57 protein-coding genes (2 of these 57 running past the window's edge) are annotated in these 56,154 nt (G+C 60.9%); 12 read left to right on the plus strand and 45 right to left on the minus strand.

Going from position 1 to position 56,154, the window contains the following annotated elements:
- The 18 genes from flhA to FFM53_RS09560 all read right to left on the minus strand — a co-directional run.
- Positions 1-2,068 carry the 5' portion of a flagellar biosynthesis protein FlhA gene (flhA, locus tag FFM53_RS09475; protein WP_138388083.1) on the minus strand. 20 nt of this gene lie to the left of the window's left edge, so the window shows 2,068 of its 2,088 coding nt (coding positions 1-2,068); the start codon lies at positions 2,066-2,068; its stop codon lies beyond the left edge, outside the window.
- 215 nt (positions 2,069-2,283) lie between these two features.
- Positions 2,284-2,550, minus strand: a complete 267-nt coding sequence (gene fliQ / locus FFM53_RS09480) for a flagellar biosynthesis protein FliQ (protein WP_009992823.1) — start codon at positions 2,548-2,550, stop codon at positions 2,284-2,286.
- Positions 2,551-2,649: 99 nt separating this feature from the next.
- A complete protein-coding gene (flgD, locus tag FFM53_RS09485) occupies positions 2,650-3,078 on the minus strand; it encodes a flagellar hook assembly protein FlgD (protein ID WP_138388084.1) in 429 nt (142 codons plus the stop codon).
- Entirely contained in the window at positions 3,069-3,518 is a 450-nt protein-coding gene (gene flbT / locus FFM53_RS09490) for a flagellar biosynthesis repressor FlbT (protein WP_003556571.1), read from the minus strand. The genes flgD and flbT overlap by 10 nt, the downstream gene beginning before the upstream one ends.
- Complete coding sequence (gene flaF / locus FFM53_RS09495) at positions 3,515-3,862, minus strand: flagellar biosynthesis regulator FlaF (protein WP_003556569.1); 348 nt, start codon at positions 3,860-3,862, stop codon at positions 3,515-3,517. The genes flbT and flaF overlap by 4 nt, the downstream gene beginning before the upstream one ends.
- Positions 3,863-3,896: 34 nt before the next feature.
- Positions 3,897-4,943 (minus strand): flagellar hook-associated family protein, encoded by a 1,047-nt coding sequence (locus FFM53_RS09500; RefSeq protein WP_138388085.1) that lies wholly within the window; start codon positions 4,941-4,943, stop codon positions 3,897-3,899.
- A 3-nt stretch (positions 4,944-4,946) separates the two neighbouring features.
- Positions 4,947-6,434, minus strand: a complete 1,488-nt coding sequence (gene flgK, locus FFM53_RS09505; RefSeq protein WP_138388086.1) for a flagellar hook-associated protein FlgK — start codon at positions 6,432-6,434, stop codon at positions 4,947-4,949.
- Between the two features lie 19 nt (positions 6,435-6,453).
- Positions 6,454-7,761 carry a flagellar hook protein FlgE gene (locus FFM53_RS09510; RefSeq protein WP_138388087.1) on the minus strand — a complete coding sequence of 436 codons (1,308 nt, stop codon included), beginning with the start codon at positions 7,759-7,761 and terminating at the stop codon, positions 6,454-6,456.
- 125 nt (positions 7,762-7,886) lie between these two features.
- Positions 7,887-8,558 carry a transcriptional activator Rem gene (gene rem, locus FFM53_RS09515; protein ID WP_003545558.1) on the minus strand — a complete coding sequence of 224 codons (672 nt, stop codon included), beginning with the start codon at positions 8,556-8,558 and terminating at the stop codon, positions 7,887-7,889.
- Positions 8,559-8,838: 280 nt separating this feature from the next.
- Complete coding sequence (locus FFM53_RS09520) at positions 8,839-9,396, minus strand: transglycosylase SLT domain-containing protein (protein ID WP_138388557.1); 558 nt, start codon at positions 9,394-9,396, stop codon at positions 8,839-8,841.
- The gene (gene fliK / locus FFM53_RS09525) at positions 9,344-10,777 is read right to left on the minus strand and encodes a flagellar hook-length control protein FliK (RefSeq protein WP_138388088.1); all 1,434 of its coding nucleotides are present in this window, start codon (positions 10,775-10,777) and stop codon (positions 9,344-9,346) included. The genes FFM53_RS09520 and fliK overlap by 53 nt, the downstream gene beginning before the upstream one ends.
- On the minus strand, positions 10,774-12,069 hold the full coding sequence (motC, locus tag FFM53_RS09530) for a chemotaxis protein MotC (RefSeq protein ID WP_138388089.1): 1,296 nt from the start codon (positions 12,067-12,069) through the stop codon (positions 10,774-10,776). Before motC ends, fliK begins: the two co-directional genes overlap by 4 nt.
- A 4-nt stretch (positions 12,070-12,073) precedes the next feature.
- Entirely contained in the window at positions 12,074-13,405 is a 1,332-nt protein-coding gene (locus FFM53_RS09535) for a MotB family protein (RefSeq protein ID WP_138388090.1), read from the minus strand.
- Positions 13,402-14,031 carry a hypothetical protein gene (locus FFM53_RS09540; protein WP_138388091.1) on the minus strand — a complete coding sequence of 210 codons (630 nt, stop codon included), beginning with the start codon at positions 14,029-14,031 and terminating at the stop codon, positions 13,402-13,404. The genes FFM53_RS09535 and FFM53_RS09540 overlap by 4 nt, the downstream gene beginning before the upstream one ends.
- 203 nt (positions 14,032-14,234) lie before the next feature.
- Positions 14,235-15,197: a flagellin N-terminal helical domain-containing protein gene (locus tag FFM53_RS09545; protein ID WP_138388092.1), complete on the minus strand. Its 963-nt coding sequence runs from the start codon at positions 15,195-15,197 to the stop codon at positions 14,235-14,237.
- 300 nt (positions 15,198-15,497) lie between these two features.
- Positions 15,498-16,409, minus strand: coding sequence for a flagellin N-terminal helical domain-containing protein (locus tag FFM53_RS09550; RefSeq protein ID WP_026158527.1), 912 nt, complete (start codon positions 16,407-16,409; stop codon positions 15,498-15,500).
- A gap of 243 nt (positions 16,410-16,652) precedes the next feature.
- Entirely contained in the window at positions 16,653-17,561 is a 909-nt protein-coding gene (locus FFM53_RS09555; protein ID WP_017958998.1) for a flagellin N-terminal helical domain-containing protein, read from the minus strand.
- A 282-nt stretch (positions 17,562-17,843) separates the two neighbouring features.
- A complete protein-coding gene (locus tag FFM53_RS09560; RefSeq protein ID WP_138388093.1) occupies positions 17,844-18,749 on the minus strand; it encodes a flagellin N-terminal helical domain-containing protein in 906 nt (301 codons plus the stop codon).
- 431 nt (positions 18,750-19,180) lie between these two features.
- Between FFM53_RS09560 and FFM53_RS09565 the strand changes: the two genes are divergently transcribed.
- Positions 19,181-21,196 (plus strand): O-linked N-acetylglucosamine transferase, SPINDLY family protein, encoded by a 2,016-nt coding sequence (locus tag FFM53_RS09565; RefSeq protein ID WP_138388094.1) that lies wholly within the window; start codon positions 19,181-19,183, stop codon positions 21,194-21,196.
- 96 nt (positions 21,197-21,292) lie between these two features.
- Here FFM53_RS09565 and fliP read toward each other — a convergent pair whose 3' ends face one another.
- The 13 genes from fliP to flgF form a co-directional block, all read right to left on the minus strand.
- A complete protein-coding gene (gene fliP, locus FFM53_RS09570; protein WP_138334371.1) occupies positions 21,293-22,030 on the minus strand; it encodes a flagellar type III secretion system pore protein FliP in 738 nt (245 codons plus the stop codon).
- Positions 22,027-22,533 carry a flagellar basal body-associated FliL family protein gene (locus FFM53_RS09575; RefSeq protein ID WP_138334372.1) on the minus strand — a complete coding sequence of 169 codons (507 nt, stop codon included), beginning with the start codon at positions 22,531-22,533 and terminating at the stop codon, positions 22,027-22,029. Before FFM53_RS09575 ends, fliP begins: the two co-directional genes overlap by 4 nt.
- A gap of 12 nt (positions 22,534-22,545) precedes the next feature.
- Positions 22,546-23,262, minus strand: a complete 717-nt coding sequence (gene flgH, locus FFM53_RS09580) for a flagellar basal body L-ring protein FlgH (RefSeq protein ID WP_011650477.1) — start codon at positions 23,260-23,262, stop codon at positions 22,546-22,548.
- On the minus strand, positions 23,259-23,801 hold the full coding sequence (locus tag FFM53_RS09585) for a MotE family protein (protein WP_003545537.1): 543 nt from the start codon (positions 23,799-23,801) through the stop codon (positions 23,259-23,261). The genes flgH and FFM53_RS09585 overlap by 4 nt, the downstream gene beginning before the upstream one ends.
- Positions 23,798-24,919 (minus strand): flagellar basal body P-ring protein FlgI, encoded by a 1,122-nt coding sequence (locus FFM53_RS09590; RefSeq protein WP_003545536.1) that lies wholly within the window; start codon positions 24,917-24,919, stop codon positions 23,798-23,800. The genes FFM53_RS09585 and FFM53_RS09590 overlap by 4 nt, the downstream gene beginning before the upstream one ends.
- The gene (flgA, locus tag FFM53_RS09595) at positions 24,916-25,398 is read right to left on the minus strand and encodes a flagellar basal body P-ring formation chaperone FlgA (RefSeq protein WP_003545535.1); all 483 of its coding nucleotides are present in this window, start codon (positions 25,396-25,398) and stop codon (positions 24,916-24,918) included. Before flgA ends, FFM53_RS09590 begins: the two co-directional genes overlap by 4 nt.
- Before the next feature lie 16 nt (positions 25,399-25,414).
- On the minus strand, positions 25,415-26,203 hold the full coding sequence (gene flgG, locus FFM53_RS09600) for a flagellar basal-body rod protein FlgG (protein WP_003545534.1): 789 nt from the start codon (positions 26,201-26,203) through the stop codon (positions 25,415-25,417).
- 19 nt (positions 26,204-26,222) lie between these two features.
- Positions 26,223-26,564 carry a flagellar hook-basal body complex protein FliE gene (gene fliE / locus FFM53_RS09605; protein WP_138334374.1) on the minus strand — a complete coding sequence of 114 codons (342 nt, stop codon included), beginning with the start codon at positions 26,562-26,564 and terminating at the stop codon, positions 26,223-26,225.
- Positions 26,565-26,566: 2 nt separating this feature from the next.
- Positions 26,567-26,983, minus strand: coding sequence for a flagellar basal body rod protein FlgC (flgC, locus tag FFM53_RS09610; RefSeq protein WP_003545531.1), 417 nt, complete (start codon positions 26,981-26,983; stop codon positions 26,567-26,569).
- Positions 26,984-26,987: 4 nt separating this feature from the next.
- The gene (gene flgB, locus FFM53_RS09615; protein WP_138388095.1) at positions 26,988-27,380 is read right to left on the minus strand and encodes a flagellar basal body rod protein FlgB; all 393 of its coding nucleotides are present in this window, start codon (positions 27,378-27,380) and stop codon (positions 26,988-26,990) included.
- Between the two features lie 262 nt (positions 27,381-27,642).
- Positions 27,643-28,185, minus strand: coding sequence for a flagellar protein (locus FFM53_RS09620; RefSeq protein WP_138388096.1), 543 nt, complete (start codon positions 28,183-28,185; stop codon positions 27,643-27,645).
- Between the two features lie 2 nt (positions 28,186-28,187).
- The gene (fliI, locus tag FFM53_RS09625) at positions 28,188-29,588 is read right to left on the minus strand and encodes a flagellar protein export ATPase FliI (RefSeq protein WP_138388097.1); all 1,401 of its coding nucleotides are present in this window, start codon (positions 29,586-29,588) and stop codon (positions 28,188-28,190) included.
- Positions 29,589-29,707: 119 nt separating this feature from the next.
- A complete protein-coding gene (gene flgF, locus FFM53_RS09630) occupies positions 29,708-30,442 on the minus strand; it encodes a flagellar basal-body rod protein FlgF (RefSeq protein ID WP_138334377.1) in 735 nt (244 codons plus the stop codon).
- A 254-nt stretch (positions 30,443-30,696) separates the two neighbouring features.
- Here flgF and motA point away from each other — a divergent pair, with 254 nt between their 5' ends.
- From motA to FFM53_RS09660, 6 genes are all read left to right on the plus strand, one after another.
- A complete protein-coding gene (gene motA / locus FFM53_RS09635; protein ID WP_138388098.1) occupies positions 30,697-31,569 on the plus strand; it encodes a flagellar motor stator protein MotA in 873 nt (290 codons plus the stop codon).
- Positions 31,570-32,520 carry a FliM/FliN family flagellar motor switch protein gene (locus FFM53_RS09640; RefSeq protein ID WP_003545522.1) on the plus strand — a complete coding sequence of 317 codons (951 nt, stop codon included), beginning with the start codon at positions 31,570-31,572 and terminating at the stop codon, positions 32,518-32,520.
- Between the two features lie 65 nt (positions 32,521-32,585).
- Positions 32,586-33,173 (plus strand): flagellar motor switch protein FliN, encoded by a 588-nt coding sequence (gene fliN / locus FFM53_RS09645; RefSeq protein ID WP_027666382.1) that lies wholly within the window; start codon positions 32,586-32,588, stop codon positions 33,171-33,173.
- A 28-nt stretch (positions 33,174-33,201) separates the two neighbouring features.
- Positions 33,202-34,242, plus strand: coding sequence for a flagellar motor switch protein FliG (gene fliG, locus FFM53_RS09650; protein ID WP_138334378.1), 1,041 nt, complete (start codon positions 33,202-33,204; stop codon positions 34,240-34,242).
- A gap of 232 nt (positions 34,243-34,474) precedes the next feature.
- A complete protein-coding gene (gene flhB, locus FFM53_RS09655) occupies positions 34,475-35,554 on the plus strand; it encodes a flagellar biosynthesis protein FlhB (RefSeq protein ID WP_138334380.1) in 1,080 nt (359 codons plus the stop codon).
- Between the two features lie 5 nt (positions 35,555-35,559).
- Positions 35,560-36,003, plus strand: a complete 444-nt coding sequence (locus tag FFM53_RS09660) for a hypothetical protein (RefSeq protein ID WP_064652618.1) — start codon at positions 35,560-35,562, stop codon at positions 36,001-36,003.
- Between the two features lie 82 nt (positions 36,004-36,085).
- Here FFM53_RS09660 and visR read toward each other — a convergent pair whose 3' ends face one another.
- The 13 genes from visR to FFM53_RS09725 all read right to left on the minus strand — a co-directional run bounded on the left by visR (position 36,086) and on the right by FFM53_RS09725 (position 48,418).
- Entirely contained in the window at positions 36,086-36,832 is a 747-nt protein-coding gene (visR, locus tag FFM53_RS09665) for a transcriptional regulator VisR (protein WP_017990277.1), read from the minus strand.
- An 8-nt stretch (positions 36,833-36,840) separates the two neighbouring features.
- Entirely contained in the window at positions 36,841-37,587 is a 747-nt protein-coding gene (gene visN, locus FFM53_RS09670) for a transcriptional regulator VisN (RefSeq protein WP_025393145.1), read from the minus strand.
- Between the two features lie 401 nt (positions 37,588-37,988).
- The gene (fliF, locus tag FFM53_RS09675) at positions 37,989-39,680 is read right to left on the minus strand and encodes a flagellar basal-body MS-ring/collar protein FliF (RefSeq protein ID WP_138334382.1); all 1,692 of its coding nucleotides are present in this window, start codon (positions 39,678-39,680) and stop codon (positions 37,989-37,991) included.
- A 314-nt stretch (positions 39,681-39,994) separates the two neighbouring features.
- A complete protein-coding gene (gene cheT / locus FFM53_RS09680) occupies positions 39,995-40,384 on the minus strand; it encodes a chemotaxis protein CheT (RefSeq protein WP_003545510.1) in 390 nt (129 codons plus the stop codon).
- Between the two features lie 16 nt (positions 40,385-40,400).
- Entirely contained in the window at positions 40,401-40,955 is a 555-nt protein-coding gene (gene cheD, locus FFM53_RS09685; RefSeq protein ID WP_003545509.1) for a chemoreceptor glutamine deamidase CheD, read from the minus strand.
- Positions 40,952-41,341, minus strand: coding sequence for a response regulator (locus FFM53_RS09690; protein ID WP_062942457.1), 390 nt, complete (start codon positions 41,339-41,341; stop codon positions 40,952-40,954). Before FFM53_RS09690 ends, cheD begins: the two co-directional genes overlap by 4 nt.
- Complete coding sequence (gene cheB / locus FFM53_RS09695; protein WP_017958976.1) at positions 41,342-42,385, minus strand: protein-glutamate O-methylesterase CheB; 1,044 nt, start codon at positions 42,383-42,385, stop codon at positions 41,342-41,344.
- Complete coding sequence (cheR, locus tag FFM53_RS09700) at positions 42,382-43,290, minus strand: protein-glutamate O-methyltransferase CheR (protein WP_017958975.1); 909 nt, start codon at positions 43,288-43,290, stop codon at positions 42,382-42,384. Before cheR ends, cheB begins: the two co-directional genes overlap by 4 nt.
- Positions 43,287-43,754, minus strand: a complete 468-nt coding sequence (locus FFM53_RS09705) for a chemotaxis protein CheW (protein ID WP_003545496.1) — start codon at positions 43,752-43,754, stop codon at positions 43,287-43,289. The genes cheR and FFM53_RS09705 overlap by 4 nt, the downstream gene beginning before the upstream one ends.
- A 4-nt stretch (positions 43,755-43,758) precedes the next feature.
- Positions 43,759-46,044 (minus strand): chemotaxis protein CheA, encoded by a 2,286-nt coding sequence (locus FFM53_RS09710; protein WP_138388099.1) that lies wholly within the window; start codon positions 46,042-46,044, stop codon positions 43,759-43,761.
- Between the two features lie 17 nt (positions 46,045-46,061).
- On the minus strand, positions 46,062-46,427 hold the full coding sequence (gene cheY1, locus FFM53_RS09715) for a chemotaxis response regulator CheY1 (RefSeq protein ID WP_003545492.1): 366 nt from the start codon (positions 46,425-46,427) through the stop codon (positions 46,062-46,064).
- A complete protein-coding gene (locus FFM53_RS09720) occupies positions 46,424-46,720 on the minus strand; it encodes an STAS domain-containing protein (RefSeq protein ID WP_003545491.1) in 297 nt (98 codons plus the stop codon). The genes cheY1 and FFM53_RS09720 overlap by 4 nt, the downstream gene beginning before the upstream one ends.
- A 63-nt stretch (positions 46,721-46,783) precedes the next feature.
- Positions 46,784-48,418: a globin-coupled sensor protein gene (locus FFM53_RS09725; protein ID WP_138334385.1), complete on the minus strand. Its 1,635-nt coding sequence runs from the start codon at positions 48,416-48,418 to the stop codon at positions 46,784-46,786.
- A gap of 724 nt (positions 48,419-49,142) precedes the next feature.
- Between FFM53_RS09725 and FFM53_RS09730 the strand changes: the two genes are divergently transcribed.
- The gene (locus FFM53_RS09730; RefSeq protein WP_138334386.1) at positions 49,143-50,564 is read left to right on the plus strand and encodes an ArnT family glycosyltransferase; all 1,422 of its coding nucleotides are present in this window, start codon (positions 49,143-49,145) and stop codon (positions 50,562-50,564) included.
- Between the two features lie 81 nt (positions 50,565-50,645).
- Here the strand turns inward: FFM53_RS09730 and FFM53_RS09735 are convergent, their stop codons facing one another.
- Positions 50,646-50,945, minus strand: coding sequence for a helix-turn-helix transcriptional regulator (locus FFM53_RS09735; protein ID WP_138334387.1), 300 nt, complete (start codon positions 50,943-50,945; stop codon positions 50,646-50,648).
- A gap of 34 nt (positions 50,946-50,979) precedes the next feature.
- Here FFM53_RS09735 and ybaL point away from each other — a divergent pair, with 34 nt between their 5' ends.
- The 4 genes from ybaL to FFM53_RS09755 form a co-directional block, all read left to right on the plus strand.
- Entirely contained in the window at positions 50,980-52,800 is a 1,821-nt protein-coding gene (ybaL, locus tag FFM53_RS09740; protein WP_138334388.1) for a YbaL family putative K(+) efflux transporter, read from the plus strand.
- Positions 52,801-52,854: 54 nt separating this feature from the next.
- Positions 52,855-53,235, plus strand: coding sequence for a hypothetical protein (locus tag FFM53_RS09745; RefSeq protein ID WP_138334389.1), 381 nt, complete (start codon positions 52,855-52,857; stop codon positions 53,233-53,235).
- Positions 53,236-53,318: 83 nt separating this feature from the next.
- A complete protein-coding gene (secD, locus tag FFM53_RS09750) occupies positions 53,319-55,868 on the plus strand; it encodes a protein translocase subunit SecD (RefSeq protein ID WP_138388100.1) in 2,550 nt (849 codons plus the stop codon).
- A gap of 160 nt (positions 55,869-56,028) precedes the next feature.
- Positions 56,029-56,154, plus strand: partial view of a sensor histidine kinase gene (locus FFM53_RS09755; RefSeq protein WP_138334391.1) — the 5' end (the start) only. Its footprint extends 591 nt past the window's final position; only the first 126 of its 717 coding nucleotides appear in the window; the start codon lies at positions 56,029-56,031; its stop codon lies off the right edge, out of view.

Here is a 56,154-nt window from a genome sequence, read left to right on the forward strand (position 1 = left end):
TCTTTATCTCGATGCCCTTGGCCAGTTCGACATGCGACAGGACCGGGAGCGTGGCGAACAGCCTCTCGATGATCATGCGCACATAGGAGCGTGTTTCCGGCGACGTGACAAGTGCGAATGGCAGGCCGCGATCCATGAACTCACGGATAACTTTGGTGGCCTGCTCGCTGAACTCCTCCAGGCTGCGCGGATCGATGTCGAATTCGATCACTTCGCCCTTGGTGTCGCGCTTCAGCGCCTGGTGGAAAGCCAGATCCCACTTGCTGCCCAGCCGCAGCACGCGCAGTACACCGTTGTCGGCGAGATCGCCGCAAAGCTGCTGGGCCATGCGGATGCGGACATGCTCGACGATCTGCTCGGTCTTCCTGACATGCGGGGCGAGCTCGGCCACCGCTTCGAGAATGAGGTGCAGGTTGCGGATCGAGACACGTTCGGCAAGCAGCAGCTTGAGCACTGCCTGCAGGCCCGAATAGGACATGTGCGACGAGCAGATCTCGTCGGCAAGCTTCTTGTATTCGGGATCGAGCCGATCGATCAGCACCTTGACGTCCTTGTAGGACAGCAGCTGCGGCAGGTTGTTGCGGATGACCTCGCTCATATGGGTCAGCACGACGGAGACATTGTCGATCGGCTGGAAGCCCTCGCGTTTCAGATCGTCGGCGAAGTTTTCGAGGATGGAGACGGCAGGCATGCCGAAAGCGGGTTCGCGGATTTCGTCGCCGGGAATGCTCGGCCGGCGGCCAGCACCGGTAACGACGAGCACTTCGCCCACGCGCAGCAGGTTGGAAGCGACCGTCGTGCCATGGATGCGGATCTGGTAGGACTTCTCGGCGATGGCGATGTCGTCCGTCACCTTGATCTCGGGCACGACGAAGCCGTATTGGGTGGCGAACTTCTTACGCATCTTGCCGACGCGGAAGGCGAGCTCCTGGTGGGCGCCGAGCAGGCGCGTCGAGACCATCTTGCCGAGTGCAAGCTCGATTTCGGAGGTGCGCAGCACCGCCTTGACCGAATCCTTTTCCAGTTCCTTGTTCTGAACGACCTTCTTTTCTTCCTGCTCGCGGCGAAGCATGTTCTCTGCCTCGACCTGACGTGGGATGAACCAGGCGCCGAAGGCGAGAAGACCGCCGAGGACCACGAAGGGTACAAACGGCAGACCCGGCATCAAAGCCAGGATGAACATCAGCACCGCTGAGACGGAAAGAGCACGGGGATAACCGCTCAACTGGTTGACGACCGCCTGGTCGGTGGAGCCGGTGGTGCCGCCGCGAGAGACGAGAAGGCCGGCGGCCAGCGAGACGATGAGAGCCGGCATCTGTGCGACGAGGCCGTCGCCGACCGAGAGCTTGACGAAGACGTCAGCGGCTTCGCCGATCGGCATGCCGTGGCGGAAATAGCCGATGATGATGCCGCCGAAAATGTTGATGCAGGTGATGATCAGGCCGGCGACGGCATCGCCGCGCACGAACTTCGACGCACCGTCCATCGCACCGAAGAAGGAGCTTTCCTCCTCGAGTTCCCTGCGCCGGCGCTGGGCTTCCCTCTCGTCGATGATGCCGGCAGAGAGATCGGCGTCGATCGACATCTGCTTGCCGGGGATGGCGTCCAGGGTGAAACGTGCGCCGACTTCGGCGATACGCGTGGCGCCCTTGGTGATGACGATGAAGTTGATGGTGATGAGAATCAGGAAGACGATCAGACCGATGACGAAGTCGCCGGACATCACCAGGCTTGCAAAACCGGCGATGACGCCGCCTGCCGCATCGTGGCCCTCATGGCCATGCGAAAGGATCACGCGTGTCGTCGCGATGTTCAGCGCCAGCCGGGTCATCGTTGCGATCAGCAGAATGGTCGGGAAAGACGAGAAATCGAGCGGTTTCTGGATCCACAGCGCGACCATCAGGATCAGCACCGAGAAGGCGATCGAGAAGGCCAGTCCCATATCGATCAGGAATGGCGGGATCGGCAGGAAGAGAATGCAGATGATGCCGATGATGCCGAGGGCAAAACCGACATCGCGCAGGCTCGGGGCGACTTTTGGAATGGGGAGTGCAGGTGGTTGCGCCATGACGATTCCGTCTCTTCATGAGAGGAGGCGGACATGCGGCCCGCCCAATTCGGATCGAGAGTTAAATGGCGAAGCTTGCGCGAAGGTGGCTCAGAGCGGTTCAGCTTTTCATGGACGCGTAGAACCGCTCTAACCTTTTGTTTCTACGCAATCCCCGGCAAAAGCGCTTCGCGCTTTGCCTGGCAAAAGCGCTGCGCACTTTTGCTGGAATTGCTCTAGAAGCCGGACTGGATGCGCGAGAAGACCAGATTGGTGAAAATCGAGATCTGCGAGCCGACGAAAGGCGCGGTGACGCCGACCGTGATCAGCACCGCGACGATCTTCGGCACGAAGGTCAATGTCGCTTCCTGCACCTGGGTCAGCGCCTGGATCAAGGCAATGACGAGACCCACCACCATCGCCGCGATGACGGCGGGACCGGCGGCAATCAGGACGGTCCAGATCGCCGCCTGGAACAGATCCAATGCATCAGCTTCATTCATCCGAAGGCAACCTCATATCGCCTTGAAGCGGCCCCGCCGTGGCTGGACCGCCATTGATTGGTACCACCCGAGCTATGCGGCGCACCGGCGCCGTGGGTATCAGGTATCGCTGGTCGGCGCCTTGTCGGCAATAGTGATTCCCGCCTGCACGAGTATATTACCGCCATCCGTGGTCGTCGCTATGATTCCGTCCGAATAAACCTTGACGGATTCGATGGTGCCTTTGACGGTGCCGTCGGCACTTTCCATGTATTTTCCGACGTAGCTGCTGGCCTGGGTGAGGCTCGAGCTTGCGAGCAGCGTGTCCAGCTTGGTGTTGGTCTGGATCGTCTGCTCGACCTGCGAGAAGCTCGCCAGCTGCGACATCTGCTCGCTGGCATCCATCGGATCGGTCGGATCCTGGTTCTTCATCTGCGCGATGAGCAGTTGAAGGAAATTGTCGTAGTTCAGCGTCGCCTTCGTCTGGGCCGTGCTCGTCGTGCTGGAAGTGCTCGACGTGCCGACGCTCGATGTTGCATCTACCGCCATGGTGCAATCTCCCTGCGAATCTGCTCGACCATCGTCGGCGGCATTTCGTGGTTGTTGAGGATATTGTCTTCGATCGCGTAGAGGCCGCGGATCGCCTTGAGCGCGTCGAAGGCGCGGCCCGTCGAGACGAGCGCATCGATGCGCTTCAGTTCGGCGAGAATCTCCTCGTTCTTGAAGCAGGAGAGCAGCATGGTGATCGACTTGCGGAACAACGCCGTCGAGTGGTCCTTGCCCTCAGGGTTGATGAGGATCATCTGCGCGATGAAATAGAGCTGACGCAGCGGCGTCGTGGCTCCCTCCGGCTGGAGGACGTGGTTTTCGAGAAGGAACGTCACATCATTCAGGAATTCCAGCGCGACCTTGCGGTCGACGCGCAGGACGGCGCCGTTGATGAAGATTCTTTCTCCGGCTTTCAGAGAAATGCGAAGTGTACTTTTCATTTAAGTCCATCCCTGATGATGGTGGTAACGTCGATGATGCCCTGGTAGTTGTTAGACTGACGTTTTCTGATCCTGTCGCATTCCTTCAATATCCAGATCGCGATCGAGATGAGGTTGGCCCTGAGCCCGATCTCCAGCTGGTTGTCGGGATGTTTGAGATCCTCGATGAAGCTGATCCAGACCCGGCGTGTATAAAACAGGGCTTCAATGGCTTCCCGGCCGTATTTTTCCTTTTCGCGCGCCGCCGCCAGCAGGTCTATGGACCGGTCAAGAACCTGCCATTCCCGCTCTTTCGCGTCAGCCACCGAGTCCTGCATGACTTCGGCATATGAGAACTGATACATTCATGCATCCTTCTTTATTGCGCGCCTTTGCTCATCAAAGGTAGTTTACTAGACTCAACTGCTGGATCTTCGAGACGATCGTGTAAGCGGTTTCAAGCTGCGTTTCCAAAGTCTTGACGAGGGTTGAGGCTTCGTAAGGATCGACGCCCTGGAGATCGACGAGCTTGTTCTTGATGATGTTCGATTGAGCGTCGAGAGCGTCGTTGGACTTCTTGACGCGCTCTTGGGAAAGGCCGAGCTGGCTTGCCTGGGTCACGAGGCCGCTGGTCGCCTTCGTCGTGTAACTGATCGCCTGCTTGGACACAGTGCTCATCGCATCGCTGCTGAGGCCCTGACCCAACAGTGCCGAGGTCATTACCGAGGCGAGCGCGAAGTAACGCATGCCTTCGGAATTGGCATTGGTCGAGGATTCGATCACTTCGGAGTTGCTGATGCGGCTCGTCATGTTCTGGCTCGATGCCTGCGACCAGCCGGTCGTCGGATCGGTCCAGTTGGCCTGGTTGAACATCGGCTCTACCGTCGTCGTGATGAAGGTGCTCATTTCGGCGCCGGTCAGATCCTTGACCGCCTTCGGGAGTCCTGCCGCATAAGCGTTCAGCGCCGTAACGATGGCCGCGCTCGTCGCGGTCGTCTTGTCGGTCAGCGGCTGCACATCGGTGTTGATGCCCGAGAACAGATATTCGCCGTTTACCATGGTATTGGCCGTGTCCATCATCGTGGACAGGGCGCTGGTCGCCGACTGGATGGCGACGGTGATGCTGCCTGGGTCGTGGCTGCCCTGGAGAGCGGTCAGCTTCGAAACGAGGCCGTCGCCGACATCCTTCATCTTGGAAAGGCCGAGCTGCGAGGATTCCATGCGCGCGGTGACAAGCGAATTGCTTGATTTGATCGAGGCTATCCGGTCGACCTCGCGGCTGAAGTCGACGCTCCTAGCGGCGTTGCCGCCGAGCGAGACACCGATATCGGCATAGACTCCGGTCGTCGCTTCCATCGTCGCCTTCGTCATCTGGTTCTGCGCCTGACGGATCGTCAACCGCATCGCATTCTGAATGGCCGAACTTGAAATAAATGAGCTCTTCATGGCTTAACTCGCAATATCCAGCAATGACTTCAACATTTCGTCAACGGCGTTCAGGATCTTGGTCGCCGCCTTGTAGGACTGCTCTATGTCGAGGAGCAGCGTCAGCTCCTCGTCGAGGTTGACGCCCGTCTCATTGGAATAGGCTTCGTCGGAGCGTGACAGCGCCGCCGAGGTGTTTTCCGCCGCCGTCGTGGCGTTGCTGCGGTACTGCTCGAGCCAGCCAAGGGAATTCGTGGCGAATTCCATGATGCTGACGTTCGAATCGATGCCGGTCGTGGCGTCGAACCCGACCGGCGTCCCCGCCGCTGGGTCGAAATCAATGTCGGAGCCCAATGCGGTATAGAGACGATCGAGTTCAGTCGTATAACCGCTGGCGCCTGCCGTGTTCAGGACGAGGCCGGTGGCGTTGACGCCACCATCGCGCAGGCGCATCGGATCGCCGCCTTGCGAGGTGATGACGCGGCTGCTGACCGTGATGGTCGCCGCCATGCCGGCAACCGCGGTGGCGCCGGTATCGACCGTACCGCCGCTCCAGGTGAAGAGGCCGGGCACATAGGCCGGGCCAGCTGCCGTGTTCTGCTCCTTGAAGAGCGAGACCAGGCCGCGGGCGACTTCGTCGAGCTGCTTCTGGAAGTTCGGGGCGATTTCGTCGCGCACCTGGAGGAGAGACTGAAGGCTTCCCTGCCCCGTCGTCGTCGATCCGCTGCCACGCGGAAGCGCCACACCGTCGATATAGACCGAATTGCCGGCGATGGTCGCGGTATAGACATCCTGAGACTTGAACGTCACCTTGCGCGGGATCGTCTCGAAGAGGATCGTCCCGTCAGACGTGCTCAGCACCATGTCGTTATTGTCGCGCGTCGTTGCGTTGACGCCGACGATCTGCGAAATCTGCTTGAGAGCCTTCTCACGTTCGTCGAGGGCACCGGATGCATCCGCACCCGAGGCCGTGGCGGTCTTCACCGCATTGTTGGCCTTCTCGAAGTCGCTGAGAAGCGTGTTCAGCTTATCGACGTCGGTGGCGATCTGCTTGTCGGCGGTGGCGCGGACGTTCTGAACGGATTGCGAGGCATTGTTCAGCGAGTTGGCGACGTCCTGGGCGGCGGTGATGGCGCCCTGAGCGGCGACGGTGCTGCCCGGCGTCGTGCGGAAGGCCTGAAGCTTCTGCTGGAAAACACCGAGATAGGTGGATGGCGACGTTTCGTAGTCGTTGCCACCCACGATCGACTTGAGGTCCTCAAGACCGCCGAGCAATGCCTGCTGGGCACTGTCCTGAGAGGACGTCTTCAGGTATTGGCGCAGCAGCGCCTCTTCCTGCGCCCGATCGATCTTGACGACCTGCGCGCCATTCAAGGACGTGGTGAGCATCGCCTGCCGGCGCACGTAATCTTTGTTGCCCGCATTCGAGATATTGTTCGATACGACACTGCTCTGAGTGCCCGTATTGTTGAATATATTCTGCGCGGTATTAAGTGCGGATGTGAGCGACATGGCTTACCCGGTACCTTGCTTATCTCTTGAGGTTGACGAGAACGTCCATAATGTCGGAACCCGTCTGGAACACCTTGGAATTGGCGGTATAGCTGCGCTGCGATTCGATCATCTCGGTCAGCTCGCCGGCGAGGTCGACGTTCGAGCCTTCGAGAGCGCCTGATTTGATCGTGCCGAGACCGTTGGTCTGCGGGAAGCCGGTGACGGTGACGCCCGACTGGCCGTTGGCGCTGTAGACGTTGCCGCTCATCAGCGTCAGCTTGTCCGGGCTAGCGACATTGGCCAGCGGAATGCGATAGAGCGGCTTGGTGCTGCCGTCTTCGTATTTCGCGTAGACGATGCCGTCGCCGTCAACCGTGACGTCCTTGACCGGGGTCGCTGCCTGGCCGTTCGGCGTACCGGTGCCGGAGAAGGCGGCGCCGAGTTGGGTGAAACCGGAGAAATCCATGGCGATCGTCTGGCCAGTCACCGTATCGGCGATGTTAACGGCGCCGCCCGTGAGCATCTTGCCATCGCGGTCGAAGGTCAGCGTTCCCGTGCCGACAGCGGCAGCGGCACCACCCGGGGCGTATGGGAAGGAGGTCGTGCCGCCCACCGCTGCGTCAGCGTTGCGGTAGATCGAAACCTGCCAGGTGGCGGCCGTACCTGTCGCCGGCGGCGGTGTCACGACCGATTGCTTCGTGAAGTAGAAGTCGTACATCACCTTGTTGCCGAGACGGTCATAGGCGACCATCGAGACCTTCTTGGTGTCGGTCGTCGTCGTGGCCAAGTTGTCGCTCGGCAGCGTCGCAGGAGCAACCGGAGCGACCTTGGCGTTGGAATCCAGGTTGCCCTTGAAGACACCGGATGTCGAGGCGATGGCGGTCAGACCATCCTGGTTGACATTGACGGGAACGAGGCCGTCGAAGCCGTTGACGACGACGGCCGGAGCGCCGGAATCGTAGGAATAGCCCATCAGCATGAAGCCGGCGGCGTTGACGAGGTTGCCTTCGTCGTCCTTGGTGAAGTCGCCGGCGCGGGTCAGGACCGGCGTGCCGTCAGGACCCTGGACGATGAAGAAGCCGTCGCCCGAGATTGCAAGGTCGGTGCTCGACGTGGTGTAGGAGATGTCACCCTGGTCGGAGACGGCCTGGCGGACGGAGGTCTGAACACCGCCGGAATTGTAATTGCCGCCCGAGGAGGGCAGAACCAGCGACGAGAAGCTCGTCGACACAGCCTTGTAACCGGTGGTGTTAACGTTGGCGATGTTGTCGGCGACGGTGCTGAGGCGGTTGGCCTGAGCGTTCATCCCCGATACTGCCGTCTTCATGCTGCCGAAAATGCTCATCTGAAAACCTCGTTTTACCTGTTATGCACGAGAGTATTTGTCGGGCCTTGCGTGAAGCTGTCTGTCAGGCGAGTTGCGAGGCCAGATATTGACGTTCAGCCGGGCGCCGCCGCCCGGCCGAGAAATCAGGCCCAATCGATGCAGTAACCAAGGAAGCGCTTGGAATCGACCGGATCGACGCCAAGTTTTTTGCGCAACTTCTTGCGCAGCTTCGAGATGTGGCTTTCGACGACGTTCTCCTCGACCTCTTCATCGAAGATGCCGTAGATGGCGTTGAAGATCTGGGTCTTGGTGACGCGGCGACCACGATTGGCGATCAAATATTCGAGGATGCGGCGCTCGCGCCGGGGAAGTGCGAAGACTTCGCCGTTGATCTCGGGGTCACGACCATCCGAGAAGACGCGGATCCCGCCGATCTCGGTGTAATTGGTGATCGCCTTCAGCCGGCGCCGGATCGCAGCCGCCCTTGCGAGGATTTCGCGGGGATGCACCGGTTTGCGCACCACGTCGTCGACGCCGCAATCGAAAAGCGCAAGAGTGTTTTCGAGCGAGTGCTGGTCGCTGACCGCAATCACCGGCGCCATCGACCGATCCCGGATCGCCCGGGGCAATTCGAAGTTGCGCTGGCCCTGACCGATCAGAAAGGCCTCGACTGCAGCTATGTCGGAATCGGCGGCGGTCTGTACCCACTCGCCAAATTCCGCTGGATCAAAGCCGGTGGAGGGAATGCCCTCACGACCGAACAGAGATGTGTATCCATCTTTCACGAGCTCACGCTCATCAACCACTACGATCATTCGTCCGCCTCCGAATCAGTGTGGCACTTCGATGATCTATGGGTACGAATCGCACGAATCGGCGACAACTCGTTAAAGTTAATGGCAGAAACTAATAATTGATTAAGATCTGGGTAGCGATTTGATCTATATCTAGTGGGTACGCCTGATTATGCACACCAAAATTTCGTGGAAAAGTTAACAGTCGGTTAAATATGACTTGCGCGGGGGATTCACGCCGGATTCCTGCCACATTGTGACACAGTTTCGTCACAATACGCCTCTTCTATCTTTGGTTGAATCAATTTCGACAAAAGTTACTCGCATTGAGAGTCCACTTGCCGTAGCCCGTGGCGACGAGATTGGAGATGACGCGGCAAACATATTGCTTCTGCGCCGGATTGTTGTTGGGTCCGGCATGGTATCTGGCTACCGCCATCGTCCATGTCTCGTGACGGTCATGCAGATTGCGGAGGAATTTTGCCGCATACTCGACGTTGCGATGCGGGTCGAACATCTCCTCGGCAGAGCGGAAATTCTCGCCGTGAAAGTAATGGTTAATCTGCATGCAGCCGATGTCGATGAGCTTGGCGCCGCTGTTGCGGGCGACATCGAACTGCCGCATTGCGTCCTGCTCCGAGGGCGGAAAGATCGCCTTGCCTTCGACGTTCATGGCGTAGGGATAGAGCGAACCCTTGCGGCCGGTCTCCGTCAGCCCAACCGAATAGAGGATGCCTTCCGGGATGCCGTATTTGGCCGCTGCCGACTGGATCTCGCGTTCGCAGGCGCCGGTGGAGGCGCTCGCCTCAGAGGTAAACGCCGCCAGTGCCGCTGCTGCCGCCAGAACGAGCGTCTTCAACACTGGTATCGCCTGCGCCATTGAAGCCTCCGTCCGTCCGCTGTGCCGTCTGATTTTGGCGCTCGCGCGCCTCGCCGCCCTGCCCCTGCTGAGGAAGCGACTGCTGCTGAGAGGCCTGGCCCTGATTGCCGGCGTCGGGACGCTCGACCGGCGCCATGCTGATGGTGACGTTTTCGACCGCGTAACCCTGGCTGCGCAGAGCTTCGAGAATCTTGCCGTGATCTTCCTTCATTTGACGATAGGCCGCTCCGGTATCGACCTTGAGGTCGATGTTCAGGGCGTCGCCGGACAGGCGCATGGTCGCCGTCACCAGGCCGAGATCGAGCGGGTTCATCTGGATCTTCAACGTATTGACCACCTTGCCGGTGCTCGTCCATTCCGCCGCGTTGGAGAGCGCCGAGCTCGGCTCCATGGCGCGCGCCCATTCGGAATCGCCGGAGAGAGCGGCGGTGACGGCGGCGGAATTCGTATTCTGCATCAGGCCGATATAGCGGCGCGATTCGAGCACCGAAACGTTTTCGACATCGGCCTTCTTCGAACCATCTTTCGGCCCGGCCTGATCCGTGCCGATGTGGACATCCATCGACACGCCGCGGCCATCGGCGCGGCTCAACCTGAATGTCTTGCCATCGGCGGCTTCGGCAGTCTCCGATCCGGGAACCTTGATGTCATTCGCCTTGCCGCTCTCGTTATTGCCGCTGACCGCGGCAAGAGCGTCGGACGCATGGCCGCCCGCCTTGGCTTCGATACCATCGAGTTTCTTGTCGCCCGCTCCAGCCTCGTCGACCTTGGCGGAGACGTGATGCGCGGTGGTCGCCGGCAAAGTCACTGTCCTGTCGGCGGGCTCCTGCTTCAACAGACCCAGAACATCGGAAATGCCGCCGTCATCATCGTCGCTGACCTTGTCCGTATCGGTTTCCAGCGCGTCGGCCTTGGTATGTTTGCCGCCCTTGGCTGCCGGAGCGACCTCGTCTGCGGGACTGTCCTTCGGATCGAGCTTGCCGAAGGCGAGATCGGCCGGCATTTTGACCTCAGCCTTTACGGGCTTTGTCGTGGCCTTTTCAATACTGGCAATCGTTTCCGGCTGTACCTCCGCCTGTGCCTTCAGCGCGGCGTCGCCGAGGTCGATCAACGGCTTTGCACTGCTGCGGCCGCGGATCGTCCGCGCCACTTTCTCGGCGCCGCCATCGGCAGCCACGCCCTGATCCGGCTGCGCATCGTCGGGCTCGTCATTGACGGCATCGCTGCCTGCCTTGGCAAGCGCGTCGAAGAAGCCGCTCTTTTGGCCGTCAGCATCACCTTTTCCGGCCAGTCGCGCGGATTTCGCAACCGCGGCCGTCTCCGTACCGGAGGCTCCGCCCGAGACGCTTATATCCATCATTGTTCGTTGCCTTCTTGCGCCAGAAGACCGTCGATCTCGTCGAGCTTGGATCGACTGGTCGTCACAAATGCGTTGAATGAGGGGTCGGTATCCTGGCTTCGGCCAGTTGATGCCACACCTCCCGGAACAGGCTCGGGAAGCGCGCCTGGCGCTCCCGGTTGCATGGCTATCGCCGCAGCCTTTTCAGAAGTGATTTCTTGATGATCAGTGTTAGGATTGGAGGCTTGCGTCAAGCTTGCCGGGTCGGGAGCGCGCAGGATCTGCTCGGCAACGGATCGCGCCGCCTCCTGCAGCGCCTGATCCCGCCGCGACAGCGCGTCGCCGTCGATGCCGCTGACATTCTTTGCTGCCTGATCGATATCCTCGGTGGGAAGACCGGCCATGCCGCCATAGAAATCCGCGAGCGGACCGAAAGCATTGTCGGTGCCGCCGCCAAGCGACTGCACGCGTCCGACCGCCATGCGCGCCAGCTCCGGCTTGCCTGATATAGCGGCGGCGCGGGCGATGCGCAGATAGACCTCGCGCTGGCGCGGTGCGTCCATGAAGGACAGGATGTCGATGACATCCTGCGGCTTCACGTCGTGATCGTGGCCGACGACGAGGGTGACGAAAAGATCGGCGAACTGGCTGGCATAGGGCGAATGCAGGAAGCGACGGACATAGCGCTGCGAATAGGCCATTCCCCTGTCGAGCATCCCCTTGTCGACGCAAATGGCGACGGAGCGGCGCAACGCCGCCTCCTCGACGATCGTGCCCGGGGCGGCAAGGCGCGCCTGGTCGTAGAGATCCAGCGCGTCTGTCGGTTTCGTCGCGATCAGCACGTTGCCGCCGATCAGCGCAAGGTAGGGGCCGATCTTCTTGTCGCGATATTCCCTGGCCGTCTCCTGCAGCGTCTTGGCGACGAGGAGGCCCTTGCCGCTCAAATATTTGCGCAGCACATCGGTGACACGGTTGTCGAAATAGCCGTTGACGTCGTGGGCGATCAGATATTCGAGCGTCTGGGGGTTGCCGCCGCTCATCGTGTAGATCAGCGCTGCGTCGACATTGCGGTCGTCCTCGAAGATCGACGGTTCGACGGTGCGCAGCCGCGTGTCGATCGTGCCCAGCATGAAGCGCTGCATCTCACCGGCCGAATGATCGCCGGTAACGACGGAATCCTGCACGAATTGCAGCGACCGCAGCATTTTGTAGGGAGCGAGATCGTCCGGATCCTGCGCATTGGCTGCGGCCGGCGAAAGCATCGCCAGGCCGAGAGCCACAAATCCGACGTAACAATGCTGCCGACGCGCCATTCGACTATCCTTGATCCGCCTGCACCAGAATCTCGATCCGGCGGTTGGTGGCGTTGAACGGGTCAGACGGCAGCTTCAGCCGACGGTCGGCAAAGCCGGAGACCTGGGAGATGCGTTTCTCGTCGAGCCCGCCGCGCACGAGCATGTAGTAGGCGCTCTGAGCGCGGTCCATCGAAAGCCGCCAGTTCTCGTTCTGCGCGCCCTTATACTGGCGACCGTCCGTGTGGCCGCGGATGGCGACCGCGCCACCCCTCTCCTTCAGGATCGTGCCGATCTTTTCCATGGCGAGCACCATTTCCTGGCGCGGAACCGCAGAACCGATATTGAACATCGAATCGTCGGTCTGGTCGGAGATGCTGACCAGCAATCCGCCTTCGGACGCCGTCACGGTCAGGCCTTCGGCGAGCTTGCCGGCAACGCCGCCGATCTGCTGGGCGATCTGCGCCTGCAGCTGCTCGGCTTCCTTCTGCTGCTTCTGCTCGGTCTCGGCGGCACTCTTGTCCGCATCCTTCTGATGATCGGCGTCCTTCTGAGCTTCGGCCTTCTTGTCTTCGGGCGACTTGCCACCCGGCGTCTTGCCGTCCTTGGCCTCGACCGCGCCCTTGATTTCCTTGGTTTCTTTGGTCTCCTGGGCGGCCTTCTGATCGGTGGTCAGCGGTATCGGCTTGGCGTCCTCAAGCTTGGCGATCTCGGTCGTCTCGCTCTCGACCGCCTGCTCGTCGCTCTTGCCGGGCGGCAACGGCTTGCCGGCCGTCGTGACCTCGACCTGCTTCGTCCAGAAATCCGGATCGAAGGGATCACGATAGGCCTCGCCGCCATCGGCACCGGTGGCCGGGCCGGAATCGGCGGCACCGCCATCGCCCTTGGCGCTGACATTGGCCTGCTGGCCGACTTCCTGGGCAATCTCGGCGAGAACCGAATAAGGGTTTTCGAAGAAATCGGCCTCGGAATAATTGGTTTGGTCGCCGGAGGTCGATGTCTGGTCGTCACCATCCGCCGCAGCCTTGCCGTCGTTCGGATCTTCTTCCTTCTGTTTCGACTTCTCCTGCTTCTCCTCACCCTCGGCATTGTCGACGGGCTTCTTCAGGCCCTTCTCGGTCGGCTTTTCGTCGGAGAGTTTGATCGGATTGAAATAGGTCGCGACCGAAGCCTTGGTCTCCTCGTTGGCGGCATTGACCAGCCACATGACCAGGAAGAACGCCATCATCGCCGTCATGAAGTCGGCATAGGCAATTTTCCACGCACCGCCATGGGCGCCATCGTGATCACCGCCGCCATGTCTCTTGACGATGATGATCTCGTTCTTGCCGTGGTGGTGGTTTTCGCCTTCGCTCATTCCAGAACTTTCTTCAAGCTGGCCGCCCAGGCGGACATACGGGTGACGATGACGGAATCACCGATTTCAACGGCAAGATCGATATCGTCGGTCTCAAAGTGGCGAACCGCGCCGGCATGTTCGCCGAGCTCGGCCTTCAATATATCGAAAAGCCGGGTCGGGCCCCTGACGACGATCGCTCCGGCCGCGCCTTCGAGGATCGCATCACGCAGCAGGGCGGCGAGGCTTTCGGCAGCCTTGGCCGCAAGCGCTTCCGTCATCACAGGCGCGATGGCCTGGGCGGCGCCGGCGCTGACCAGCTGAGCGACCTCTTCGGCGATATCGCGGATGCGGGACGCAATGACCGCCGCCGCCTCGACTTCGTAACGAAGCTTCAGCTCTTCGAGTTCACGCGCATGGACCTCCGCCAGCGTCCGCGCCTCGCGTTCGTACTTTTCGGTCAATTCCACGGTCGCTGCGGCATGACCTTCCGCATAGGCTTCGCGGCGCTCCGCCTCGACGTCGATCGCCGGTTCGCTCGGCATTTCGGGGAAATCGTCGCCGCCGAAATCGTTCATGTCGAGGATCGGCGCTGACGATTCCGGTTCACCGAAATCCTTCAAATACCGGGAAAGCGTAATGCTCATAAAAAACCATCCAGCATTCGGGAGGCATGCAGCATGCCCGCCCCCGCTCAAAGTGACCTTGCGCGCCGGCATCCCCTTCGAAACGGGCAAGGGCCTGACCTTGCACCGGCACGGATTCGGACGATGCCTTCATGCCGGAAACTAGGCAGTCAAACTTGCGCGAGGATGAATGGCGCCGCCGCCACCCGTGATCGCGCCCACCCCTATTCCAGCAGGATCAGGATCTTGCTTGCGGCCGTGTTGAGGATCGAGATCGCTTCGACCGCCATCTGCTTCTGGGTCTCGATCGCCTTCTGCCGGATCGAAGCCTCGTCCATGTCGGTATCGACGAGCGCGCCGACGCTCTTGTCGATCGAATCGGCCAGATCGGCGGTATAGTCGATCTGATCGTCGATGCGCGTCTTCATCACACCGATGGACGCGGCCGTCGTCGTCAGCGAGGAGAGAAGCGCGTCGGTGACGTCAAGCATGTCGGTGAGTTGCTCACCGGTCGTGTTGTTGTCGATCGCAATTTCCGTACCCGTCGCCGGCGTGGTCGAGTTGGCGTTCAAAAGGTAGTAGTTGCGCGACGTCGCACCGCTGTTGTTGATCGCATTGGCATCGACCGACTTGGTCAGCAGGCCACCGCTCGCATTGTTCTTGTCGATGAGGATGGTCTGCGACGATGGGAAATCGATGGTCTGGGCCTGATATTCGCCGGTCGGAGCGCGCACGAAACCAGAGATGACCTGCCATGTCGGCGGCGCAGCGGTGTCGCCGTTCAACAGCCAGTTTTCACCCGCAAACGACGTCGATTCAACGATCGTCTGCAGCTGCTCTTTGTATTCGCTAATCTCGGCGTTGATCTTGTCCTTGTCGGCGCCGGGCTCTCTTGCCGAAACCAGTTTGGCGCGAATATCGCCTATGAGATCGATCGCCGAGTTCATCGCCGTGTAGGTCGCATCCACCTTGGCAGCGCCGAGACCGAGCGCATCTCCGATCGTTCCGAGATTGGTGCTGTCCGAGCGCATGACGGTCGCGACCGACCAATAGGACGCATCGTCGGCGGCCGTCTCGATACGATATCCCGACGACACTTGCTGCTGGGTCTGGTTGGCTTCTTTGTTGATGCTGCGCAGCACCGCAAGCGCATTCACCGCGGCCGCGTTGGTAATCTTAACGGTCATCGACAGGTCTCGGAATCGGGGTGAAAGGGCAGGCCGGATTGCCGGCGGCGACTGAAGTGGCGTCATGCCTCCGGCAGAGTTTCTACCGGCGTGTCGCAAAAGCAAATCAACTCGAGGCGAAGTTAACTCGATACCAACCTGTTGGGCAAGTGCGCAGCACTGAGCCCGATGCAGCGATCGCAATTCCGACCAAAGCATTGATATAAAAGAAAGAACCGCGCCATTTCGGGCGCGGTCCGGGATGCTTTGCACTTCTTGCCAGACGACGGCGCAAGATTGGGTCCAGCTTCAGCGCCTGATTTAGCTGCGGAACAGCGTGAGGATGTTCTGAGCGCTGGAGTTGGCAATCGACAGCGACTGGATGGCCAGCTGCTGCTGCGTTTGCAGCGCCGTCAGCTTGCTCGATTCCTCTTCCATGTCGGCATCGACGAGGCGGCCGACACCCGATTCGATCGAGTCGCTGAGCGCGCCGACGAAGTTTTCCTGCAGATCGATGCGCGTGGAAATCGAGCCGAGCTGCGATGCAGCCTTGGTCATCGCCTCCAGGCCGGCCTCGATCGACGTCAGAGCCATGGAGATCTCAGCCGAGCCGAAAGTGCTGATGTCCATCGAGTAGATCGAGCCGATCGTTCCATATGATGTGCCGATGATGCCGGAACTCGTGTCGATCACGCCGGCCGAGGTCATGCCGAAGAGGACGTTGCCTGTGGAGCTCGAGTTCAGGATGTAGTCCGTCGTCTTGACGGAGACATTGCCATTGCCATCACGCACGAAGGTGGAAACGACGCTCTTGGTGCCGTCGGCGCCGGCAACCCAGTTTTCACCGGAGAAGGAAGCCGATTGCGCGATGCTCAGGAGCTGCTGCTGCAGCTGGCTGATTTCTTCCTGGACCTTGGTCTTGTCGACGCCCTTTTCGGTCGCGGCGACGATTTTCGCCTTGATTTCGCTGATGACGTCGATGGCGCTGTCCATGGCAGAGTAAGCGGTGTCGACTTTGGCGGCGCCGAGGCCGAGAGCGTCGGAAACAGCTCCGAGAGCCTTGTTGTCCGAACGCATGGTCGTTGCGATCGACCAGTAGGCGGCGTTATCGGCTGCCTTTTCGACGCGGTAACCCGACGATACGTGGTTCTGCGTCGTCTCAAGGCTGTCGTTGATACCGCGGAGTGTCTGAAGAGCGGCCATCGCCGCGACGTTCGTCAAAATGCTGGTCATGAAATGATTGCCCCTTGGCGTGTGGAAAAAAGGGACATTCCGGAAAGCTACCGGGAACGGGAAGCAGCCTCATGCCTGTTAACCGGTTCTTAAATTTGGTTAACTCTCCGTCTCGTTGACCGCAGAAGACAGCATTATGGTTAATCATTGGTTAACGAAAATTAAAAAGCCGCGCTCCATCGGAGCGCGGCTCGATTCCGAGATGCCCGCCGGAGACCGGCGGGCCGATGTTTCTGCGGGCTATTAGCCGCGGAACAGCGTGAGGATGTTCTGCGAAGAGGAATTCGCGATCGACAGCGACTGGATCGCCAGCTGCTGCTGGGTCTGCAGGGCGCTGAGCTTGGAAGATTCTTCTTCCATGTTGGCGTCGACGAGGCGGCCGACACCGGAGTCGATCGAGTCGCTGAGCGCGTTGACGAAGTCTTCCTGCAGGCCGATGCGGGTGGAGATCGAGCCGAGAGCAGCGCCTGCGCTGGTCATGGCCTTCAGAGCCGATTCAACGTTGGTCAGAGCCGTCTGGATCTGGCCGAGCGTGAAGGTGGTGATGCTCATCGAGTAGACCGAGCCGGTAGCGCCCGACGAGGTGCCGAGGATACCGGTGGAGGTTTCGACCGAGCCGCCGCTCATGCCGAACAGGACGTTGCCGGTGGAGGTGTTCGAGAGAACGTAATCGGTCGTCTTGACCGAAACGGCGTTGGAGGCGTCGCGGACGAAGGTGGAAACGACGCTCTTGGTGCCGTTTGCGCCGGCAACCCAGTTTTCGCCCGAGAAGGAGGCTGACTGAGCAATGCTCAGGAGCTGCTGCTGCAGCTGGGTGATTTCTTCCTGGACCTTGGCCTTGTCGACGCCGTTTTCAGTGGCGGCAACGAGCTTAGCCTTGATGTTGCCGACAACGTCGATGGCGCTGTCCATGGCGGAGTAAGCGGTGTCGACCTTGGCAGCGCCGAGTCCGAGAGCGTCGGAGACAGCCGAGAGAGCCTTGTTGTCCGAACGCATGGTCGTTGCGATCGACCAGTAAGCGGCGTTGTCGGAAGCCTTGCCGACGCGATAGCCGGACGAAACGTGAGCCTGGGTTTCCTGGAGGCCCTGGTTGATGCCACGGAGAGTCTGGAGGGCTGCCATTGCAGCGTTATTGGTGTTGATGCTCGTCATAGTTTGCTTGCCCCTTGTTGGCAGATTTTAAGAAGGGACATTCCGGATTTTCGGCCGGCCCACAGCGATCAGCATCATGCCTGTTAACCATTCCTGTTAGGGTTAACTCGCCGTTTCGATGGGCCTAGATGACAGCAAGATGGTTAAGGAAAGCTAAACTCGAATTGGAAATAGCGTAAAAATATCTGAGACTTAGAAGGATTTTCATTAACCTTATGTTAAAACATTTCGCGGCCGGGGATGACCCGGCCGCGAAACTTGGAAGCCTTGTGCCGACCGGTCTTAGCGGAAGAGCGACAGGATGTTCTGCGAAGAGGAGTTCGCAATCGACAGCGACTGGATCGCCAGCTGCTGCTGGGTCTGCAGGGCGCTGAGCTTGGAGGATTCTTCTTCCATGTTGGCGTCGACGAGGCGGCCTACACCGGAGTCGATCGAGTCGCTGAGGGCGTTGACGAAGTCGTCCTGGCTGTCGATGCGGCTGGAGAGCGAGCCGAGAGCAGCGCCGGCGCTGGTCATGGCCTTCAGAGCCGCTTCAACGTTGGTCAAAGCCGTCTGGATCTGGCCGGCGGTGAAGTTGGTGATGCTCATCGCGTAGATCGAGCCGGTCGCGCCCGACGACGTGCCGAGGATACCGGTGGAGGTTTCGACCGAGCCGCCGCTGATGCCGAACAGGACGTTGCCGGTGGAGGTGTTCGAGAGAACGTAGTCGGTCGTCTTGATCGAAACGGCGTTCGAGCCATCGCGGACGAAGGAGGAAACAACGCTCTTGGTGCCGTTTGCGCCGGCAACCCAGTTTTCGCCGTTGAAGGAAGCCGATTGAGCGATGCTCAGGAGCTGCTGCTGCAGCTGACCGATTTCTTCCTGGACCTTGGCCTTGTCGACGCCGCTTTCGGTTGCGGCAACGAGCTTGGCCTTGATGTCGGTGACGACGTCGATGGCGCTGTCCATGGCGGTGTAAGCGGTGTCGACCTTGGCAGCGCCTACGCCGAGAGCGTCGGAAACGGCCGAGAGAGCCTTGTTGTCCGAACGCATGGTCGTTGCGATCGACCAGTAGGCAGCGTTGTCGGAAGCCTTTTCGACGCGATAGCCCGACGAAACGTGGTTCTGCGTCTGGTTGAGGCCCTGGTTGACGCTACGCAGCGTCTGGAGAGCGGCCTGTGCGGAAGAATTGGTGTTAATGCTTGTCATAAGTCTGTCCCCTGGAAAACTAGATACAAAAAGGAGGACATACCGGACTATAGTACCGGCGATGACGGACCAGCTTCATGCTACTCGGCGCCTGTTTTGTTTGGCCCAAACCCGTCATGTCCAGGGCAATTTCGCAGCCAATGCTTGCCAACTTCTTAAAAATACAGACCCTGGGCCGGCTCCTTGCAGGGCATAGTTAATGCCTTCTCACAAGGCTTAGTTAATGCCTGCTGAAGATAATTTTTGGCATCCGAATTCGAGCGGCAAAAGCGAACTTTACCGGCGAAAGGGGCGCTTTCCTGGGACAGTCGAGGCTTTCCGGACAAAGCAGGCGCTCATCGCGCCACCGGTTTCAAGCAAGCTTCGAATGCCAGTATGGCAGATGCCGGGATAGCATCATCGGACTGACCCCGTTTTTGGGAGGACGGTCCATGCGCGCTTCGGCGATCGACAGTCATGCCAGAACATTTCCTTCACGGAGTTGGGTTTTGAACAGCAAAGTTTCGTTCTCTGCGGCATCCAAGGATTACCAGATGGGCCGCTACACACAGTCCTTGGCGACGCTCAACCAGCTCATGGATATCCAGCAGGACGCCAAGACCTATGCGCTGCTGGCCAAGAACCTCGTGCAGCTCGGCTTCAAGGCCGATGCCGCGAAAGCCTATGGCCTGGCCGGCAATTGCGAAGGACCAAACGCCTACGAATACCAGAAACAGGCTGCCAAGCTGCATTACGAGACCGGCAGCGAGGACGATGCTCTGCTGATCGCCATGCGAAACCTCGCCAAGGCGCAGGAAGACCCGGAGCTCGCCTTCATCATCACCGCGATCTATCTGAAGCGCCAGCAGCGGGATATCATCCGCCCGTTCAAAACGGTGCTGTCGCAGAGCCAAAACCCCGATCATATGCGCCTGGCGGCCTTGCTTCTCAGCGACGATCTGAACGACCCAACCAACCAGAGCCTCTCGCGCAACCTTTTCAAGCGGTTTCCCGGCAATCTCGCATTCCGCTTCCTGCATCTGGTTTTCGCCCGCGAATTCAATGAGTTCGAAGAGGCCGGCAAACATCAGGCGGTGATCGACGCTGCACTCGCAAAGGGGGATATCGAGATCCTGCGCAAGGACAATCCGTTCTATCACCTGCACTGGTGCGGCAACGAGGACTTCAACCGGTATGCGACGATCGGCTTCGCCCCCCTCAACCCGGAACGGGTGTCCTTCCGCCGCAGCCAGCCGCACAGCTGGTCGGACAAGATCCGGATCGGCTACATGTCATCGGACTTCTGGGATCGCCACGCGACGATGAAGCTCTTGCAGCGCATCCTGGAACTGCACGACAAGGACCGGTTCGATGTGACGCTGTTCTGCCATACGGACCCGGAGTTCCTGAAGCACAACGATACCGACCGCAACCGCTGGGGCAGGATCGTCACAATTCACGGCTTCTCCGACCAGGCGATGCTGGAAGCGGTGCGCGAGCACAATATCGACATCATGGTCGACCTGAAGGGCCATACATCAGGCAGCCGCGCCACGGCCTTCAACTTGCCGCTGGCACCGGTGCATGTCGGCTGGCTCGGTTTTCCCGGCAGCACGGTCAATATCGACCTCGATTATGTCATCGGCGACCATTCGGTATTGCCCGACGTGGCAAAGCCCTTCTATCATGAGAAGTTCTGCCGGCTGCCGGAGAGCTACCAGCCGAACGACCCGATGCATCGCCCGAAGCCCCGCCCCGTCACCCGCGAAAAGCTCGGCTTGCCGGAAGAGGCCTTCATCTTTGCGTCCTTCAACGGCAATCGCAAAATCACACCGGAGACGATCGACAGCTGGTGCCGCATTCTCAAGCGTGCGCCAAACAGCGTGCTCTGGCTGATGGCAAATACGCCGCGCAACCAGGCGAACCTCTTGAAGCAATTCCAGACGGCCGGCATTTCGCCCAAGCGGATCATCTTCTGCCCGCGCGCGCCCTATGAAGAACATATCGACCGTCAGCAAGCAGCCGACCTCGGCATCGACACCTTCCCCGTCAACGGCCACACGACCACCTCGGAGCAGCTCTGGGGCGGCCTGCCAGTCCTGACCGTCAAAGGCACGAACTTCGCCTCACGCGTCAGCGAGAGCCTGCTCAGGGCCATCGACCTGCCCGATCTCGTCGCGCCCGACCTGCAGGCCTATGAGGATATGGCCGTCGAACTGGCTGAGAATCCCCGGCGGATCGCCGAATACAAGGCGCATCTCAAGGAGAAGCGTTATATCGCGCCGCTCTTCGATGCCGAACGGTTCTGCGACCATCTGGAGAAGGCCTATGAAGTCATGGCCGAGCGTGCCAAGCAGGGTCTCGCACCCGATCACATGGACATTCCGGCGCTGCCGCCGCGCACGGCGCCGTTCGCGGCGGAGAGGCTTTTCGACCGCTACAGCGTCGCGCGTCTTTCAGATGGGTAAAGGACGCTGTAGCACTTTGAATTGTTGCATAATGAAAGAACCCGCTGGAGCGATCCAGCGGGTGTTTTTCATTGGTGAATATCAAGCGGTAGCCGGTCAGCTGAACGAGCGCACCAGGCTGCCGACGAGCAGGTTCCAGCCGTCGATCAGCACGAAGAAGAGAATCTTGAAAGGCAGCGAGATCGAGGTCGGCGGCAGCATCATCATGCCCATCGCCATGGTGATGGTCGCGACGATGAGGTCGATGACGAGGAACGGCAGCACGATGAGGAAGCCGATCTCGAAGCCGCGGCGAATCTCGGAAATCATGAAGGCCGGGATCAGCACGCGGTAGTCGATCGGATCGGTCGTCTGGATATTCTGTCCGCGTTCGCGCGCCAGATCGACAAAGAGCGCCAGATCCTTGTCGCGGGTATTGGCCGCCATGAAGGTGCGGAAGGGTTCGGCGATACGCTGGACCGCCTCGGTCTCGTTGATCTGATTGGCAAGCAGCGGCTGCACGCCGTTCTGCCAGGCCTGATCGAAGGTTGGCGACATGACGTAGAAGGTCATGAACAGCGACAGCGACAGGAGGATCATGTTGGAGGGCGTCGAGGAGAGGCCCATCCCTGAGCGCAGGATCGAGAAGGCGATGATGAAGCGCGGAAAGCTCGTCACCATGATCAGGATGCCCGGCGCGACCGAAAGAATGGTCAGCAGGCCGAATGTGCGGATGATCCAGGCGGCGACGGAGCCATCGACCGGCACGTTCAACAAGTCAGTCGGCAGCTGCTGTGCCACCGCCAGTTCCGGTACCGCCATCATGGCGGCAAGGAAAACTATGAGACGAATCATTCGATGACAAATGTCCTGAACATGACCTTCGATACCCGCCCTTGCGAGCGAAGGTCAACACGTTCCTGTATGTCATCCTTGAGATATTGAAAGCCCCGCGGCCCCTCGATCTGCTGGAGGGAAACGGTCCTGATATAAGCGAGGATATCCTGGTGAATATCCTCGGAAACCTTGACATCCGGCGGCCCGTTGAACAGCAGCGCGACTTCGAGTCGCACCCAGTTTTCTGAGGGGTAGGCGAGGTTCGAGGTGATCGGCTCGAGCTGGACGACGTTGTTGGCCTCGGTCGAGATGCGCGCCAGGCCTTCCTCGGCCTTCTTCTTCGCCTCCTCATCCTTGGCCTGCTCGACCTCCTTGGCACCCTTGACGTTGGGCGCCACGATCGTGCCGACCGCCCAGCCGCCGCCGGCGCCGAGCAGGGTCAGGACGGCGATGCCGATGATCGTCATCAGCGAGCCGGATTTCTTCTGCGATTGACCTGCGCTTGCGTCTGGTTCTGCCATCGTCGTTCAGCCTCAAAGCGGCGAGAAAAGATCGACGGCCTGCTGGCCGCGCGGAGGCTGCTGCACTTCCATCAGACGGCCGCGGCCGCCGTAGGAGATACGGGCTTCGGCGATCTTGTCGTAGGAGATCTGGTTGTCGGCATTGACGTCCTGCGGACGAACGATACCGGCGACATTCAGGATGCGCAGCTCCTGGTTCAGGCGGACTTCCTGCGAGCCCGATATGACGAGGTTGCCGTTTTCGAGAATACCGGTGACGACGGCGGCGACCAGAAGGGTGAGCTTATCGGTACGCTCGATCTTGCCCTTGCCGTCGGTGCTGGTGTCGGAGCCGTAAGTCAGGTCGGTCTTCGACTCGGGCGTCCAGCCGAAGATCTGGGCGTTGACATCCCAGTTCATGCCGCTCGAATTCGTGCGGCTGCGGTTGGTCTCGTTGTCGAAGGAGGCCTTGTCGTTGATCTGGATGTCGACGGTCAGGATGTCGCCGACGTTGAGCGCGCGCGCGTCCTTGAAGAGGGCAGCCTGCGAATCGCTCCACAGCGAATAGCCCTGCGCCACGGCGCGCGGCTGCTTCGGATAAAGCGCCATCTGTGGCGTCTGGCCGTAGGCGAGGCCGCTGCCGATCGGGCTCATGGCAGGCGCACGGCCGATCTCGCTGACCGCCGTCGGAGACTGGCAACCTGCAAGGAGTGCGAGGGCGGCGATCGCGGCCGGGAAACGCATATTCATGAAGGATCCTTCGACGTATTGGGATCGGACGCACTGGCGATGACGCTGGCGATGACCGCGGCCTTCTCAGGGTCCATCTCGTTGAGGATGAGGCTCGACTGACGCGGGCCGAGCCGCATGATCACGGCGGAGGCCACCTCGATCTTCATGTCCTGCAACTGAAGTGCGGCCGCATCCGGCTTCATCTTCCTGTAGATTTCGGTGAGGCCGGCTTCCGCCTGCTTCAGGAAATCGTCACGCCGCTTCAGCCAGTCCTGGTATTCGGCCTTGCGCTTGTCCATTTCTTCCATGCGGGCGTCGATGTCGGCGCGAAGCTTTTCCAGTTCCTGCTTCTGCAGGAGGTAACGCTGGTCGCGGGCGGGCTCGGCGATGTTGGTGCAGAACTGCTTGATTTCATCCTGCGAGGTGATGTCGCCTGCCGGCGCATGTTCCTGCGCGAAGGCGCTGGGGATCGACAGAAGGACGAGGCCTGCGGCCGGCAGCGCCAGCCGGCGCAGCAATTGCAGAACCGTCATGTCGGGGTTGATGATATCAATCATTGCAGCACAAGCTCCGCCTGCAGGGCGCCTGCCGACTTGATGCCTTGGAGAATGGCGATGATGCCATCCGGTTTCACACCGATATTGTTGAGGCCGGCGACAAGGGTCCTGAGATCTGGACCATCGATGATGGCGACGCGCCCGCCGGTCTGCTCGGCCGCGATATCGGTCTGCGGCTGGACGGCGGTCCGGCCGCGCGAGAAGGGTTCGGGCTGGATGATCTGCGGCGTCTCGGTGACCTGGACAGTCAAGGTACCGTAGCTGACGGCGACCGGCGAGACGCGGACGTCGGAGCCGATGACGATCGTTCCAGTGCGCTCGTTGATGACCACCTTGGCCGGCGTATCGGTTTCGACGATGAGATTTTCGACATCGGCCATCAACCGGGTGAGATCGGCCGCGCGCGGCTTCTGGATCACGACTTCCTGCGAATCCTTGGCTTCGGCGACGGGGCCGCCGAAGCGCGCCGAGGCATAACCGTTGACGATGTCGGCGATACGGATCGCCGTCGAGAAGTCTGGGTTGCGCAGCTGCAGGACGAGATTGACCGAATCCTTGAAGCGGGACGGCAGTTCGCGTTCGATGATCGCGCCGCCGGGCACGCGGCCTGCGGTGGTGACGCCTTCGGTCACGGTCGCCGCCTGGCCCTGTGCCTGGAAACCGGAGACGATGACGGCGCCCTGCGCAACGGCGTAGATCTGGCCGTCGGCGCCGGAAAGCGAGGTCATGACGAGCGTGCCGCCGCGCAGCGACGTCGCGTCGCCGAGCGAGCTCACCGTCACGTCGATACGGCTGCCAGGACTTGCGAAGGGCGGCAGGTTGGCGGTGACCATCACGGCCGCAGTGTTCTTGGCGTTGGACTGACCGCCCTGCGTCGAGATGCCGAGATTCTGCAGCATCGCCCGCATCGACTGCTCGGTGAAGGGCGAGGCACGGAAGCCGTCGCCGGTTCCCTGCAGGCCGACGATCAGACCATATCCGATCAGCTGGTTGTCGCGACCGGCCTGAAGGGAGGCGATGTCCTTGATGCGGGAGGTCAGCGCCCAGGCGGGCGCGACATCAGCCAAACTCATGGCGAGAACCGCGACAAGGGTGACGAAACGGAAGAACAATTTCATTTTGCCCTCACATGGACCGTGCCGTCCGCAAGCACCGTGCCGCTGACGATGACGCCGGAGTCCATATTGCGTGCGCGGACGACCTGCCCGATCGTGCCGTCTTCGAGCGGCGTGCCGGCGGCGGAGATTGTCATCGCGCCGAGCGATAAGACCAGGCGGATCGAAGAGCCGCGCGTCACCGTATAGGCCTCGCGCAGACCCGAAACCGAAATCGTGCGGCCCGGCAACAGCGTGCGCTTGGAAACCATGCCTTCGACCTGGGAAATGGATTTGGCATAATCGCCGGCGAGGTTGGGGTTGGTGACCTCGACCTCCTGAAGCTGGCTCGACGACAATGTGTCGCCGGGGTAGATGATCGTCGTCGGGACGACGGCATAACCCATGCCGGCGTCCACGTCCGCGGGCAAGAAAATGCCCGCGACTGCGATCGTGGCTGCCGCCACCCATCCTGAGATGTGTCCTGCCCGGCAAAACATCATGTTTCGGCCCTTCCCTTTACTTCAGGTTCTTGCTGACGATGGAGGCCATTTCATCAGCGGTGGTGATCACCTTGGAATTCATTTCGTAAGCGCGCTGGGCCGAGATCAGCTCGGTGATTTCCTTCACCGGGTCGACGTTCGAAGATTCCAGGTAACCCTGCTTCATGTAGGCGAAACCTTCCTCGTCAGGATTGCCGATGACGGCTTCGCCGGAGGCCGGCGTTTCCTGGAAGAGATTGTCGCCGAGCGGCTGGAGACCCGCCTCGTTGACGAAGTCGGCAAGGGTCAACTGGCCGAGCTCGGTTGCCTCCGTCGCCCCCGGCAGCTTGGCCGAGACCTGGCCGGAGCGGCTGATCGTCAGTTCGGTCGAGCCCGTCGGAATGGTGATGCCGGGAAGGACCTCGTAGCCGTCGATGGTGACGAGCTGGCCCTGGTCGTTTTTATTGAAGGCGCCGGCGCGGCTGTAAAGCGTCGTACCGTCGGTCGACTGGATCTGGAAGAAGCCCTTGCCGATCAGCGCCACGTCGAGATCGTTGCCGGTCTGGGTCAGTTCGCCCTGGAGATGCAGGTTGCGGACCGCCGAAGTCTGGACGCCGAGACCGATATTGGCACCTTCCGGAACTACGGCCTGATTGGCGCGGTTGGCGACACCCTTGGCACGTTCAGTCTGGTAGAGAAGATCCGAGAATTCGGCGCGGGCGCGCTTGAAACCGGTCGTATTGATGTTCGCGATGTTATTCGCGATGACTTCCAGATTGGTCTGCTGGGCATCCATGCCCGTTGCTGCGATGGCGAGCGCTCTCATGTGTTCGTCCTCAAATCAGTTACATCTGCATCTTGGTGACTTCGAGAAAGGCCGAGACGACCTTGTCGCGGATGGCAATCGCGGTCTGCAGCGTCTGCTCGGCCTGGAGCATGGAATCGACGACTTCACGCGTCGTCGCCGTGCCCTTGATACCGGCAAAGGACATGCTTTCCGCACCCTTCAGGCTGGTGACCGCGTCGCTCGCCATGTTGCCCATGACAGAGGCGAAGCTCATGCCATTGGCCGCACCTGCGGCGCCCGACATGGTGGCGGCAGACGAGGAGGCGGAATTTTCGGTGTCGACGGCGCCGAGCGCACGGGTCATCGAAAGGTTGCTGACATTCTGGACGCTGCTGATCATTATTATTGGCTCTTCAGGAGGTCGATCGTGGAGGAGATGAGATCGCGGGTCTGTTTGATGGTCTGCAGATTGGCGTCATACGAGCGGTTGGCTTCGCGCATGTCGGCCATCTCGACCAGGATATTGACGTTGGGCAGTTTGACGACGCCCTTCTGGTCCGCAGCCGGATTGCTGGGGTCGAATTCAGTGCTGAAGTCGCCTTCGTCGACGCCGACCTTCTTGACGCCGACAGTCTCGACGCCGTTGCTGCGATCCATCTGCTGGCCGAAGGTGATCGTCTTGCGGCGGTAGGGGTCGGCACCGGGCGTGTCGCCGGTCGAGCGGGCGTTGGCGATGTTTTCCGAAACGATGCGCAGGCGCGTCGACTGCGCCTCGAGCCCGGAACCGGCGATTTTCATTGCTGCTGAAAGCGGATCCATGACTTTACCTCCTGACCGTCATCAACATCATGCGGTTGAAGGAACTGACCAGCGAGGTGTTCAGATCGTACTGGCGCTTGATATCGCCCGACTTGGAGAGCTCCTCGGCCAAACCGACCGTGTTGCCGGATTCCTGGACACCGATTTCCTGGTCGAGTGCGGCGTCCTTGACGTCGATATCGCCGCTGTCGCTGAAATCGTTGCCGCTGAGATGCGCCGGATTGGTGCGCGCCATGTTGATATTGGCATTGTCGAGCACCGCATCAAAGGGCGTAACGTCCTTGGCATGGAACTTCGGCGTATTGGCATTCGCGATGTTGCCGGCAACAACCTGCTGACGGATCGTCAGCCATTCCGCCTGCCGCGAAGCCAAGTCGAAAAGTTGGATCGGTTGCATGAGAACTCTCCGTTTTTACTGTCCCGAACCTAGTGCGGTAATCTTGCGTGGGACTTACGGGGAATTCAGGCTTCGAGGCGGTTTTCGGCGAAGGCCGCCGCTTTGACAGCGCCGCGCGTCTTTCGGACGCGCAAGGACGCTGTAACTCTTTGAATTGCTGCGTCATTCCATAAATCGGAATGGATCTAAGGAATCGCGCAGAAAAAAGGGCTCCGGCCGATTCGCGGCGGAGCCCTGTTGCCTTTGGCGTTTGCGGACAGGTTCAATTGTTCTGGTAGATCTCGCCCTTGGAGGTGACGATCACCCATTTGCCGTCGCGCTGCTCGAGTGTCGCAAGGCGGCTTTCGTCGGGCAGGATCGAGCCGATGCGCACTACATACATGCCCGAGGGATCCTCGATCAGCGCCCGGCCGTTGGAAACATGCAGCAGACGGAAGGAAGACTTTCCGGGGAAAGGCTGATCTTCCTGTATGGCGCGGCCAGCGCGCTCCTTGCCGAGATCGGAGACCGTCGCCGTCGTCAGCGGATCGATCGGCGGGGCCTTCTTGTCCGCCTCGTTCTTGTTGACCATGGCAAGCGGCGAGACGCTGAAAACGTTGCGGGCCGGCCAATCCGGCAGTTCACGCGAATTCTCGCTGGCGGCGACATTGATGCCGAATTTGTCCGCGTTGAAGAAGACGTACCAGGGAAAGAAGGCGGAGGCGCCGGCAAGTGCCAGGCCGGAGAAGGTCAGAAACCGATCCAGGATGGCGGCTTTCCTGCGCTGCTTCAGGGAAGCGATACGTTCGTCGTCGAAATCAGCCACGTCTAGCCTCTCCTCTGAATAGGGGCGCCCTGATTGCCCATGCCGGCTGCAGCCTTGAGCGCGCCGGCGAGATCGGCGAAAGCATCGAGCGAGTCGCGATCGCCCGGAGACTGCTTCAGAACGTCGAAAATAATCGGCACCTGCTTGATCGCCATGTCGAGATCGGGATCAGCACCCTGGCGGTAACCGCCGATCATGCGCAGGTCGCGCGTCTCTTCGAAGCGATGGATCAGCACCTTCAGCCGCGATACCAGCTTTTCCTGATCCGGCGTCCAAGCCTTGCGGGCGAGACGCGAGATCGAGGCGAGCGGATCGATCGGCGGATACCGCCCTTCTTCGGCGAGACTGCGCTGCAGGACGATATGACCGTCGAGGATGCCGCGGGTCGAATCGGCGATCGGATCATTGTGATTGTCGCCGTCGACGAGGATTGAGATGATCGCCGTGATGGTGCCGGCGCCCTCGGGACCGGGACCGGCGCGTTCCAGGAGGCGCGGCAGCTCGGTGAAGACGGAAGCGGGATAACCGCGCGCGATCGGCGGTTCGCCGGAGGCGGTCGCCACCTCGCGGATCGCATGGGCGAAACGCGTGACGCTATCGACGATGAAGAGGACGTTCTCGCCCTTGTCGCGGAAATGCTCGGCGATGGTGACCGCCGTCAGCGGCGCCATCTTGCGCAGCATCGGGCTCTCGTCGCTGGTGGCGACGACGGCGATCGCCTTCTTCATATTGCTGCCGAGCGTATCCTCGATGAATTCGCGCACCTCGCGGCCGCGTTCGCCGACGAGCGCAATGACAACCTTGTCGAAGGCATCGGCGCGGGCGAGCATGGACAGAAGCGTCGACTTACCGACGCCGGAACCGGCGAAGATGCCGAGGCGCTGGCCGAGGCAGAGCGGCGAGAAGATGTCGATCGCGCGCACGCCGGTCTTGAAGCCGGTCTCGACACGCTTGCGGGTCATCGAGGGCGGCGCGGTATTGGAGATCGAGCGGCGATCGAGGCCCTCGGTGATCGGGCCCAGCCCGTCGATCGGCTCGCAGAGCGAGTTGACGGTGCGCCCGCACCAGCTGTCCGTCGGTGAAATGCGGAAGGCGCCCTTGCGGATGACGGTATCATGGATGCCGATCGGTTCACCGGGTTCGATCGGGCAGACATAGATCAGTTCCGGCTCGACGCGCACGACCTCGCCGAGATGGATGCCGGTGGCCGATTTATGGGCCACGAACTCGCCGAGACGAACATGGCGGGAGAGACCGTGAACCGTGTAGTGGCCGGCAGCGATGGTCTGCACGCGGCCGCCATGGGCAACCGCGAACTCCGGCGATGCGTATCGGTCGACGAGGTCGGACAGATGCGCCAGCTTCGGAGAAAGACCGTCCACTGATAGTAGCGTGGTGCTCATACTTCAAATCCCACCCCAAAATACGTCGCGTGCAGCTTGCTGCATGCGACGTATTTTGGATCTTTGTTCTTGTGCGTGTCGTTCTCCCAAAACCGCCGGACACTTTTGGGCGACATGCATTAGCGGCTGCCCCCAAGCGTCTGAACGGCTTCCTTGAAAGAATCCTCGCTGTCACGCATCAGCGACGAGACGCTTTCGAAGGCGCGGTTGACTTCGATCAGCTGGGTGATTTCGCGCATGGCGTTGACGTTGGAGTTTTCGAGATAACCCTGCTCGACACCGACATTGAAGCGGTCGACGACGGCGCGCGGCTGGTCGGTGGTCATGATACCGCTGTTTTCGTAGCGCAGGTAACCCTTGCTGACATCGGCCTCGAACAGGCCGAGCGAGGCGATCTGGCGTCCGCCCTGATAGATGATGCCGTCGGTGCCGACGGCCGGTTCGCCGCCTGTCGTGTTGAGCTGGATCGGCGCGCCGCCGGCGTCAAGAACCGGGTATCCGCGGATCGAGACGAGTTCGCCGGTATCCTTGATCGTAAAGCGGCCGTCTCGCGTCAGAACCTGGCCGGCCGGCGTGTCGAGCGCAAACCAGGCATCACCCTTGATAGCGAAATCGAGCATGTTGCCGGTGTGCTGCAACTCGCCATTTCCCTCGTTCAGGTAGTCGTTGCCCTGGGAAACGAAGGCGACCTTGGTGTTCAGCTTGTTCTTGGTGGCTGCCACCATCTCGTCGAACTTCACCTCGGTGGCGCGAAAACCGGTCGTGTTCACGTTCGCCATGTTGTCTGCGATGGTGGTCAGGCGCTTTTCGAGGGCCATCTGCGACGACAGAGAAACATAAAGACCGGATTGCATGTCGGTAAGCTCCAAGCATTGGCGATGAACGGGACGAAAAGCCGGGCGTCGTCTCATGTGGTTCGGCCGGGATTTCGCTGAGGCGGCATCTCAGAAACGGGCGCGGGCACCCATTCGTCCCCTTTAGACTGACGGCAGATGCTTGCGCGAAGCTGGCACGCGGAAATGCCTCGCGAGCGGGCCTTTCATCAGCCTCACGCAAGGCAGAAACCCTATCGGTCTCAATGAAAAGCAACGTTCAGATTGGGCTGACGATGAACATCATTATCGGATTTATAGTGACTTGCGGCTGTGTCATCGGCAGCTTCATGGCGATGGGCGGCGACGTGAACGCTCTGTTCCAGCCCTTCGAATTCGTCATCATCGGTGGCGCCGGTCTCGGCAGCTTCATCATGGCGAACCCGATGAAGGTGGTGAAGGATTCCGGCAAGGCGCTCGGCGAAGCCTTCAAGCATGCCGTGCCGAAGGAACGTAACTATCTCGATACGCTCGGCGTGCTCTATTCGCTGATGCGCGACCTGCGCACCAAGTCGCGAAACGAAATCGAAGCCCATATCGACAATCCGGCCGAATCGACAATCTTTCAATCGGCTCCGACCATTCTGAAGAACAAGGAACTGACGGCGTTCATCTGCGACTACGTGCGCCTGATCATCATCGGCAACGCCCGCAGCCACGAGATCGAGGCGCTGATGGATGAAGAGCTCAACACCATCATGCACGACAAGATGAAGCCCTACCACGCGATCCAGATCATGGGCGATTCCTTCCCTGCGATCGGTATTGTCGCGGCCGTTCTCGGCGTCATCAAAGCGATGGCCCACATCAACGATTCGCCCGAAGTGCTCGGTCACCTGATCGGCTCGGCGCTCGTCGGCACCTTCCTCGGCATTCTCTTGTCCTACTGCGTCTGCTCGCCGCTGGTCTCCCAGATCAAGGTCGTGCGCAACAAGCAGCACCGCCTCTACGTCATCGTCAAGCAGACGCTGCTTGCCTATATGAATGGCTCGGTGCCGCAGGTCGCTCTCGAATACGGTCGCAAGACGATCTCGGCTTACGAGCGTCCGTCCATCGATGCGGTCGAGCAGGAAATGATGAACCCAGGTGGCGAAAACAAGGCGGCTTAAATGACTATGAGCAATGCTTCGCACGACAAACCGGCAATGGATCCTGCCCTCCTCGCCAAGTTGACAGGCGGGCTTGGCGACAGAGGCAGGGTCGCCAAGATCTGCAGCTCCTTCGGGGAAATCTACAGCGAATTCTTTCCCGACGTCATCAAAAGCGAGACCGGCCTCGACGTGACGGTCAACTATCTCGGCTGCGAGATCGGCTACAAGAACCACCTCATCGAAGACCTGAGCGCGAACGTCACACTCGTCGACGCGACGCTGCGCAACTGGTCGCAGAACATTACGCTTGCCTGCGGCAACGGCTTCGTCATCACGCTGATGGAGCATCTGCTCGGCGCCACAGCCGATACGATCGAGGAACCGGCCGACCGGCTGCTGTCGATCATCGAGCTCGATCTGGCGGTCATGGTCTTCGACAAGATCGCCAAGGTGCTGCGCTCGGCCGTCAACGCGCCGGGCGGTTTCGAACCGAGCCTTTCGGCCCCGTACGCCCATGACATGCGCGCCCGGCCGCAGGAGGATCGTCCGGATGAATTCGCCGCTGCCATCAACATGTCGATCACGCTTGCCGGCATCGTTTCGGAATTTTCGTTGATCGTTCCGCAGACGGCACTGCTCAAGACCAAGGTGACGCCGCCGAAGCCGAAACGCCAGGCCAGCAGCAACTCAGCGGAATGGACCGAACAGCTTGGCGACCAGGTCCGCCGCTCACATGTCACGCTCGAGGCCAAGATCAGGCTGCAGGACCTGACGCTGCGCACGATATCGAAGCTGATGGTCGGCGACGTCATTCCGTTCCGCGACCACGGCGACGTGCGTGTCGAGGTCAGCGCCAACAGCAAGGAATTGTATGTGTGCGAGTTCGGGCGTTCAGGCGAAAACTACATGGTCCGCGTCAAGGATACGATGAACTCGGATGACGAACTCATCCGTCATTTAATGAATTAATCGGTTCTCTGGCTTTTGGGCTGCAAAGGCAGTTTGAGGCAAGTTTCAACTGGAATAGTGATTTCATGGCTACGAAGAAAACACAGCAGAACAGCGACCTCTCCCTGGATCTTCCGGGCAGCGAAGCCGATCTCGACCAGGCGATCGACGATCTGCGCGGCGTGCTGAAGCAGGATGCCGATGGCGACCTGTCGCAGTTTGGCGACGACCTGCAGAGCGACCCCTTCGCAGCAGGAACGGACCTGGCGGCCTTTGGCGGCGAGACTTCGGAAACCCCGTTTGGCAGCGACGATTTCGGCGGCGACTTCGGCGGCGGCGATGCCAGCCCGGCGGCCGGCATGGATTTCGGCAGCAGCCCCTCCTTCGAGGCGTCGCCGGCCCCGCTCGGCAGCGCTTTGAATTCCAACTTCGACCTGATCATGGACATCCCGATCGACGTCCAGATCATGCTCGGCACCAGCCGCATGCAGGTCTCCGGTCTGATGAACCTCAATGAAGGGGCGACGATCGCCCTCGACAAGAAGATCGGTGAACCGGTCGAGATCATGGTGAATGGCCGCAGGATTGCCCGCGGCGAAATTACGGTGCTTGATAACGACGACACGCGATTCGGTGTGAAACTGATTGAAGTTTTGAGTACGAAAAAAGCCTGATCCCTGTGTGGGACGGAGAGGTTAGACCATGATGGACTTTGACGATTTCGGCGGCGCACTAGCCGGGAAACCGTTGACCCAGGCTGAAAAGGCGGCGGCTGTTCTTCTCGCTATGGGAAAGGGCGTCGCCGGCCGGCTGTTGAAATATTTCACCCAGGCCGAACTGCAGACCATTATCTCATCCGCCCAGTCGCTGCGCGCTATTCCGCCGGACGAGCTCCTGTTGCTCGTCTCCGAGTTCGAAGACCTCTTCACCGAGGGCGCCGGACTGATGGACAACGCCAAGGCGATCGAGGCCATTCTTGAAGAAGGCCTGACGCCCGACGAGGTCGACAGCCTGCTCGGCCGCCGCACCGCATTCCAGGCCTACGAAACCTCGATCTGGGATCGCCTCAGCGAGGCGGAGCCGACATTCATCGCACAGTTCCTGCTGCGCGAACATCCGCAGACCGTCGCCTATATTCTTTCGATGATGCCCTCCTCCTTCGGCGCCAAGGTGCTGCTGCAGCTTCCCGACAACCGCCGCGCCGACATCATGAACAGAACGGTCAACATGAAGGCGGTCAGCCCGAAGGCTGCGCAAATCATCGAAAACCAGGTCATGACGCTGCTTGCCGAGGTCGAGGCAGAGCGCAATGCAGCCGGCTCGACGAAGGTCGCCGATCTTATGAACGAGCTCGACAAGCCGCAGGTCGACACGCTGCTCAGCTCGCTCGAATCGATCAGCCGCGAGTCGGTCAACAAGGTCCGCCCGAAGATCTTCCTGTTCGAGGACCTCATGTACATGCCGCAGCGCAGCCGCGTCATGCTGCTCAACGACATCTCGACGGACGTGCTCACCGTCGCGCTGCGCGGGTCGCCCCCGGAGATCCGCGAATCGGTTCTCTCCGCCATCAGCCCACGCCAGCGCCGCATGATCGAATCGGATCTGCAGAGCGGCATGGGTGGCGTCAATCCGCGCGAGATCGCGATTGCCCGCCGCGCCGTGGCGCAGGAAGCGATTCGCCTGGCCAATTCCGGCCAGATCGAGCTCAAGGAAAAGGAAGGCGACGCTTCGGCGGCCGCCTAACACGTCGAGACTGTTGACAAATCCGGCATGCCGAAAGGCGGCTGTTGATCGCCGTGCCACAGGCGACTACCCTTCCAGCAACAGACCGCGCTCTAAAGCGCGTCGCATAGAACTCGGTTCCTGCGACGCGCTTTAGGTCTTTGTTCTGATGCATGTCATTATCCCAAAACCGCTGCACGTTTTTGGGCGACAAGCATTAGCTGCGGCCTATTTCTTTGAAGAGGGCCGCGACTTGGCAGACGATGACAAGGACAGCAAAACAGAAGCCCCAACCGCGAAAAAGCAAAGCGATGCCGCGGAAAAGGGCAACGTGCCGTCTTCGCGCGAACTTTCGATCTTTGCGACGATCCTCGCGACCTTCATTTACCTCGTATTCTTCCTTCCAGAAAGTGTCGGGCGCATGACTGAAATGCTGCGCGACATCTTCGAGCAGCCCGACCAGTGGAAGATCGAGACGGGACCGGATGTGCTGGCGCTGTTCGTCCGGATCGGCTGGGCAAGTGCGGCGCTGGTGGCGCCCGCCTTCATCCTATTCATGGTGTTCGGCGTCGCCTCCTCCGTCTTTCAGAATCTGCCGACGCCGGTGCTCGAACGCATCCGCCCGCAGGTCTCGCGGATCTCGCCGATCAAAGGCTGGTCACGGCTGTTCAGCGTGCCCGGCCTGGTCGAATTCGGAAAGTCGCTGTTCAAGGTGGTCGTCGTCGGGGTGATCCTGTTCTTCGTGCTCAGGAGCGAATATTTCGGCTCGATCGACGCGATGTTCTCCGATCCGCAGACGATCCTGGTGCGAATGATGGCGGCGATGCGCAAGATCATCATCGTCATGCTGATCGCCACGGCTATCGTGGCGATCGCCGATCTTTTCTGGACGCGCCATCACTGGTTTACCGAGCTGAAAATGACGCGGCACGAGGTGAAGGAAGAAAACAAGCAGGCGCAGGGCGATCCCTTCGTCAAGAGCCGGCAGCGCTCGCTGATGCGCGACCGGGCGCGCCGGCGCATGATCGCCAACGTGGACCGCGCGACGCTGGTGATTGCAAACCCGACGCACTATGCGGTGGCGCTGCGCTACGCGCGCGAAGAGAACGACGCGCCGGTGGTGCTGGCCAAGGGTCAGGACCTGATTGCGCTCAAAATCAGGGAGATCGCCGAGAAGAACGGCATACCGGTGTTCGAAGATCCGCCACTTGCGCGCTCCATGTTTGCGCAAGTCTCGATCGATAGTGTCATCCCGTCAGTCTTTTATAAGGCGGTAGCGGAGCTCATCCACCGGGTCTACGCTGCGGACGCCAGGAACAAACGGGTGAGATAAGCCGAATGAAAAAATGCCCCCACTCTACGCAGCGTGAAAAGATCCTTGCAGACGCGATCAGCCCGGTCGCTACCGAACTGCGACTTCTGGATGCTTCTGACCTTATTTCACTGCTGCGCTTCGAGTATTACGGCAATCTTTCCGATCTCGTCGCTTCGGCGGCGGAGCTTTTCTTTCATCCGGGCACGGTGAATTTCGGCCTGGGCGGCAATTATACTCTGGAGTGGGGCGGCAAGCCCGAAGTCGTTCTCGATCTGGAAATCAAGCCGCGCGGCGTCACCGTCTACGCACAGCTCACTCTTGCCGAAGATCACGCCGGCATCGAGATCAGCCATATCGCTTTCCAGGAGCCCTCGGCCGATCCGGACGAAAACACCATCTTCCTCAAAAAGAGCCTTCGGGAAGCGCGTTACAGCGTCAACCAGCCGCCGCAGGCGCTGACCGGCTGACTTTCTTCCATGCACACTTTTGCGCGACATGCTCTCGCGCGTCTCAAAAGACGCGCGGCGCTGAAAGGCACAACGCGTGGGTTCAGCTGATATAACCGAGCCGGATCGCCTTGGCGATCGCCTGGATGCGGTTGACGGAATCGAGCTTGATGGTCGCCGAGCCGAGATAGGCGTTCACCGTGTGCACGGACAGGCCGAGCTTGTCGGCAATCTCTTCGCTGATGCGGCCGTCGCCGGCAAGCTGCAGACAGGCGATCTCGCGTTCGCTGAGCGCCTCGGCGGCAGCCGTGCGGCGTTCGTCGAGCGAGAGCAGATCCATCATGATATGGCAGCAGCGACCGTGCAGCTCGACGATGGTATCGCTCGAAGGATCGATCTCATCGCCGGTGAAAAGGATGAAACCATTGCCGACGGCGCCGAGCCGCACCGGAAAGGCAAGGCCGGAGAAAGACAGGATACCGTCCTGCAGCCGGGTCATGAACGGCGAGAAGTCTGCCGGACCGGGTGCCGCGCGGTCGTAACCGCCGGCCCATGAGAGCGGCAGCAGCGACTTGTCGATATGATCGAGAAGAATATCGCCGTAGGCATCCGTGAAGGCCTTGCCGAAACCGGCATTGGAAGAACCCCAGTTCTCAAGCTCGCAGACAAGCCGCTGCTTTGCCGGAAGGCCAGAGCCGCTGACGCGGAAGATCGCGAAGCCTTGCGCATCGGCGAGCTTCTGCATCGCGATCAGCCGCGGAAAAAGATCGGACCGGCTGGAAATCCTGTTCACACGCACCGTGCGCAGCTGCTCGGCGCTGCTCATCGTCCTGCCTGCTGGATAGCCCATAGATCCCCCTATACGAGATTATTGCGGACGGCGAAGGCTATGGCCTCGGACCGGGTCTTGGTCGCCGTCTTGCGCATCACGCTGGTGATGTAGTTGTTGATGGTATTGCGAGAGATTCCGAGGATCATCGCGATCTCGTCGCTGGTCTTGCCCTCGGCGATCCAGAACAGGCATTCCAGTTCGCGGTCGGTCAATTCGAAATCGCGATCGACCTTCGTCCCACCGCAGCGCAGGAAGCTCGCGACATAACCTGCAAGCAGGCCTACGTCCCGCAGGCGCTCCGGCGAAAGGATGAACCCCTCGCCGAACAGGAACATCAAGGCCAGCCGCGACCGGCCGACATTGAAGGTCACCGAACAATATTGACGGCTGGCGCCATCCGGAACCTCGGCACTGTCAGGCAGAAGAGCAAAATTCGGCTGGAATACCTGCATGCATTTTTCCAGCTCCGTCGACCGGGCATAGCCGCGAACCAGATCATTGGCGATGTCCCTGACAAGATCGAAAGGCCAGTCAGACGAAACGATGAAATCGAGGCCACTTTCCTGAAGAAGATCGCAGCGCGCCAGAAGGTAGTGCGACGCACCCACGTAGTCCGTCAATGCGCGCAAACCAGACTGCAACCTGCCGGTGCTGGCGACACCGTGGAGGCGCTGGAGCAGCTCATCGCGCGGCAACAGATCCGGCACCACCGCATTCGCGAAATTCGCCATATGCCTCTCGCCTTTGCTCGCCTGAATTACATTCATATCCATTGGCAATGTCCTGCGGCTGAGAAACGATCGAACTCGGTGCAACAGCAATTTTTCTGCAAGGGATTCAATTCAAGTCCCGCTCGAATCCCATTTCGAATCACCCAAGGGTAAGCCAGTCGATGCAAATCACCATCTCCGACTTCTAGGGATTTACTTTCGCTGTCGCCAATGCACTGATTCGACCGCTCGTTCCAGCCTTCAAGATATAGGGAGGCTAAGGTGATTCTGGCGGTATCGCAACTTGCTTCGCGTTTTACGCGAGTCCGTCTCATCATATCGCCCTACAGCCGCATTTCAGTGGTCGGGTCTTTCGCATTTCCAGTCACGGCTTTTCAGCAAACAGCGATTGGGATCCAGCTTCGGTATCGACATGAAAAAAGGCCGGTTGCCCGGCCTTTCCTTTACGCTGCTTCGTCGATCGCCCATTTCCTGAGGATTTTCGCGGCGCGTTCCTCGTTGATCTCGACCATACGGGAAAGCTTGCGTTCCGGGCCTTCCTTGACGCGACGATTGAAGTTTCCATCGTCGTCGCCGAGGCTGAGCAGGTCCTCGGTACTGTCGAAGCCGAAGTCGGACCCGAAGCCGTCCATGAGAGCGCCACCGGGCGCTCCCGATGCAGGCGCGAAGTCCGGAAGCTCGAGGCCGGCCGCTTCCGGCGTCGCGTCGCCGAAAGCCGCGGAGCTGCCGTTGCCGTTGATGCTGCGCACCAGGGGCCGCAGGCCCATCCAGACCACCACGAAGGCGACCGCGACAAAGGCGAGTGAGTTGATAATGCCGGCAAGGTTGCGGCTCAGCATGTCCATGACGCGGACGCCACCGGTGGCGTCTTCGAGCAACTGGTTCTCGAGGAAGTCCATGGCCGTCACGGTGACGACGTCGCCGCGCTTGGCGTCGATGCCGGCCGCCGAAGCGACGATCTTCTGCATTTCGGCAAGATAGGCGTCGACCTTGGTCTGATCGGCGGGCTCACCGACCATCTTGGCGATGCGGCCCTTGTTGACCACCACGGCGATCGAAAGCTTTTCGACCTTGTAGCTGCTGCGGGTCGTCGCCGTCGTCTTGCTGTTGATTTCGTAGTTGGTCTGCTCTTCGCGCTTGTCGGACTTGTCTTGCGATTCAGGCCCGGCGGAACCGCCGGCCTCGGGAGCCGCCTGCGGAATGTTCTGCTCGACCGTCGTCGCGCTATCGGACTGCTTCTGCTGCGACTGCTGAGCTTCCTTCGTCGAGCGGACCGAGCGTTCGACCTTGGATTCGGGATCGTAGGTCGTTTCCTGGATCTGCTGGGCGTCGGTGTTGAGATCGGCGGTGACGCTGGAGCGGAAGTTGTCCATGCCGAGGAAGGGTGCCAGAGCTTTGTCGATGTTGGATTCGACTTCCTGCTGAACGTTCTGGACGATGTTGAGCGAGCGGTTCAGCGAGCTGTTGCTCGCCTCGTCGCCGGAAGCGAGCAACTGGCCGGCGGAATCGAGGATGGTCACGTCATCGACGTCGAGCCCCGGCACGGCCGAGGCGACGAGATGGCGGATCGAGGTCGCCGCGCTGCGCCCGGTGGTGGCGCTGGCGCGAATCATGACGGATGCGGTCGGTTTCTGCTCCGCCTTCCGGAAGTTGCCAACCTCCGGCATGACGATATGGACGCGCGCGGCTGTTATACCCGAGATCGACTGGATGGTACGGGCGATTTCGCCTTCCAGCGCTCGAACCCGCGTTACCTCCTGCATGAAGGAGGTCAGGCCGAGGGAGCCGACATTGTCGAAGAGTTCATAACCGGCATTGGCGCTGTTCGGCAGGCCGCGCTCGGCGAGCATCAGGCGGGCCTTGCCCGTCATCCCCGCGGGAACGCTGATGCTGGTGCCGTCCGTGCCGACCTGGAAATTGATGTTGGCTTCGGCAAGCGCCATGCTGATCTGGTTGAGATCCGGTGAGTCCAGCCCGACATAGAGCGTTTCCTGTGCCGGCTTGTTGACGAAAAGGGCGGCCGCAAGGATGATTGCAATGGAAACGGCACCGACGCCTCCAAGAATCATCAGGCGTGTTCGGCCCAGGGAACCGAAGTTCTTAAAGATCTGAACTAATTGATTTAACAGATTCATTCTGTTCTCGCACGATCCGTCAAAGACAAAGCAGGCTTATTGCCTCATCAGACGAATAGTCGGCGAAACTTGTGCGAGCGTTTCGTGAGAGCGTGCGGGAGTGAAAAGGCCTAAAGTAATTCCAGCCAAACTGCGCAGCGGTTTTGCGTCCGGAATTGCGCAAGAACAAGGAGAGAGCGTTTCCGTGACTCGGAGAAAAACGGGGGCGTTCTAAAGCATGTCGCGCAAAAGTGTACGGCGGTTTTGCGACAACGACATGCGTAAAAACAAAGACCTAAAGCGCGAGGAACGAATCTGAAAGATCGCGACGCGCTTTAGAAGAAATCGAAGTCACCGGCTGCCTTGCTCAATGGCTGGGAGTGGCCGTGGCGTGTGGCGCCGCCCAATGCCTTCTGCATCTCTGCCAGCTTGACGAGGCTGAGCGCGGTTGCGACGTCGACTGCCCAGCCGTGCGGGATTTCGCCGGTGATGGTATCGATGAATTCAGCAAGGCCGCGCGATTTCTGCACGGCCAGATCAATGCCCTGCATGACCTTCATGGCATCCGGCGAATTCAGGATTTCGGCGCCGCCGATTTCGAGAAGCTGCGGCTCGATGCGCTCGATGAGGTAGGCGACATCGTGCAGTTCGGACACGATGCGCATCAGGATGTCGCTCAGCGCTTCGACAGGCGCAGGCGGCTCCATCATCTGGGTAAATGTCATATGAAAATCCTCGCCATCAAAAAAATTCGATACTGGTTTCGACGGGTTTCTGCGGAGCGGCGGGGCGCTGCTCGAGAGCGACGGTTCTCTGCGTTTCGGCGCCGGTCAGGGGGTATTGCCGGGCACGACCGGAGACCGGCCAATATTCAAGCTTGCGTCCGTGTTCTCCGCCGGTCGAGGAACCGACCACCGGAATGCCTTCATCCCTGAGGAACTGCACGGCGAAGGCCGCGTTCTGCTCACCGACATTGGAGAATGTCGAGATCGTCTTCGCGCCGCCGAAGATCTTTGCCTCCAGCCGGTCGCGCCGGGCGCCCTGCTTCAGGAGACCGTTGATCAGCAGTTCCATCAGATGCACGCCGTACCGCGTTGCATCGCCGCCTGATGTCGGCGACGTCGCCGAACCGGGCAGCAGAAAGTGGTTCATGCCGCCGACACCGGCGACAGGATCTCTGAGGCACGCAGCCACGCACGAACCGAGAATGGTCGAGAGGACCGCATTCGGATCGTTCAGAACCTTGTACTCGCCCTGAATGATGTGCACGCGGCGGGCTGCCCCCTCAGTGATCATTTCAGGGCTCCAAACACGGCTTCGATCGCCGCTTTCATCTTCTCGATCGTGAATGGCTTGGCGAGCACGTTGTTGGCGCCGAGCTGAGCCGCCTTCTGCACCAGTGCGCGGTCGCCCTGGGCGGTCAGGATGATGAAGGCCGCCTTCTTGGTGTTGGGGTTGGTGCGCACCGCCTGAAGGAAGCCGATGCCATCCATCTTCGGCATGTTGAAGTCCGAGATCACCAGGTGGTGCGGCTGCTCGGACATGATCTTCATGCCCTGCTCACCGTCGCCGGCCGACGTGATCTGCTTGAAACCGAGCTGGGTCAGCGCGTCACTGAGCAGCAACCGGCTCGTTACCTGATCGTCGACGATCAGAACTTTGATTTTCTCCGCGATCGACATTTATTCGGTCCCTTCCTTTCGGGCGGCTGTCATTTTCAATATTTCTTCACCGATGGCAGACAGCGGCAGCTGCTGCTCAACGGCGCCAAGTTCATGAGCAACCCTTGGCATTCCGTAAACGACACAGGTTTTTTCGTTCTGGCCGAGGGTTCTGGCGCCGGCGTGGCGCATTTTCAACAATCCGGCGGCGCCATCGCGGCCCATTCCGGTCAAAATCACGCCGACAGCGTTGCGGCCCGCCAGTTCCGCGACCGAATCGAACAGCACGTCCACCGAGGGGCGGTGACCGTTGACCGGCGCGCGGTCGATGAGACGGCAGCACGGTGCCGAGGCACCACTGACCTGCAGGTGCCGCTCGCCGCCGGGGGCCAGATAGATCTTGCCGATTTCGAGCCGGGCGCCGTCGGTCGCTTCCTGCACCACCGGCGCACAGAGGCGGTTCAGCCGTTCGGCAAAGCTCTTGGTGAAGGTCGGCGGCATATGCTGGGTGATGACGGTCGGCGGGCAATTCGCCGGAAATTTCTGCAGCACGGCAATGAGTGCCTCGACGCCGCCGGTCGACGAGCCGATCGCGACGATCTTGCGGCCGACGCGGAAGTCGGCGACCGAGGGTGGTGGCGCGACGGCAGCGACGGGCTGGGAATACTGGCGTTGCGTGCGGGCGGCTGCCTTGACCTTCTCGGCGAGGTCGCCGAAAGGCCTGAGTTCGCCCGGCGCCGGCTTGCCGACACAGTCGAACGCGCCGATCTCCAGCGCCGCAAGCGTCGCCTCGGCGCCGCGATGGGTCATCGTGGATACCATGATGACCGGCATCGGACGCAGCGTCATGATCTTTTCGAGGAAATCGAGGCCGTTCATGTTCGGCATCTCGATGTCGAGCGTCAGGACGTCGGGGTTCAGCCGCTTGATCGCCTCGCGCGCTTCCAGAGCGTCGCCGGCCTGGCCGATGACGTTGACCTCGGGGTCGGAACTCAGCACGGCGGTGATCAGGCCCCGCATCGTCGGCGAGTCGTCAACAACGAGAACTCTTGCCGGAGCGCTCATGCCTTCCTCCCGAGACCTTTGGCCGTATAGCGATAGGTCGTGATGCCGATATTGTCGAAGACGTGTTTTGCCTCACCCGAAACACGCTCGGAATGGCCGATATAGAGATGACCGCCCTCCGGCAGCAGACCGGCAAAACGCTGCCAGATCTTCATCTGCGTCGGCTCGTCGAAATAGATGACGACGTTGCGGCAGAAGATGACGTCGAACTTGCCCTTGAACGGCCATTGCGCCATCAGGTTCAGCTCGTTGTAGGTGATCAGCCGCTTCACGCGGTCGTCGACCTGGAACTTCCTGCGGCCCTGCACCTCAACTTCGCTGAACCATTGCTTGCGCATGGCCGGTGACACGGTTTCGAGCGCATTTTCGTCATAGGCGCCGGCGCGGGCGATCGCGAGGATCTTCGGATCGATGTCGGTCGCCAGGATCTTGAAGTCGTAATCGGCGACATTCGGCATCAGCGACAGCACCGTCAGCGCGATCGAATAGGGTTCCTGCCCGTCGGAAGAGGCAGCCGACCAGATGCGCACCCTGCCGCCCGATCTCGCCCGCTGCAGAAGCTCCGGCAGGACATGGTCGCGCAGATGGTCGAAATGGTGGTTTTCGCGAAAGAAGCGGGTAAAATTGGTCGTCAGATGCGAGAGCATCTCGCGGCGCGGCGCAGCACCCGCCGGCGAGGCGACGAGGTCGCAATACTCCCGGAAGCCGGACAGGCCGAGATTGCGGATATGCTTCGACAGGCGCGAATAGACGAGCGACGCCTTCGTCTCGTTGAGGAAGATGCCGGCATCTGAATAGATCATCGCGGCGATCTCAGTGAGGTCGCGGCGCGTCAGCGGATATTCTCCGCTTGCCAGGACCTCGTCGGATCCCTGCCTCTGATCTTTTGCGCCCATTACACTCATGCGGCTTCGCTTTCGGTCTCTGGAAAGAGGGATTCGAGTTCGATCAGGCAGATCATGCGCTTCTCGATGGCGAGAACGCCGCGGGCAAATTGACGCTCGAGTTCGGAGGAGATCTCGGGCGTCGGCTGGATGGTTTCGTCGGTCACCGTCAGGATATCGGAAACGGCATCGACCAGCAGGCCGACAACCTTGCGCCGGACCTGGGCGACGATGATGACATGACGGGCAGTCGGATCGGCCGGCTTCATGCCGAGCCGGGCCGCAAGATCGATGATCGGCAGCACCGCGCCGCGCAGGTTGATGACACCCAGCATATAGCCAGGCGAATGCGGCATCGCGGTTGCCGGGGTCCAGCCGCGGATTTCGCGAACCGACATGATGTTCACGCAAAATTCCTGATCCCCGATGCGGAACGCGATCAGCTCGCGATCCCCCTCGTTCAGATTTTTTACAGTGTACGACATTCCCTTATCCCACCGCTGCTAAAGACATTTCCGCTTTGAGCGACTGGCCGCGCGAGGCGCCGACGACCGCGTCGACATCGAGGATGAGAGCGACGCGCCCGTCACCGAGGATGGTGGCGGCGGCAATGCCCGGCACATGGGTGTAGTTCGCTTCCAGGCTCTTGATGACCACCTGGCGCTGACCCTGGATGGCGTCGACCATCAGGGCGCGCTGGCCGCCGCCTTCGGATTCCACCAGAAGCGCCACGCCCTCGACCGGATTGGCCTGCGTCGCGCGGAAGTTCAGGATGCGGCCGACATCGACCAGCGGGCAGAAGCTGTTGCGGATCGAGATCAGCCGGTGGTTCGCACCGAAGGAGTGGATCGCGGCCGCTTCCGGCTGCAGGGTTTCGACGATTGCCGTCAGCGGCACGACCAGCGTCTGGCCGGCGACGGTGACCACCATGCCGTCGAGGACGGCGAGCGTCAGCGGCAGGCTCATGGTGAAGACCGAGCCGTGACCCGGCTTCGAGGTGATGTTGATGCGGCCGCCGAGCGCCTGGATCGAACGCTTGACGACGTCCATGCCGACGCCGCGGCCGGAGATGTCTGAGATCTTATCGGCCGTCGAGAAGCCCGGCAGGAAGATCAGGTTGTCGATTTCCTCGTCCGACAGGTTGGAATCGGCCGGGATGAGGTCGTTGTCGATCGCCTTCTGACGGACCTTCTCGCGGTTGATGCCGGCGCCGTCGTCGGCAAGCTCGATCAGGATGCGTCCCGAACGATGCTTGGCGGTCAGGCGGACCGTGCCTTCGGTGTTCTTGCCGGCGGCTGCACGCTTTTCGGGCGTTTCGATGCCGTGGTCGACGGCATTGCGGATCATGTGGGTCAGCGGTTCGGCCAGCTTGTCGATGACCGTCTTGTCGACTTCGGTGTTTTCACCTTCGGTGATCAGGCGGATCGACTTGCCGGTCATGTCGGCGATTTCGCGAACGATACGCGACATGCGCTGGAAGACCGGCTTCACCGGCTGCGCACGGATCGCCATGACCGAGTCCTGGATCTCGCGGGTGAGCTGCTGCAACTCCTCGAGGCCCATATTGATCGAGGAGGTGCCGGTCGTATCATTCTCGATGACGCTCTGCGACAGCATCGCCTGGTTGATGACCAATTCGCCGACGAGGTTGATGAGGCGGTCGACACGGTCGAGATCGACGCGGATGGTCTGGCCGGCACCGGCGGCATTGTTCTGGGCGGCGGCACTTGCTGCGGCCGCTGCGGCGGCTGCCGATTCCTTCTTCTCGACGCGGGCGGCGACAATCTGCGTGACGTTGGAGGCAGTCTCGGCGGCGGCAACGGCTGCAGCCGTCTCCTCGGCCCGCGCGTCTCCGGCGGAAACCTCTTCCATTGCGCCCGTTTCGTCCAGGATCGACAGATCGAAGGGAACCGGTACCATCGGCAGTTCGTCGTTGCTGGTCGCGTCAGCCCTTGCTTCTTCGACCGGCTTGACCGTCAGTTCGCAATCCCACTCGGCGAATTCGAAGACGGTGCGGATGGCGTCCTCGCCCTTGTCCGTCTTGATCGTGACGTTCCAGAAGAAATAAGCGCCTTCCGGATCGAGTTCCTCAAGGCCCGGCAGGTCATCCGTATTGCAATAGATCGTCATTTCACCCAGGCGCGAGAGATCACGCAGCAGCAGGGTGGCGTCATTGCCCTTGGAATAGAGCTCGTAGCGCGGCTTGAAGATGACTTCATAGGTCGGCATGCCGCCCGCATCGTCTTCGCCGCCAAAATCGTCGAAGGAAAAGGGGACCGGCTGGAAGCCGCTGTCGTCCGTCGGCTTGGGGGTCGGCGCCGGAGCGGCCGATGCTGCCTTTGCGGCGGCCTTCGGCGCGGGCGCCTCGGCTGACGCAGAGGGAGACGGCAATTCGCCGTTGGCCAGCGCCTCGAGCTCCTTGACGAGGCCGCGGCTGCGGCTTTCATCGACGCTGCCGCCGTCGCGCGCAGCATTCGTCAGGTCGGCGAGCACGTCGGCCGACTTCAGCATCACCTTCAGGACATCCTGGTTCGGCTCAAGCTTGTTGGATCGAACGCAATCGAGAGTGGTCTCGAAGACATGGGCGAAGGCGACCAGATCGTCAAGGCCGAAGGCGCCGGCGCCACCCTTGATCGAATGCACGGCACGGAACACCGCATTGACGGTTTCCGGATCGCGATCGCCATCATTCAATTTCAGAAGACCGGATTCCAACTCGGCGAGCTGTTCCTCGCACTCCTGGAAAAAGATCTCTTTGATTTCGTTCATATCCATAGGAGCAAATCCTGGGTTTAAGCGGTTACACGCTCAATGGCATCGATCAGCTTGGCCGGGTCGAAAGGCTTGACGATCCAGCCCGTGGCACCGGCCTGGCGGGCGCGGTTCTTCTTTTCCGCGTCGCTTTCGGTGGTCAGGACCAGGATCGGGATCGCCCGATATTTCTCGTTGCGGCGGACACCTTCGATGAAGCCGAAACCGTCGAGGCGCGGCATGTTGATGTCGGTCACGATGACGTCGGGATTGGACTCTTCGAGAACCTCGAGGCCCTCGATGCCGTCTTCCGCCTGGATCGTCTCGAAGCCGGCATTGTTCAGCGTCACGAGAAGCATGTTTCGGATGGTGCGGGAATCATCCACGGTCAGCACTTTTTTCTTCATTGCCGAATCTCCTTGGCAAGCAGGTGGTCAATATTGACGCCAACCAGCTGCATGGTTTTCTGAAATGCGTCGGACACCTTGGAGAAGGTGAACGGCTGCTTGTCCTGCTCCCAGGTCTTCTCGGCGGACATCAGAACCTGGGCGCAAAGCGCACCGATCCGTTCGACGCCGGAAGCGTCTATCGAAAGACCGCTACCCCGGAGAGAAAGGAGTTTATCGCGCAAGGCGGAAGCCTCGTTGAGGTCGAGCACCGCTGTCAAATCCAGCGTTTTGCCACTCTTCTTTGCTGCCATCAGCTTTTCCTTGTCCCCTTGTCCCCGGCCCGAAAAGACAGGCTGAGGCAATCATCCGATAGGTTAGTAAACATTCCGCCCACCTCCGACGCTTGCGAAGGGCTGTGGAAGGCCAAAATCTTCATTTTCGTATTCGTCGACGACCGGTGCCGGGCGGGTAGCGCCCTCAAGGGCGCGCGGCGGTGTCACGCGCACCGGCGCCGGGCGCCCGGCAGTGGCGTTTTCCCGGGCGATGCGGAATTCGCGAATCGTCTGGCCGAGCTCGAGAATGACGGTGTGGAGGTGGTCGGCGCCTTCGGCCGAGCGCTCCGCAAGGCCGGCGCTATCGGCCACCTCGCCACCCAGGCCCTTGACGTCGGCTGTCACGCTGTCGAGGCTTGCGGCATGTTCGCCGGTTCGGGTGGCGATGCCTGATATGGCGGCGTTGATGTCGGTGACCTGACGCACGATGCTGCCGATCGAATCCTGTGTGCGGCCAACCATCTGCACGCCGGCATCGACCTGCGCCTTGGTCGTCGTCACCAGGGTTTTGATCTCGCGGGCGGCTTCGGCCGAACGCTGGGCAAGGGCGCGGACTTCCTGGGCGACGACGGCAAAACCGCGGCCGGAATCGCCGGCGCGGGCGGCCTCGATGCCGGCATTCAGCGCCAGAAGATTGGTCTGGAAGGCGATCTCGTCGATCGCGCCGATGATCTGGCCGATCTTTTCGGCCGACTGCTCGATATCGGCCATGGCGCTGATCGCGCGGCCGACGACCTCGCCGCTTTCCTCGACGGCAGCGCGCGTCGTGGCGGCCGCCTGTTCGGCAGCGCGGCTGTCGGCGGCGCCGTCGCGCACACTGCCGGCGATGCCGGCAAGGGCAGCGGCGGAAAGCTGCAGCCGGTCGGCCTGGCCGGACGCCGTGCTTGCAAACTGCCGCGACAGACCCGCAAGTGAGCCCGTCGCCGCTTCGGCCTTGACCGTGCGCTCGGTAATAGTGGTGAATTCGGCCTGGAGGCCATCCAATGCACTGTTCAGCGCGACAGCGATGCCGCCATAGGCGCCGTCGCTGTCGACCGGCGCGCGTCGCGTCAGGTCGCGTGCGGACAGGCCGTCGATGACATCGCCGAAGATCCGGATGATTTCGGCCTCGTTGGCGGCGCGCTGATCGGCGAGCGCGCGCTGCTCCCCGGCGCGCAGCGCATTGAAGCGGAGCGAGACGGCAATTTCCACATCGACCATGACGATGCGGATGATCGCCGTCATCAGGTCGGAGATTTCGCGGGTGCGGCGCTTGGCCGACGGCAGCAGTGGACGGCCGGCGATCTCTTCGGCGAGGCCGGAAACGAGATGCTCCAGCATGACGCCATGGCCGGCCACGTGCCAGCGCGGGTCAAGACCCATCTTGCTTTCGGTATCGGAGAGAACCTTGACGCGCTCGGCATAGAGGCTGTCGAACCGTGCATCCGTCAGCACGTCCCAATGCGAAGATTGCAGATCGTGCAGGCGCTCGACCTGGCGCTCGCTCTCGAAATTGCGCGAGGCGTCTGGGAATGACTGGAACCGGTGGAAGAGATCCCTGAGGCCCGCCTTCAGATGGGCTTCAAGCGCCGGCCGGTTACGGCGCACCAGCTCGCACTGGTCGGCATCGAGACCGGCAAAGCGCAGGCGGTCGCGCAAGCTGCCTGCCTGCGCTCCACGAGCCTGATCTGATGGCATGTCCTGCCTCAACGCCTGTCCCCAACCACTTTCCGGGCGAAAGCCCGGCCAAAAACTTGTGCAGCATCCGATGAACGCGAAGCGTTGAGACGGTCCTCACCACCGGTTACAACCGGCGGAGCGAAGCCCCCTGATCAGCTATGTTTCGGAGCTGTCTGAAGAGATGGATACCGGATCAACCCGGTACGGCGGGACGGCGTCATGCCTGGTGGGAACGAGTGCATCTTCCCATTCCGACGTGTAGACCAATGTTTATGGTTAATTCCTTGCTTGAAGGTTAATAAGCCTTTCGGAGGACAGGCTTTTCAAGCAATTCAAGGCAGTTCGCAGCAAATACTGTTGCGGAGTTGCATGGCTGCTACAAGGCACACGCAAGCTCCGTGTTATATGCCGGTCGATAACCAAGACATGACGTCGACAAGGACAGAGCAATGATTGTTCTCGGATTGGGTGCCTGCTTGATTGCAATGACGCTGCTTGCTGCCGTCGCCCGCCTCGATTCCATCGCCGCAAACCGCGACATCCGCGCCCTTCGGGTGTTCTAAACGCGTCGCAATCTTTCAGATACGCTCCGCGCGCTTTAGGCTTTATTTCCACCATGTCGTTGTCGCAAAACCGCTGCACAGTTTTGCGTGACATGCTTTAGACCCACCCTTCCCGTTGGCAGTCCGGCACCTTTGGTGTATCGCACTCGCGCCTTTCATGTCAGCGGAACTATCGGTTCATGTCCCCCAGATCTGGTCTCCTCATCGTTCTTGGCTTCACGCTCTGGCGCGTCGTCATGCTCAATTTCGATACGACGGACCTTTTCGTCGACGAGGCGCAGTACTGGTTCTGGTCGCAAAACCTCGACCTCGGCTATTATTCCAAGCCGCCGATGATTGCGTGGGTGATCCGGGCGATGACCGAGCTTTCCGGCTCCAACGCCATCTATTGGATCAGGCTGCTCGGACCGCTGATCCACATGGCAGCAGCACTGGTGCTGATGAAGACGGCAAAACGTTTCGTCGGGCCGGAGATCGAAGGCTGGACGGGCGCCACTTACATCACGCTCCCCGGTGTGGCGCTTTCTTCGGTGTTCTTCTCGACCGACGTGATCCTGCTGTTCTTCATCGCGATCGCCTTGCTTGCCTATTTCGGCCTGACGCAGCGGCGCTCGGTCGGGCTGGCGCTCGTCATGGGCCTTGGCGTCGGCCTCGCCTTCCTGACGAAATATGCCGTGCTGTTCGTCGTTCCGGGCGGAGCGATTGCCCTCCTCCTCATTCCGGCGGCCCGCATCGCCATTCGCGATTTCATCATCGCGGTCGCGGTCGCGGCGGTCGTCGCCCTGCCGAACCTCTGGTGGAACCTGCAGCACGACAACACGACGGTGCGACATACCCAGGACATCGCCCATTGGAGCGAACTCGGCATCAATCTCCGTCGCGGGCTTGAATTCTTCTCCGCCCAATTCGGCGTCGTCGGGCCGATCATCTTCTTTGCGATGCTCTGGGCGGTCTACCGGATGATCAGAGGCAGGAGCGACGATCGGGAAAAGATGCTGGTCTGGCTGTCGATGCCGGTCGTGCTGCTCATCACGCTGCAGGCAACGGTCGCCAAGGCCTATGCCAACTGGGCGGTGACCGCCTATGTCGCAGGCACCATCCTTGCCGTCTGGCTGCTCTACCTGAAGTGGCCGAAGGGGCTCAGGCTGTCGCTCACCATCAACGGCATCGCCAGCCTGCTCTTTCCGCTGGCGACGATCTTTCCGCATCAGTTGCTGCTGCCGAACGGCGACGCGCTGATGAAGCGCTATCTCGGCCGCGCCGAGGTCAGCCGCGAGGCCGCAGCACTCGCAGCTCAGGCCGGCACCGACATTATCGTCACCGACAATCGCGACATGGTCGCCGATCTTTTCTATACGCTGCGGGATGCATCCGACAGGATCTATGCGCGAGCGCCCGCCGGCCTTCCGGAAAGCTATTACGAGCAGGAATTCGCTCTGCCCGCCGGCATCACCGGCAAGGTGCTTTTCCTAACGGACGGGGCCTTTACCTGCGCCACCGAGACGCCCGAGGTGCTGAAGAACTGGCAGCCGACGGAGGGCAACTACAAGGGTAAGACGCTTTCCATCTACAAGGTCTCTGCCACCTGCCTGGCGCCCTGAGGTTTCAGCCCGTTTTATGACAGCGCCAAGCTTTTTTCAGAGGCGCGGCGCGGTAACACTTTGTATTGCTGCATCATTTTATTAGGCAGTGGGCAGGCAGAGACCGGTGCCCGTCCCTTCGATCTCCACGAATTTGACGCCGCCTTCCTCGAAGGCGAGGCGCAGCTGCGCCTCCGTCGCACGATGGATGTCGTGGTGCCGGCCCTCGTAATCGCGGATGGTGCTGCGCGAGACGGCGGCCTTTTCAGCAAGGTCTGTCTGGGTCCAGTCCAGCAGGCCGCGCGCCGCGCGGCAGAGAGCGGGAGTGAGAATTGTTTCTCTTGCGCCTTGACCCATGATTTCAAGTTGCCCATATTGGTCGATATAACCCATATATGTCATATTACGAACGGGATTTCCAGATCGGGAGACAATGATGCCACACGATACGCCCTTGATTTCGACAATCGTCGGCGGCCTTGTGCTGGCTTTCATCTTCGGCGCCTTCGCCCATCGGCTGCGGATGCCGCCGCTCGTCGGTTATCTGATCGCCGGCGTGCTCGTGGGGCCACATACGCCGGGTTATGTGGCAGATCAGAACCTTGCGCCGGAGCTTGCCGAAATCGGCGTCATCCTGCTGATGTTCGGCGTCGGGCTGCATTTCTCCCTGAAAGACCTGCTGTCGGTGCGCGGCATCGCCGTGCCGGGCGCGATCGTGCAGATCGCTTTTGCGACATTGCTCGGCTGGGGGCTCGGCGCCTTCATGGGCTGGTCGACCGGCGGCAGCCTGGTCTTCGGCCTGGCGCTTTCGGTCGCTTCCACCGTCGTGCTGCTGAAGGCGCTGCAGGAGCGGCGCCTGGTCGAGACGGAGCGCGGCAGGATCGCCGTCGGCTGGCTGATCGTCGAGGATCTCGCCATGGTGCTGGCGCTGGTGCTGATCCCGGCCGCAGCCAGCATCGGCGGTGAGGGTCACGCTCCCGTCGAGCCGCTGTCGGCCGCGCTGAGCCGCCTGTTCGGCCTCGATCTCGGCATCGGCGGCATGATCGCCATGACGCTGGTGAAGGTGGCGCTGTTCGTGGCGCTGATGCTGGTTTTCGGCCGCAAGCTCATTCCCTGGACGATGCACCGCATCGCCCATACCGGTTCGCGCGAACTCTTCCGGCTGGGCGTCCTGGCGATCGCGCTCGGCGTCGCCTTCGGAGCGGCGAAGCTCTTCGGCGTGTCGCTGGCGCTCGGCGCCTTCTTTGCCGGCATGGTGCTTGCCGAAAGCGAGCTCAGCCATCGCGCCGCACAGGAAAGCCTGCCGCTGCGCGACGCCTTTGCCGTACTGTTCTTCGTCTCGGTCGGCATGCTGTTCGATCCGAACATCCTGATCGACAAACCGCTGCCGATCCTTGCCACCATCTTCATCATCGTCATCGGCAAGTCCGTCGCCGCGCTCCTCATCGTGCTCGCCTTCAAGAAGCCGCTCAGTACGGCGCTGACGATTTCGGCCAGCCTCGGCCAGATCGGCGAATTCTCCTTCATCCTCGCCGCCCTCGGCGTCGAACTGGGGCTGCTGCCGGAGGAAGGCCGCGATCTGATCCTTGCCGGCGCCATCATCTCGATCATCCTCAATCCGCTGCTGTTCTTCCTTTGCGACCGCATGCGGCCGCTGCTGGATGGTGCAAAGCGGGAAGATGTCGTGGCAGACCCTGCTCCCGCTGCAGATGCGATAGCGGCGCAGGAGGAGATGCCGCCCGAAGACGACGAGGTGCACCCGACCGCTCTCAGCGGCCACGCCATTCTCGTCGGCTACGGGCGGGTTGGCAGCATCGTCGGACAGAATCTCAAGTCGTCAGCCACACCTTTTCTCGTCATCGAGGACTCCGACAAGCGCATCGGCGAACTGAAGGCGCAGGGTATCGAAACTCTGTCGGGCAATGCGGTGATGCGGGAAACGCTCGACCTTGCCAATCTCTCTGGCGCCCGCAGCATTGCCATCGCCATCCCGAACGCCTTCGAAGCCTGCCGCATCATCGAGCAGGCCCGCAGCGTCAATCCATCGATCCTCATCGTCGCCCGCGCCCATTCCGACGCCGAGGTCGATGAGCTGAAGCAATATGGCGCCGACACCGTCATCATGGGCGAGCGTGAAATCGCGCTTGGCATGGTTGACCGGCTCGCTCAAGTGCATCATGAGAGTGTGCCCTATGAAGACGGGCATGGGCCTGATACAATTATGCCGACGGATGACCCTCCGCCGGAAAGAGAATGAGAGATTGGCGCGCTTTTGAGCCGATACGGGAGTGACATCGCCGGGACGGAGAAGATGGAGCTGGACCAGCGCCGTCTGACGAGCCGTATCGCCGCTTCCCTCCTCGTCGCCGTCCTTGCCTATCTCGGCCTGCTTTTCGGCGGCAATCTGGCGATCTCGCCGACCGCCGCCGCCAATGCGCTTTCCTCTTCCGATCGGGATTCGCAGCCGCCGCAGCTGACTGCGCGCGATGCCGTGCGCGGGCTGCTTGCCACTGAACGCAAGCTTGCACCGAAGCAGGCGGCGCATGACGCCGGACCGCTTGCCCTTGCCGCCGCCCCGGCTGTCGATTTTTCCGGCTGGACCATGGCCGCGCCTTTTCCGGCATTTGAAGCTTCGCTTCATGCCGCAGTCTCCAGGACCCATCAGCCGCGCGCACCGCCGGTCGCTGCCTGACGCTCGCGCCGATCGGCGCTTCCGACCATTGACGACATGCCGCCAGCGCCCGAGCGCCGGCCCTCGATATCAAGGAATACAATATGCGTACTTCACGATGGCTGGTGGTCACCTATACGGTGATCATCCTACTCGGCCTATTGATCGCCCTACCGAACGTCCTGCCGCAATCCGTCCTCCAGCGCGTGCCGGCCTGGCTGCCGCATGAGCAGGTGTCGCTCGGCCTCGACCTTCGCGGCGGTTCGCACCTCGTTCTGGAAGTCGACGAAGCCGACCTTACCAAGGAGCGGCTGCAATCGCTGCTTCAGGACGCGCGCCGCGTGCTGCGCGAAAAGGGCATCCAGCCGAAAGCCGTGGTCCGCAGCCAGAACCAGATCGTCGTGACGCTCGCCGATGCCTCACAGAGCGATGCTGCCGTCACCGAACTCAAGACGCTTGCCAACCCGATCAGCACCGGCCTCAGCGCCGGTCAGGCGGATCTTGATGTCACGGCGAACGGCGCCACCATCACCATCGGCTTCTCGCGGGCCGGCATCGCCGCCAATGTCGACAATGCCGTCCAGCAGAGCCTCGAAGTCATCCGCCAGCGCGTCGACCAGGTCGGCGTCTCCGAGCCGACCATCCAGCGCATCGGCGCCAACCGCGTGCTCGTCCAGCTTCCGGGCGCGCAGGATCCCTCGCGCCTGCGCGAACTTCTCGGCTCCACCGCCAAGATGTCGTTCCATATGCTGTCGCCGAACAATGCGCCCGGACCCGGCGTGACCATGCTGAAGGACGATGAAGGCAGGTCCTATCCGGTCCTCGACCGCGTCGAAATCTCCGGCGACCGCCTTTCGGATGCCCGCGTCAGCTTCGACCCGAACACGCGTGAGCCGATCGTCAGCTTCCGCTTCGACAGCGCCGGCGCCCGCCGCTTTGCCGAGATCACCCGCCAGAACGTCGGCAATCCCTTCGCCATCGTCCTCGACGACAAGGTGCTGAGCGCGCCTGTTATCCGCGAGCCGATCACTGGCGGCTCCGGCCAGATCTCGGGCAGCTTCTCGGCCGACAGCGCAACGACGCTGGCCGCCATGCTGCGCGCCGGCGCCCTGCCCGCCAAGCTGACGGTCATCGAGGAACGCACCGTCGGCGCCGACCTCGGCGCTGACGCCATCAAGATGGGTATTTATTCCGGCCTCGTCGGCTTTGCTCTCGTCGCACTCTTCATCTTCGTTCTCTATGGCACCTGGGGCATCCTGGCGAATGTGGCGCTGCTGATCCACACGATCCTAACCTTCTCGGCACTGACGCTGGTTGGCGCGACGCTGACGCTGCCGGGCATTGCCGGTGTCGTGCTCGGCATCGGCCTTGCGGTCGACGCCAACGTTCTCATCAACGAGCGTATTCGTGAAGAGACCCGCAAGGGCAAGGGCGCCTTTGCCGCCATCGATACGGGCTTCCGCCGTGCCTATTCGACCATCATCGACGGCAACATGACGGCCCTGATCGCTGCGGCCATCCTGTTCTTTTTCGGCTCCGGACCGGTTCGCGGCTTTGCCGTGACCATGGCGCTCGGCCTGATCATCTCGATGTTCACATCGGTCGCCTTCGTGCGTGTCGCGATGATCGAGATCACCCGCCGCCGCAAGCTCAAGGTGCTGAACATCCGGCCGTTGATCCCGTTCAGCCCCTATGACAAGCACATCGAGTTCATGAAGGCCCGCTTCTTCGGCGTCACCGTCTCGGCGCTGCTTTCGATTGCCTCCGTCGTGCTCTTCATTCATCCCGGTCTCAACTACGGCGTCGATTTCCGCGGCGGCATCCAGATGGCCGTCAAGACCCAGGGCACGGCCGATCTTGCGAAGTTCCGCGAAGGTCTTGATAGTCTCGGCCTCGGCGAAATCACGCTGCAGTCCTTCGGCGACAAAAGCAGCATTCTCGTTCGTGCCCAACGGCAGGAAGGCGGCGAAGAGGCGCAGACGGCAGCAGTGACCAAGCTGAAGGCCGAAGTCGCCAAGATCGATCCGACCGCCACCGTCGAAGGCACCGACGTCATCGGCCCGAAGGTCAGCGGCGAGCTTGCCTGGGCCGGCATCCTGTCGGTGGTGATCGCCAGCTTTGCAATGCTCATCTATATCTGGGTGCGGTTCGAATGGCCGTTCGCCGTCGGCGCCATCGTCACGCTAGTGCTCGACGTCACCAAGGCGATCGGCTTCTTCGCGATCACCGGCCTCGACTTCAATCTGACGGCGATCGCCGCCATCCTGACGCTCGTCGGCTACTCGGTGAACGACAAGGTCGTCGTCTATGACCGCATGCGCGAAAACATGCGGCTCTACAAGTCGATGCCGTTGCGCGAGATCATCGACAAGTCGATCAACGAGACGCTGGCGCGAAGCCTTTACACCAATGCGACGGCCTTCCTCGCGCTGGTGCCGATGGCGATCTGGGGCGGCAGCGCGGTTTCGAGCTTCGCGATCCCGATGGTCTTCGGCATTCTCGTGGCCGGCGCCTCGTCGATCTTCATCGCGGCACCCATCCTGCTCTTCCTCGGCGACTGGCGCCGCCGCCATGCCAAGGCGGCAACGGCAACCGATGAGGCAGTCGAGATCATTCCGCCGGAACAGGGTCGCCCGCGCAAATCCGCCAGCTAAAATCCCGTTAACGCATCCTTGAAGAGGGCGCCGGTTGCAGAGCCGGCGCCCTCTTTCTATTGTCGGCTATTGCATTATGTGCCAATTCAAGGTGTTACAGCGTCTTTCGCGCGTCTCAAAAGACGCGCGGCGCTGTCATTGAGATCGGGGAAGCCGCCAGATGTCATCCGACCCGACAAGACCGCCGGAAACCACCGTTGCCAGTGACAGCGAGGAGCGCATCAAGCGTTTTCTCGCGACCGCTTCGCACGACCTGCAATCGCCGCTCCGCCATATCGCCATGTAT

This window comes from Rhizobium indicum, assembly GCF_005862305.2.
GTDB lineage: Bacteria > Pseudomonadota > Alphaproteobacteria > Rhizobiales > Rhizobiaceae > Rhizobium > Rhizobium indicum.

What these genes read in the sequence shown, in the direction of transcription:
- motA (WP_138388098.1), top strand. Translation starts at nt 30,697, where the DNA reads ATGAACATCATTATCGGATTTATAGTGACTTGCGGCTGTGTCATCGGC.
- FFM53_RS09720 (WP_003545491.1), bottom strand. Translation starts at nt 46,720, where the DNA reads ATGGCAGCAAAGAAGAGTGGCAAAACGCTGGATTTGACAGCGGTGCTC.
- cheR (WP_017958975.1), bottom strand. Translation starts at nt 43,290, where the DNA reads ATGAGTGTAATGGGCGCAAAAGATCAGAGGCAGGGATCCGACGAGGTC.
- cheB (WP_017958976.1), bottom strand. Translation starts at nt 42,385, where the DNA reads ATGAGCGCTCCGGCAAGAGTTCTCGTTGTTGACGACTCGCCGACGATG.
- FFM53_RS09540 (WP_138388091.1), bottom strand. Translation starts at nt 14,031, where the DNA reads ATGAGCATTACGCTTTCCCGGTATTTGAAGGATTTCGGTGAACCGGAA.
- FFM53_RS09560 (WP_138388093.1), bottom strand. Translation starts at nt 18,749, where the DNA reads ATGACAAGCATTAACACCAATTCTTCCGCACAGGCCGCTCTCCAGACG.
- flbT (WP_003556571.1), bottom strand. Translation starts at nt 3,518, where the DNA reads ATGAAAAGTACACTTCGCATTTCTCTGAAAGCCGGAGAAAGAATCTTC.
- FFM53_RS09590 (WP_003545536.1), bottom strand. Translation starts at nt 24,919, where the DNA reads ATGAAATTGTTCTTCCGTTTCGTCACCCTTGTCGCGGTTCTCGCCATG.
- FFM53_RS09575 (WP_138334372.1), bottom strand. Translation starts at nt 22,533, where the DNA reads ATGGCAGAACCAGACGCAAGCGCAGGTCAATCGCAGAAGAAATCCGGC.
- ybaL (WP_138334388.1), top strand. Translation starts at nt 50,980, where the DNA reads ATGCCACACGATACGCCCTTGATTTCGACAATCGTCGGCGGCCTTGTG.
- FFM53_RS09555 (WP_017958998.1), bottom strand. Translation starts at nt 17,561, where the DNA reads ATGACGAGCATCAACACCAATAACGCTGCAATGGCAGCCCTCCAGACT.
- visN (WP_025393145.1), bottom strand. Translation starts at nt 37,587, where the DNA reads ATGGATATGAATGTAATTCAGGCGAGCAAAGGCGAGAGGCATATGGCG.
- fliG (WP_138334378.1), top strand. Translation starts at nt 33,202, where the DNA reads ATGATGGACTTTGACGATTTCGGCGGCGCACTAGCCGGGAAACCGTTG.
- FFM53_RS09660 (WP_064652618.1), top strand. Translation starts at nt 35,560, where the DNA reads ATGAAAAAATGCCCCCACTCTACGCAGCGTGAAAAGATCCTTGCAGAC.
- FFM53_RS09500 (WP_138388085.1), bottom strand. Translation starts at nt 4,943, where the DNA reads ATGAAGAGCTCATTTATTTCAAGTTCGGCCATTCAGAATGCGATGCGG.
- FFM53_RS09725 (WP_138334385.1), bottom strand. Translation starts at nt 48,418, where the DNA reads ATGCCATCAGATCAGGCTCGTGGAGCGCAGGCAGGCAGCTTGCGCGAC.
- flgB (WP_138388095.1), bottom strand. Translation starts at nt 27,380, where the DNA reads ATGCAACCGATCCAACTTTTCGACTTGGCTTCGCGGCAGGCGGAATGG.
- fliK (WP_138388088.1), bottom strand. Translation starts at nt 10,777, where the DNA reads ATGATGGATATAAGCGTCTCGGGCGGAGCCTCCGGTACGGAGACGGCC.
- flgK (WP_138388086.1), bottom strand. Translation starts at nt 6,434, where the DNA reads ATGTCGCTCACATCCGCACTTAATACCGCGCAGAATATATTCAACAAT.
- FFM53_RS09545 (WP_138388092.1), bottom strand. Translation starts at nt 15,197, where the DNA reads ATGACCGTTAAGATTACCAACGCGGCCGCGGTGAATGCGCTTGCGGTG.
- flaF (WP_003556569.1), bottom strand. Translation starts at nt 3,862, where the DNA reads ATGTATCAGTTCTCATATGCCGAAGTCATGCAGGACTCGGTGGCTGAC.
- rem (WP_003545558.1), bottom strand. Translation starts at nt 8,558, where the DNA reads ATGATCGTAGTGGTTGATGAGCGTGAGCTCGTGAAAGATGGATACACA.
- FFM53_RS09730 (WP_138334386.1), top strand. Translation starts at nt 49,143, where the DNA reads ATGTCCCCCAGATCTGGTCTCCTCATCGTTCTTGGCTTCACGCTCTGG.
- flgA (WP_003545535.1), bottom strand. Translation starts at nt 25,398, where the DNA reads ATGATGTTTTGCCGGGCAGGACACATCTCAGGATGGGTGGCGGCAGCC.
- fliE (WP_138334374.1), bottom strand. Translation starts at nt 26,564, where the DNA reads ATGATCAGCAGCGTCCAGAATGTCAGCAACCTTTCGATGACCCGTGCG.
- FFM53_RS09565 (WP_138388094.1), top strand. Translation starts at nt 19,181, where the DNA reads ATGCGCGCTTCGGCGATCGACAGTCATGCCAGAACATTTCCTTCACGG.
- flgC (WP_003545531.1), bottom strand. Translation starts at nt 26,983, where the DNA reads ATGGATCCGCTTTCAGCAGCAATGAAAATCGCCGGTTCCGGGCTCGAG.
- FFM53_RS09550 (WP_026158527.1), bottom strand. Translation starts at nt 16,409, where the DNA reads ATGACCAGCATTTTGACGAACGTCGCGGCGATGGCCGCTCTTCAGACA.
- flgG (WP_003545534.1), bottom strand. Translation starts at nt 26,203, where the DNA reads ATGAGAGCGCTCGCCATCGCAGCAACGGGCATGGATGCCCAGCAGACC.
- secD (WP_138388100.1), top strand. Translation starts at nt 53,319, where the DNA reads ATGCGTACTTCACGATGGCTGGTGGTCACCTATACGGTGATCATCCTA.
- fliN (WP_027666382.1), top strand. Translation starts at nt 32,586, where the DNA reads ATGGCTACGAAGAAAACACAGCAGAACAGCGACCTCTCCCTGGATCTT.
- cheY1 (WP_003545492.1), bottom strand. Translation starts at nt 46,427, where the DNA reads ATGAAGAAAAAAGTGCTGACCGTGGATGATTCCCGCACCATCCGAAAC.
- fliQ (WP_009992823.1), bottom strand. Translation starts at nt 2,550, where the DNA reads ATGAATGAAGCTGATGCATTGGATCTGTTCCAGGCGGCGATCTGGACC.
- fliP (WP_138334371.1), bottom strand. Translation starts at nt 22,030, where the DNA reads ATGATTCGTCTCATAGTTTTCCTTGCCGCCATGATGGCGGTACCGGAA.
- motC (WP_138388089.1), bottom strand. Translation starts at nt 12,069, where the DNA reads ATGGCGCGTCGGCAGCATTGTTACGTCGGATTTGTGGCTCTCGGCCTG.
- FFM53_RS09735 (WP_138334387.1), bottom strand. Translation starts at nt 50,945, where the DNA reads ATGACATATATGGGTTATATCGACCAATATGGGCAACTTGAAATCATG.
- FFM53_RS09640 (WP_003545522.1), top strand. Translation starts at nt 31,570, where the DNA reads ATGACTATGAGCAATGCTTCGCACGACAAACCGGCAATGGATCCTGCC.
- visR (WP_017990277.1), bottom strand. Translation starts at nt 36,832, where the DNA reads ATGGGCTATCCAGCAGGCAGGACGATGAGCAGCGCCGAGCAGCTGCGC.
- FFM53_RS09535 (WP_138388090.1), bottom strand. Translation starts at nt 13,405, where the DNA reads ATGAGCGAAGGCGAAAACCACCACCACGGCAAGAACGAGATCATCATC.
- flgD (WP_138388084.1), bottom strand. Translation starts at nt 3,078, where the DNA reads ATGGCGGTAGATGCAACATCGAGCGTCGGCACGTCGAGCACTTCCAGC.
- fliF (WP_138334382.1), bottom strand. Translation starts at nt 39,680, where the DNA reads ATGAATCTGTTAAATCAATTAGTTCAGATCTTTAAGAACTTCGGTTCC.
- FFM53_RS09510 (WP_138388087.1), bottom strand. Translation starts at nt 7,761, where the DNA reads ATGAGCATTTTCGGCAGCATGAAGACGGCAGTATCGGGGATGAACGCT.
- fliI (WP_138388097.1), bottom strand. Translation starts at nt 29,588, where the DNA reads ATGAGCACCACGCTACTATCAGTGGACGGTCTTTCTCCGAAGCTGGCG.
- FFM53_RS09690 (WP_062942457.1), bottom strand. Translation starts at nt 41,341, where the DNA reads ATGTCGATCGCGGAGAAAATCAAAGTTCTGATCGTCGACGATCAGGTA.
- flgH (WP_011650477.1), bottom strand. Translation starts at nt 23,262, where the DNA reads ATGAATATGCGTTTCCCGGCCGCGATCGCCGCCCTCGCACTCCTTGCA.
- FFM53_RS09710 (WP_138388099.1), bottom strand. Translation starts at nt 46,044, where the DNA reads ATGGATATGAACGAAATCAAAGAGATCTTTTTCCAGGAGTGCGAGGAA.
- cheD (WP_003545509.1), bottom strand. Translation starts at nt 40,955, where the DNA reads ATGATCACTGAGGGGGCAGCCCGCCGCGTGCACATCATTCAGGGCGAG.
- flgF (WP_138334377.1), bottom strand. Translation starts at nt 30,442, where the DNA reads ATGCAATCCGGTCTTTATGTTTCTCTGTCGTCGCAGATGGCCCTCGAA.
- FFM53_RS09745 (WP_138334389.1), top strand. Translation starts at nt 52,855, where the DNA reads ATGGAGCTGGACCAGCGCCGTCTGACGAGCCGTATCGCCGCTTCCCTC.
- cheT (WP_003545510.1), bottom strand. Translation starts at nt 40,384, where the DNA reads ATGACATTTACCCAGATGATGGAGCCGCCTGCGCCTGTCGAAGCGCTG.
- FFM53_RS09585 (WP_003545537.1), bottom strand. Translation starts at nt 23,801, where the DNA reads ATGATTGATATCATCAACCCCGACATGACGGTTCTGCAATTGCTGCGC.
- FFM53_RS09705 (WP_003545496.1), bottom strand. Translation starts at nt 43,754, where the DNA reads ATGTCGTACACTGTAAAAAATCTGAACGAGGGGGATCGCGAGCTGATC.